Origin of the sequence: Actinoplanes palleronii, assembly GCF_016862315.1 — a bacterium.
In the GTDB taxonomy this organism is placed as follows: domain Bacteria; phylum Actinomycetota; class Actinomycetes; order Mycobacteriales; family Micromonosporaceae; genus Actinoplanes; species Actinoplanes palleronii.
The window spans coordinates 1-57,671 of the sequence record NZ_BOMS01000139.1 but is presented as its reverse complement, the minus strand read 5'-3'; the positions used below and the strand labels follow the sequence as shown (position 1 = coordinate 57,671).

49 protein-coding genes and 1 pseudogene (1 of these 50 running past the window's edge) are annotated in these 57,671 nt (G+C 72.0%); 36 read left to right on the top strand and 14 right to left on the bottom strand.

What is annotated here, in order from left to right:
- On the top strand, nt 1–285 hold the end of the coding sequence (fgd, locus tag Apa02nite_RS41415) for a glucose-6-phosphate dehydrogenase (coenzyme-F420) (RefSeq protein ID WP_203829947.1). The gene continues 714 nt to the left of window position 1, outside the view; only the last 285 of its 999 coding nucleotides appear in the window; its start codon lies off the left edge, out of view; its stop codon occupies nt 283–285.
- 54 nt (nt 286–339) lie between these two features.
- Here fgd and Apa02nite_RS41410 read toward each other — a convergent pair whose 3' ends face one another.
- The gene (locus Apa02nite_RS41410) at nt 340–1,407 is read right to left on the bottom strand and encodes a glycosyltransferase family 2 protein (protein ID WP_203829946.1); all 1,068 of its coding nucleotides are present in this window, start codon (nt 1,405–1,407) and stop codon (nt 340–342) included.
- Between the two features lie 200 nt (nt 1,408–1,607).
- Here Apa02nite_RS41410 and Apa02nite_RS41405 point away from each other — a divergent pair, with 200 nt between their 5' ends.
- Nucleotides 1,608–2,480, top strand: a complete 873-nt coding sequence (locus Apa02nite_RS41405; RefSeq protein ID WP_203829962.1) for an LLM class F420-dependent oxidoreductase — start codon at nt 1,608–1,610, stop codon at nt 2,478–2,480.
- A complete protein-coding gene (locus Apa02nite_RS41400; RefSeq protein WP_203829945.1) occupies nt 2,477–3,133 on the top strand; it encodes an HAD family hydrolase in 657 nt (218 codons plus the stop codon). Before Apa02nite_RS41405 ends, Apa02nite_RS41400 begins: the two co-directional genes overlap by 4 nt.
- Nucleotides 3,134–3,312: 179 nt before the next feature.
- Here the strand turns inward: Apa02nite_RS41400 and Apa02nite_RS41395 are convergent, their stop codons facing one another.
- Both Apa02nite_RS41395 and Apa02nite_RS41390 read right to left on the bottom strand, forming a co-directional pair.
- Nucleotides 3,313–3,663: a hypothetical protein gene (locus Apa02nite_RS41395; RefSeq protein ID WP_203829944.1), complete on the bottom strand. Its 351-nt coding sequence runs from the start codon at nt 3,661–3,663 to the stop codon at nt 3,313–3,315.
- Nucleotides 3,664–3,878: 215 nt separating this feature from the next.
- A complete protein-coding gene (locus tag Apa02nite_RS41390; protein ID WP_203829943.1) occupies nt 3,879–5,045 on the bottom strand; it encodes an FAD-dependent monooxygenase in 1,167 nt (388 codons plus the stop codon).
- Nucleotides 5,046–5,126: 81 nt separating this feature from the next.
- Here Apa02nite_RS41390 and Apa02nite_RS41385 point away from each other — a divergent pair, with 81 nt between their 5' ends.
- From Apa02nite_RS41385 to Apa02nite_RS41370, 4 genes are all read left to right on the top strand, one after another.
- Nucleotides 5,127–5,801 (top strand): TetR/AcrR family transcriptional regulator, encoded by a 675-nt coding sequence (locus Apa02nite_RS41385; RefSeq protein WP_203829942.1) that lies wholly within the window; start codon nt 5,127–5,129, stop codon nt 5,799–5,801.
- A gap of 29 nt (nt 5,802–5,830) precedes the next feature.
- A complete protein-coding gene (locus Apa02nite_RS41380) occupies nt 5,831–7,486 on the top strand; it encodes a sodium:solute symporter family protein (protein ID WP_203829941.1) in 1,656 nt (551 codons plus the stop codon).
- A 7-nt stretch (nt 7,487–7,493) separates the two neighbouring features.
- On the top strand, nt 7,494–7,742 hold the full coding sequence (locus tag Apa02nite_RS41375; protein WP_067692927.1) for a hypothetical protein: 249 nt from the start codon (nt 7,494–7,496) through the stop codon (nt 7,740–7,742).
- Nucleotides 7,743–7,832: 90 nt separating this feature from the next.
- A complete protein-coding gene (locus Apa02nite_RS41370) occupies nt 7,833–8,087 on the top strand; it encodes a hypothetical protein (RefSeq protein WP_067692932.1) in 255 nt (84 codons plus the stop codon).
- A gap of 4 nt (nt 8,088–8,091) precedes the next feature.
- Here the strand turns inward: Apa02nite_RS41370 and Apa02nite_RS41365 are convergent, their stop codons facing one another.
- Nucleotides 8,092–9,192 (bottom strand): PQQ-dependent sugar dehydrogenase, encoded by a 1,101-nt coding sequence (locus Apa02nite_RS41365; protein WP_203829940.1) that lies wholly within the window; start codon nt 9,190–9,192, stop codon nt 8,092–8,094.
- A gap of 140 nt (nt 9,193–9,332) precedes the next feature.
- Between Apa02nite_RS41365 and Apa02nite_RS41360 the strand changes: the two genes are divergently transcribed.
- From Apa02nite_RS41360 to Apa02nite_RS41340, 5 genes are all read left to right on the top strand, one after another.
- Nucleotides 9,333–10,817, top strand: coding sequence for an alpha/beta hydrolase (locus Apa02nite_RS41360; protein WP_203829939.1), 1,485 nt, complete (start codon nt 9,333–9,335; stop codon nt 10,815–10,817).
- Nucleotides 10,818–10,895: 78 nt separating this feature from the next.
- Nucleotides 10,896–12,674 carry a gamma-glutamyltransferase gene (gene ggt / locus Apa02nite_RS41355; RefSeq protein ID WP_203829938.1) on the top strand — a complete coding sequence of 593 codons (1,779 nt, stop codon included), beginning with the start codon at nt 10,896–10,898 and terminating at the stop codon, nt 12,672–12,674.
- A 107-nt stretch (nt 12,675–12,781) separates the two neighbouring features.
- Complete coding sequence (locus tag Apa02nite_RS41350) at nt 12,782–13,783, top strand: TolB family protein (RefSeq protein ID WP_239164917.1); 1,002 nt, start codon at nt 12,782–12,784, stop codon at nt 13,781–13,783.
- A 257-nt stretch (nt 13,784–14,040) separates the two neighbouring features.
- Nucleotides 14,041–14,754, top strand: coding sequence for a tRNA (guanosine(46)-N7)-methyltransferase TrmB (gene trmB, locus Apa02nite_RS41345; RefSeq protein WP_203829937.1), 714 nt, complete (start codon nt 14,041–14,043; stop codon nt 14,752–14,754).
- 250 nt (nt 14,755–15,004) lie between these two features.
- The gene (locus Apa02nite_RS41340) at nt 15,005–17,209 is read left to right on the top strand and encodes a sensor histidine kinase (RefSeq protein ID WP_067692949.1); all 2,205 of its coding nucleotides are present in this window, start codon (nt 15,005–15,007) and stop codon (nt 17,207–17,209) included.
- A 112-nt stretch (nt 17,210–17,321) separates the two neighbouring features.
- Here Apa02nite_RS41340 and Apa02nite_RS41335 read toward each other — a convergent pair whose 3' ends face one another.
- The 3 genes from Apa02nite_RS41335 to Apa02nite_RS41325 all read right to left on the bottom strand — a co-directional run bounded on the left by Apa02nite_RS41335 (nt 17,322) and on the right by Apa02nite_RS41325 (nt 20,239).
- Complete coding sequence (locus tag Apa02nite_RS41335) at nt 17,322–17,870, bottom strand: hypothetical protein (protein ID WP_203829936.1); 549 nt, start codon at nt 17,868–17,870, stop codon at nt 17,322–17,324.
- 452 nt (nt 17,871–18,322) lie between these two features.
- Nucleotides 18,323–19,204 carry a DMT family transporter gene (locus tag Apa02nite_RS41330; protein ID WP_239164916.1) on the bottom strand — a complete coding sequence of 294 codons (882 nt, stop codon included), beginning with the start codon at nt 19,202–19,204 and terminating at the stop codon, nt 18,323–18,325.
- Between the two features lie 429 nt (nt 19,205–19,633).
- Nucleotides 19,634–20,239, bottom strand: coding sequence for a hypothetical protein (locus Apa02nite_RS41325; RefSeq protein WP_203829960.1), 606 nt, complete (start codon nt 20,237–20,239; stop codon nt 19,634–19,636).
- 356 nt (nt 20,240–20,595) lie between these two features.
- Here Apa02nite_RS41325 and Apa02nite_RS41320 point away from each other — a divergent pair, with 356 nt between their 5' ends.
- Nucleotides 20,596–21,225: a ribonuclease FAU-1 family protein gene (locus Apa02nite_RS41320; RefSeq protein WP_203829934.1), complete on the top strand. Its 630-nt coding sequence runs from the start codon at nt 20,596–20,598 to the stop codon at nt 21,223–21,225.
- Nucleotides 21,226–21,322: 97 nt separating this feature from the next.
- Nucleotides 21,323–22,084, top strand: a complete 762-nt coding sequence (locus Apa02nite_RS41315) for an alpha/beta hydrolase (protein WP_203829933.1) — start codon at nt 21,323–21,325, stop codon at nt 22,082–22,084.
- A gap of 24 nt (nt 22,085–22,108) precedes the next feature.
- On the opposite strand, the gene Apa02nite_RS41310 is transcribed toward Apa02nite_RS41315, so the two are convergent.
- Nucleotides 22,109–23,014: a proteasome assembly chaperone family protein gene (locus Apa02nite_RS41310; protein ID WP_203829932.1), complete on the bottom strand. Its 906-nt coding sequence runs from the start codon at nt 23,012–23,014 to the stop codon at nt 22,109–22,111.
- A 273-nt stretch (nt 23,015–23,287) separates the two neighbouring features.
- On the opposite strand from Apa02nite_RS41310, the gene Apa02nite_RS41305 reads away from it, so the two are divergent.
- The 4 genes from Apa02nite_RS41305 (at nt 23,288) to Apa02nite_RS41290 (ending at nt 26,495) form a co-directional block, all read left to right on the top strand.
- Nucleotides 23,288–23,968, top strand: coding sequence for an EcsC family protein (locus Apa02nite_RS41305; RefSeq protein WP_239164915.1), 681 nt, complete (start codon nt 23,288–23,290; stop codon nt 23,966–23,968).
- Between the two features lie 85 nt (nt 23,969–24,053).
- Nucleotides 24,054–24,644 (top strand): fibronectin type III domain-containing protein, encoded by a 591-nt coding sequence (locus tag Apa02nite_RS41300; RefSeq protein WP_203829931.1) that lies wholly within the window; start codon nt 24,054–24,056, stop codon nt 24,642–24,644.
- A gap of 16 nt (nt 24,645–24,660) precedes the next feature.
- Nucleotides 24,661–26,235: a Na+/H+ antiporter gene (locus Apa02nite_RS41295; protein ID WP_203829930.1), complete on the top strand. Its 1,575-nt coding sequence runs from the start codon at nt 24,661–24,663 to the stop codon at nt 26,233–26,235.
- Nucleotides 26,232–26,495, top strand: a complete 264-nt coding sequence (locus Apa02nite_RS41290) for a UBP-type zinc finger domain-containing protein (RefSeq protein ID WP_203829929.1) — start codon at nt 26,232–26,234, stop codon at nt 26,493–26,495. The genes Apa02nite_RS41295 and Apa02nite_RS41290 overlap by 4 nt, the downstream gene beginning before the upstream one ends.
- A gap of 4 nt (nt 26,496–26,499) precedes the next feature.
- Here Apa02nite_RS41290 and Apa02nite_RS41285 read toward each other — a convergent pair whose 3' ends face one another.
- Nucleotides 26,500–27,735, bottom strand: a complete 1,236-nt coding sequence (locus Apa02nite_RS41285; protein WP_486303510.1) for a glycosyltransferase family 4 protein — start codon at nt 27,733–27,735, stop codon at nt 26,500–26,502.
- Entirely contained in the window at nt 27,732–29,657 is a 1,926-nt protein-coding gene (locus Apa02nite_RS41280; RefSeq protein ID WP_203829928.1) for a glycogen debranching enzyme N-terminal domain-containing protein, read from the bottom strand. Before Apa02nite_RS41280 ends, Apa02nite_RS41285 begins: the two co-directional genes overlap by 4 nt.
- Nucleotides 29,658–29,859: 202 nt before the next feature.
- Between Apa02nite_RS41280 and glgX the strand changes: the two genes are divergently transcribed.
- The 8 genes from glgX (at nt 29,860) to Apa02nite_RS52110 (ending at nt 42,219) form a co-directional block, all read left to right on the top strand.
- Complete coding sequence (glgX, locus tag Apa02nite_RS41275) at nt 29,860–31,971, top strand: glycogen debranching protein GlgX (RefSeq protein ID WP_067692977.1); 2,112 nt, start codon at nt 29,860–29,862, stop codon at nt 31,969–31,971.
- Nucleotides 31,971–34,283: a malto-oligosyltrehalose synthase gene (treY, locus tag Apa02nite_RS41270; RefSeq protein WP_203829927.1), complete on the top strand. Its 2,313-nt coding sequence runs from the start codon at nt 31,971–31,973 to the stop codon at nt 34,281–34,283. Before glgX ends, treY begins: the two co-directional genes overlap by 1 nt.
- The gene (gene treZ, locus Apa02nite_RS41265; RefSeq protein WP_203829926.1) at nt 34,280–36,013 is read left to right on the top strand and encodes a malto-oligosyltrehalose trehalohydrolase; all 1,734 of its coding nucleotides are present in this window, start codon (nt 34,280–34,282) and stop codon (nt 36,011–36,013) included. The genes treY and treZ overlap by 4 nt, the downstream gene beginning before the upstream one ends.
- Before the next feature lie 69 nt (nt 36,014–36,082).
- Nucleotides 36,083–36,403 (top strand): membrane protein insertion efficiency factor YidD, encoded by a 321-nt coding sequence (gene yidD, locus Apa02nite_RS41260; protein ID WP_344574424.1) that lies wholly within the window; start codon nt 36,083–36,085, stop codon nt 36,401–36,403.
- A gap of 47 nt (nt 36,404–36,450) precedes the next feature.
- Entirely contained in the window at nt 36,451–37,680 is a 1,230-nt protein-coding gene (locus Apa02nite_RS41255; protein ID WP_203829925.1) for a transporter substrate-binding domain-containing protein, read from the top strand.
- On the top strand, nt 37,677–38,708 hold the full coding sequence (locus Apa02nite_RS41250) for a hypothetical protein (protein WP_203829924.1): 1,032 nt from the start codon (nt 37,677–37,679) through the stop codon (nt 38,706–38,708). The genes Apa02nite_RS41255 and Apa02nite_RS41250 overlap by 4 nt, the downstream gene beginning before the upstream one ends.
- Nucleotides 38,709–38,783: 75 nt before the next feature.
- The gene (locus Apa02nite_RS41245; RefSeq protein WP_067692994.1) at nt 38,784–39,506 is read left to right on the top strand and encodes a PP2C family protein-serine/threonine phosphatase; all 723 of its coding nucleotides are present in this window, start codon (nt 38,784–38,786) and stop codon (nt 39,504–39,506) included.
- A 67-nt stretch (nt 39,507–39,573) separates the two neighbouring features.
- The gene (locus tag Apa02nite_RS52110) at nt 39,574–42,219 is read left to right on the top strand and encodes a putative bifunctional diguanylate cyclase/phosphodiesterase (RefSeq protein ID WP_275412886.1); all 2,646 of its coding nucleotides are present in this window, start codon (nt 39,574–39,576) and stop codon (nt 42,217–42,219) included.
- 114 nt (nt 42,220–42,333) lie between these two features.
- Here Apa02nite_RS52110 and hrpB read toward each other — a convergent pair whose 3' ends face one another.
- The gene (gene hrpB, locus Apa02nite_RS41235; RefSeq protein WP_203829955.1) at nt 42,334–44,889 is read right to left on the bottom strand and encodes an ATP-dependent helicase HrpB; all 2,556 of its coding nucleotides are present in this window, start codon (nt 44,887–44,889) and stop codon (nt 42,334–42,336) included.
- 167 nt (nt 44,890–45,056) lie between these two features.
- On the opposite strand from hrpB, the gene uraD reads away from it, so the two are divergent.
- The 6 genes and pseudogenes from uraD to Apa02nite_RS41205 all read left to right on the top strand — a co-directional run bounded on the left by uraD (nt 45,057) and on the right by Apa02nite_RS41205 (nt 50,927).
- Nucleotides 45,057–45,563, top strand: coding sequence for a 2-oxo-4-hydroxy-4-carboxy-5-ureidoimidazoline decarboxylase (uraD, locus tag Apa02nite_RS41230; RefSeq protein ID WP_239164914.1), 507 nt, complete (start codon nt 45,057–45,059; stop codon nt 45,561–45,563).
- Nucleotides 45,553–45,912, top strand: coding sequence for a hydroxyisourate hydrolase (gene uraH / locus Apa02nite_RS41225; protein WP_067693003.1), 360 nt, complete (start codon nt 45,553–45,555; stop codon nt 45,910–45,912). The genes uraD and uraH overlap by 11 nt, the downstream gene beginning before the upstream one ends.
- 12 nt (nt 45,913–45,924) lie before the next feature.
- Nucleotides 45,925–46,776, top strand: a complete 852-nt coding sequence (gene pucL, locus Apa02nite_RS41220; RefSeq protein WP_239164919.1) for a factor-independent urate hydroxylase — start codon at nt 45,925–45,927, stop codon at nt 46,774–46,776.
- Nucleotides 46,773–48,125, top strand: a complete 1,353-nt coding sequence (locus Apa02nite_RS41215; protein ID WP_203829922.1) for an 8-oxoguanine deaminase — start codon at nt 46,773–46,775, stop codon at nt 48,123–48,125. Before pucL ends, Apa02nite_RS41215 begins: the two co-directional genes overlap by 4 nt.
- Nucleotides 48,126–48,238: 113 nt before the next feature.
- Nucleotides 48,239–49,777 (top strand): annotated as a pseudogene (gene aceB, locus Apa02nite_RS41210) (malate synthase A); the annotation flags it as partial.
- A gap of 13 nt (nt 49,778–49,790) precedes the next feature.
- Nucleotides 49,791–50,927 carry a DUF6986 family protein gene (locus tag Apa02nite_RS41205; protein WP_203829920.1) on the top strand — a complete coding sequence of 379 codons (1,137 nt, stop codon included), beginning with the start codon at nt 49,791–49,793 and terminating at the stop codon, nt 50,925–50,927.
- 6 nt (nt 50,928–50,933) lie between these two features.
- On the opposite strand, the gene Apa02nite_RS41200 is transcribed toward Apa02nite_RS41205, so the two are convergent.
- On the bottom strand, nt 50,934–51,335 hold the full coding sequence (locus Apa02nite_RS41200; RefSeq protein ID WP_203829919.1) for a hypothetical protein: 402 nt from the start codon (nt 51,333–51,335) through the stop codon (nt 50,934–50,936).
- 289 nt (nt 51,336–51,624) lie between these two features.
- Complete coding sequence (locus Apa02nite_RS41195) at nt 51,625–52,035, bottom strand: glutaredoxin family protein (protein ID WP_203829918.1); 411 nt, start codon at nt 52,033–52,035, stop codon at nt 51,625–51,627.
- Between the two features lie 83 nt (nt 52,036–52,118).
- Here Apa02nite_RS41195 and allB point away from each other — a divergent pair, with 83 nt between their 5' ends.
- Genes allB through Apa02nite_RS41180 form a run of 3 tightly spaced genes read left to right on the top strand, consistent with a single transcriptional unit; the run spans nt 52,119 to nt 55,707 of the window.
- Nucleotides 52,119–53,429 carry an allantoinase AllB gene (gene allB, locus Apa02nite_RS41190; protein ID WP_203829917.1) on the top strand — a complete coding sequence of 437 codons (1,311 nt, stop codon included), beginning with the start codon at nt 52,119–52,121 and terminating at the stop codon, nt 53,427–53,429.
- On the top strand, nt 53,429–54,415 hold the full coding sequence (gene alc / locus Apa02nite_RS41185) for an allantoicase (RefSeq protein ID WP_203829916.1): 987 nt from the start codon (nt 53,429–53,431) through the stop codon (nt 54,413–54,415). Before allB ends, alc begins: the two co-directional genes overlap by 1 nt.
- Complete coding sequence (locus tag Apa02nite_RS41180; RefSeq protein WP_203829915.1) at nt 54,400–55,707, top strand: aminoglycoside phosphotransferase family protein; 1,308 nt, start codon at nt 54,400–54,402, stop codon at nt 55,705–55,707. Before alc ends, Apa02nite_RS41180 begins: the two co-directional genes overlap by 16 nt.
- A gap of 13 nt (nt 55,708–55,720) precedes the next feature.
- Here the strand turns inward: Apa02nite_RS41180 and Apa02nite_RS41175 are convergent, their stop codons facing one another.
- A complete protein-coding gene (locus tag Apa02nite_RS41175; protein WP_203829914.1) occupies nt 55,721–56,491 on the bottom strand; it encodes a transglutaminase family protein in 771 nt (256 codons plus the stop codon).
- Nucleotides 56,492–56,533: 42 nt separating this feature from the next.
- On the opposite strand from Apa02nite_RS41175, the gene Apa02nite_RS41170 reads away from it, so the two are divergent.
- Nucleotides 56,534–57,631 carry a protein-L-isoaspartate O-methyltransferase family protein gene (locus Apa02nite_RS41170; protein WP_203829913.1) on the top strand — a complete coding sequence of 366 codons (1,098 nt, stop codon included), beginning with the start codon at nt 56,534–56,536 and terminating at the stop codon, nt 57,629–57,631.
- Nucleotides 57,632–57,671 lie beyond the last annotated feature (40 nt).

Sequence of the window (57,671 nt, the reverse complement as noted above, 5' to 3'; positions counted from 1 at the left end):
CGCAACGACACGCACTACTGGGGCGCGCTCGCGTTGTCGCCGGAGGAGAAGACCGGCGTCGAGGACCCGGTCGAGATGCAGCGGCTGGCCGACGCGCTCCCGGTCGAGCGGACCGCGACCCGGTGGATCGTCTCGTCCGACCCGGAGGAGCACGCCGCCAAGGTCGTCGAGTATCTCGACATGGGCTTCAAACACCTGGTGTTCCACGCGCCGGGGCCGGACCAGGAGCGCTTCCTGCGCCTCTACTCCGCCGAGATCCTGCCCCGCCTCCGCGACCGGAGCTGATCAGGTTTCTGCTGGTGATCGCCGCCCGGCCTCAGGCCGGGCGGCGATCGTCGTCTACCGGTCCGGGTCCACCGGCGGCACGGCCCGCAACTGCCCGGTACGGCCCCCGCCCCCGCCCCCCTCGCCGTTGATCACGCGCAGGTTCGGCCGCCCCTGGAGCCGTCGCCGCCCGGCGCCCACCTCACGCCCGTTCGCCGTCCCCTGGTTGTCCCGCCACCGGCGGCGCACCGTCGTCGCCTCACTCAAAGTCCGCTGCAGGGGAGGCGCGCTCCGCTGGACCGGCGGCGAGACCTGGACCGGCGGCGGGACAGCGCCGAACCCGAGCCGCTCGTGATCAGCCGCGGCCGTCCGTGGATCGGCCGACGGCCAGCGAGCCGCGAGCCCGGCCGCGTCCGTCCCGGTCCGTCCGAGCGCCTGCCCGGTCATCACCACGATGCTGTCCGCCTGCCCGGGTTTCTCCACCCGGCCACGCTCGCGCCGCTCGGCGACCAGCGCGGCCACCGCCGGCACCAGCCCGGCCCGCGCCGCCCGGGCGGTACGCGGGTACGCCACCGCCGGCACCTCCGTCACGAACAGCCCGTTCGCCCCGGCCCGTACGGTCAGCAGCGCCTCGATCTCGGCGCCGTCCCCGCGTGCCGGGTCGACGCCGGCCACCCGGGGCAGCCCGATCGTCCCGGCCACGTCCCGCCAGAACGCCCGGAACCCGAACCCGGGGTCGGTGCGCCGGCAGCCGAACAGCACGGTCATGAACCAGAGCAGCACCCGGGCGCTCATCTGGGACGCCCGCCCGCCGGACAGGTCGCGCCCGCCGAGCCGGAACCGGGAGCCCTGTGCCACGTCCGCGCCGTCCTGCAGCGCGCGCAGGTACCGCGGGATCTCGGCCGGGTCGCACGAGCCGTCCCCGGCCAGGGTGATCACGATGTCGCCGGTGCTGGCGGCGACCCCGCAGGCCAGCGCGTTGCCGACGCCGGTACGGGTCTGCCGGATCACCCGGGCGGCGCGCGGCGCGGTGGCGGTGGTGTCGTCGTCCCGCCCGACCACCACGATCACTTCGGCGACCGGTGGCAGGGCGGCGAGCAGGACCGGCAGGGCTGCCGTCCCGGCCGGGATCACGATGCTCACGGACGGTGACGAAGGGCGGTGGGGTACGACGGGCATGGGTGACTGGCTCCCCCGGTCTGGTGCAGTGCTCCCGACGAAGCTACCGGTCCGCAACCTGCTCGCAACCCCTCTGAACGGTGGATCGTGATCATCTGCGCGGCTCACTCGGCGCTCCGACGGGCGTCGTCACTGTCCGTACGAAGAGTAGGGTTTGTCCGGTGATGCGACTGGGACTGCACATCTCGAACTTCACCTGGCCGGACGGCACGTCCCGTCTCGGGACGACGCTCGCCGAGATCGCGTCGGCCGCCGACGAGGCGGGTTTCGAGCGGATCAGCGTGATGGACCACCTCTGGCAGATCGGGATGATCGGGCCGCCCGAGCACGAGATGCTCGAGGCCTATACGACTCTGGGTTTCCTGGCCGCGCACACCCGCCGGGCCAAGCTGCTGACCCTGGTCACCGGCGTGGTCTACCGCGAGCCGGGCCTGCTCGCCAAGGCGGTGACCACGCTCGACGTGCTCTCCGGCGGCCGGGCCATCCTCGGCATCGGCGCGGCCTGGAACGCCGACGAGTCGGCCGGGCTGGGCCTGCCGTTCCCGCCGACCGCGGAGCGTTTCGAGCGTCTCGAGGAGGCGCTGAAGATCTGCCGGCAGATGTTCGACGGCGACGAGTCCGCGTTCGACGGGCAGCACTACCGGCTCGGCCGGCCGCTGAACTCGCCGCTGCCGCTGTCCCGCCCGCGCCCGCCGATCCTGGTCGGTGGCGGTGGCGAGAAGAAGACGTTGCTGCTGGTCGCGAAGTACGCGGACGCCTGCAACCTGTTCCCCGGCCCGGAGCTGCAGCACAAGCTGGACGTGCTGAAGCGGCACTGCGACGCGGTCGGCCGGGACTACGACGAGATCGAGAAGACGGTGCTGCACCGCTTCGCGATCGGCGAGCGTGGCGAGAAGGTCGGCGAGGTCATCGACGACATGCGCCGGTTCGCCGCGATGGGCATCACTGTCACCCACGGCGGCGTCCGCGACGCCTGGGACACCAAACGATTCGACATCTTCCGGGACGAGATCATCCCGGCGGCGGAGGCACTGTGAGCATCGAGGCGATCGTCTTCGACCTGGACGGCGTGATCATCGACACCGAGGAGGTCTGGGAGGAGGTCCGCCGGGCCTACGTGGCCGGGCACGGCCGCGAGTTCCTCCCGGACAGCCAGGACCGGATGATGGGGATGAGCACCGTCGAATGGTCCACCCACCTGGCCGAGGAGGTCGGCGTCCCGCTGCCGCCCGCGCAGGTCGCCGCGGACGTGCTCGGCAAGATGGCGGAACGTTACAAGGAGTCCCTGCCGCTGATCCCCGGCTCGGTCGAGACGGTCCGCGCGCTCGGTGCCCGCTATCGGCTCGCGCTGGCCAGCTCGTCCGCCCGCCTGCTGATCGACCAGGTCCTCGACACCGCCGGGCTGACCGACGCGTTCGAGCTCACCCTGTCGACCGAGGAGGTCGCCCGGGGCAAGCCCGCGCCGGACGTCTACCTCAAGGCCGTCGCCGAGCTGGGCCTCACTCCCGAGGTCTGCGCCGCGGTCGAGGACTCCAGCAACGGCCTGCGCTCGGCCGGGTCCGCCGGGCTCGCGGTGATCGCCGTCCCGCACGGCGTCTACCCGCCCGCTCCGGACGCGCTCGCCCAGGCATCGCTGGTTGTCAAGGCCGTCACCGAGGTCACCGTGGATGCGGTGGCCGCTCTCCGCTGAACCCCATTTGGTACGAATACGGAGCGCCCGCCCGCAGGCTACAAGCCGAGTCCCGTGGCTGCCTCGCGCGACACCGCTCTCAGTTCAGGCCGCGGGGCGCCTCCCGGTGGCCGGCTGGTTCGCAGGGGTGTCTCGAGAGCACGGAGACACCCCTGCGGACCAGCCGGGATCGGGTCACGTCAGCGGGCCTGCACCGCGGCGGCGTGACCGAACACCTCGTAGGCCACGAACAGCATGACGACCAGGACGAACGTCATCGCCAGCTCGCCGGAGAGACGAAGGCCGGCCCGGAACCGGGAACCCGGGACGCTCAGGTGCTCCGGCGCGACCACCCGCTCGTCGGGCTGTGCCGGCGGGCGCAGGTGCGGCCGGTTCGCCAGGGCGTTGCCGCTGGGCTGTTGCACCGGCCACCGGATGCCGGTCGGTACGTCGAACGCGCGGGTCACGGTCGTCCGGCCCGGGTGCCGATACGCAGCGTTGCTGTTCAGCGGCCATCGGTCATCGGAGTCGGGGCGCGCGCGCGGATTCACGCCGTTAAAGATGCCCCCGGTCGTTCCGATGTGTAACGCGACCCCCGCCTTTCGTTCCCCGGCTGGCTTCCAGGGGTGTGTCGACAGCGCGGAGACACCCCTGAGAGCCAGCCGACGACCGGGAGCCGCGCTGCGGCCGGGAGTGGGGCGGTGTCGCGCGGGACCGGCCCGGGACTCGGCTTGTAGCCTGCGGCGGGGCGCTCGGTATTCGTACCCTAAAAGGGGTAATCCGGAAGGCGCAGGTTCGTGCTGCGGTCGGCGGCGATCTTGAAGGTCATGGTCAGGAACCAGTTCTGGTTGTTGAACCAGTTGCGGGCGCGGATGCCGCGGTCGGTTTTCGGGGCCAGGAAGCGGCCGGTGGTGTCGCCGCCCTTCTGGGTGCCGCGGGCGAAGCGGGCGATCCGGTCGACGTAGCGGGGGAACGCGATCCGGTGGTCGCTGCCGGCCGCGGCGAGTTCGCCGGCCAGGACGTAGGCGCTGACGATCGCGGTGCCGTTGCCCTGGCCGCCGATGGTGGCGCCGCAGGCGGCGTCGCCGACCAGGGCGATCCGGCCACGGGTCCAGTCCGGGGTGTCGACCCGGCAGATCTGGTCGAAGTAGACGTCGTCCACGTGATCGAGTTCGGCCAGCAGGCGCGGGGCCAGCCAGCCCATGCCGGCGAACCGGTCGCGCAGGATCGCCTTGACGGCGCCAGGGTCGCGCCGGTCGTAGCGCAGGGCGGGTGAGGCGAACGCGGCGAAGACGCCGGCCCGGGACGGGTCGCGATGGTCGCCGCCGACGCTGATCATCCGGCCGGGGGAGTTGTGCAGCACGCTGTCCCGGGTCAGCTCCCACTCGTTCGGCACCGGCCAGGTGGCCACGTAGTAACCGAGGTGCTTGACGAACTGCTCCTCCGGGCCGAAGGCCAGCCGCCGCACGCCGGAGTGCACCCCGTCGGCGCCGACCACCAGGTCGAACCGGCGTCGCAGGCCGGAGGCGAAGGTGACGTCGACGCCGCCGGCGGTCTCGTCCAGCGCGGTGATCCGGTCGCCGAACAGATAGGTGGTGTGACCGTTTCCGGCCTCGCTGAGGATCCGGGACAGGTCGCCGCGGAGCACCTCCAGGTCGCCGCCGGCCAGCCCGGCCGGCCACTCCATCAGCTTCGCGCCGTGCTCGTCGACGAACCGCATCGCGGTGCCGCGGGTCTGCACCGCCCGCAGCGCGTCGAGCACGCCCATCCTGGTGAGCACACCCATGTGCAGCGGGCCGCGGAAGTCGACCGCCTGCCCGCCGGTGCGCAGCCCCGGAGCGGTCTCCACGATCGTCGGCCGGTGCCCGGAACGGCCCAGCCAGTAGGCGAGCGCCGGGCCGGCGATACCGGCGCCCGAGATCAGGACATCCATGTGGTTCTCCTCCGTCAAAACTGTTTCCATTGGACTCAGTTATTTCTGTGTACGGTAGACGCAGTTAGCGTGGAGGGCAAGATGGATTTCCTGTGGCAGGAGCGGGTGGAGGGTCGCCGGGGGCCGAAGCCGGCGCTGACCCTCGATGCGATCGCAGACGTGGCGATCGTGGTGGCCGACGCGGAAGGGCTGGCCGCCGTGTCGATGCAGCGGGTCGCCGCCGATCTGGGCTACACCAAGATGGCGCTCTATAGGTATTTGCCGGGTAAATCGGAATTAGTGGCAGTGATGCTGGAGCGCGGCCTGGGGGTCCCGCCCGAGTTGCCGCCGGGGGACTGGCGCGCGGCCCTGACTCTCTGGGCAGAAAGCCTTATATCCGCTTTTGTCGCTCACCCGTGGGCGCTGGAGGCGTCAGCGGGCAGCCGGCCGGTCGGCCCGCGTGAGCTGGGCTGGATGGAGGCCGCGCTGTCCCGGCTGCCCGACGGGCTGACCGGCGCCGAGCGGATGGACGCGGTCGCGGTGGTCGCCGGGCACGTCCGCTCCATCGTGGTGCAACCCGGCGAGAGCGGGATGCTCGCCGCGCTCACCGAGCACGCCGCGCGCTTCCCGGCGATCTCCGCGGCGCTCGCCGACATCGCCGTGCGCGGCGGTCACGACCAGGCGTTCCGATTCGGACTCGAGCGGATCCTGGACGGTCTTGAACGCCTCGTGACACAACGGAAACAGGCGAGTGTGAAAGATTCTCGATCGGGGTAGTCCCGGGCCGAAACCTGGGAGGTGAGCCCGTGAGCGGACTCCGGCTCGACGTTGATTTCGTCGACTATCTGATCCTCGCGATCTATTTCATCACTGTTCTGGGCGTCGGGTTCGCAGCCCGGCGGGCGATCCGCAGCAGCTCCGACTTCTTTCTCTCCGGCCGGTCGATGCCGGCCTGGGTGACCGGCTTGGCCTTCGTCTCGGCCAACCTCGGCGCCCTCGAGATCATCGGGATGGCCGCCAACGGCGCGCAGTACGGCCTGATGACCCTGCACTACTACTGGGTCGGCGCGGTGCCGGCGATGGTCTTCCTCGGCATCGTGATGATGCCCTTCTACTACGGCTCCAAGGTGCACAGCGTTCCGGAGTTCCTCCGGCGGCGGTTCAACCGGCCGACCCACCTGTTCAACGCGCTCAGCTTCGCGGTGGCCCAGGTGCTGATCGCCGGCGTCAACCTCTACGCGCTGGCCCTGATCCTGCAGGCCCTGCTCGGCTGGCCGCTCTGGCTGTCCATCGTGATCGGCGCGGCGATCGTGCTGTCGTACATCACGCTCGGCGGTCTCTCCTCGGCCATCTACAACGAGGTGCTGCAGTTCTTCGTGATCCTGGCCGGCCTCATCCCGATCACGGTGATCGGCCTGGTCAAGGTCGGTGGCTGGAACGGCCTGGTGGAGAAGGTGCGGGACACCCAGCTGGGCGACGCCGCGTTGCACACCTTCAGCAACACGGCCACCTCGGACAACCCGCTCGGCGCGAACTGGATCGGGATCATCTTCGGACTCGGGTTCGTGCTGTCGTTCGGGTACTGGACGACGAACTTCGCCGAGGTGCAGCGGGCACTCAGCGCCAAGGACATGAGCGCCGCCCGGCGTACCCCGATCATCGGCGCGTTCCCGAAGCTGCTGATCCCGGTGGTCACCGTGATCCCCGGCCTGATCGCCCTGGTCACCGTGCAGGGGCTGGGTGCCGAGGAGGGCGACCTCACCTACAACAACGCCATCCCGTTGCTGATGCGCGACCTGCTGCCGAACGGCGTGCTCGGCGTGGCGGTCACCGGGCTGGTGGCGTCGTTCATGGCCGGCATGGCGGCCAACGTGAGCGGATTCAACACCGTTTTCACGTACGACATCTGGCAGCAGTACATCCGCAAGGACCGGGACGACAAGCACTACCTGAAGGTCGGCCGGATCGCGACCATCGTGGGCGTGGTGATCGGCATCGGCACGGCGTTCATCGCGGCCGGGTTCGACAACATCATGAACTACATCCAGGCCCTGTTCAGCCTGTTCAACGCGCCGCTGTTCGCCACGTTCATCGTCGGCATGTTCTGGAAGCGGATGACGCCGTGGGCCGGTTTCTACTCGCTGGTGCTCGGCTTCCTCGCCTCGCTGACGCTCTACCTGGGCTACCTGGGTGACGTCTTCGCGTTCAACTCCGACCTGGAGGAGAGCTTCTGGGGCGCGGGCACGGCGTTCGTCACCGCCGTGGTGGTGGCCGTGGTGGTCACCCTGTTCACCCGGAGCAAGCCCGAGGACGAGCTGCGCGGCCTGGTCTACGGCCTGGCCGGGCCGAGCACCGGAGTCGACGTGATCGTCTCCGCGGACAAGGTCTGGTGGCGCAACCCGGTCCTGCTGGGCGCCATCGCGGTCGTGCTCGCCGTCCTCCTCTACATCCCCTTCTGGTGAGGTCAAGATGAATCGGCTCTTCGACGTTCGCGCGGTCATCGGCGGGATCTTCGTGGTCTACGGGGTGATCGTCACCGCGCTCGGCATCTTCGACAGCCCGGCCGAGATCGAGAAGGCGCAGGGCGTCCGGATCAACCTGTGGATGGGCCTGGCCATGCTCGCGCTGGGCCTGCTCATGCTGCTCTGGCTGCGCCTGAACCCGCCGCCGCCGGTGGCGGAGGAACCGGCCGGGGAATCGTCCGACCGCGACAGCTGATCTACGGCGGGGGGCTCGACGGGAGCCGTCTGGTTGCACAGGGTCCTCATACCTTTAAGACAGGTACCTGTGCGACCGAATACCGGGGGCATGGAACCCCTCGCCTCAGTCAGCAGCCTCGCCTCCGGCGGCACGCGTGCCGTTGGGTGGCAGGCGCAGCTCCGTGTCGACTTCGTCGTGAACAAGGTGACCCAGACTCACCGTGGTCAGACCGAAGACCAGGTCAAGCAGGCTCTGCAGGACCAACTGCGGGTCTTCGGCGTGGTGCCGAACGCGAAGCAGATGGCCATCTACGCCGCGGCCATCTCGTCCCTGCCCCAGCTCCCGCCGAACACCAAGCGGTAAACGTTCACCGCGCCGGGAAGCGAAGGATCCGGTCATCGCCGTCACGCGGGTCGCCGCGGCCGTCCGAGTTCGACGTGGTCACCCACAGCGAACCATCGGCGGCCACGGCGACCGTGCGGAGCCGCCCGTATTCTCCGTCCAACTCCGCCTGAGCCGTCCCGCCGCCGAGCGGGACGGCCCACAGTCGTTCGCCCTTCAGCGCGGCCACGTACAACGTGCTGCCGGAGACCGCCGCACCGCTCGGTGACGCTTCGTCGGTGCGCCACTGCACGATCGGGTCGGTGAACTTCGCGTTGCCGGCCTTGCCCTCGACCTCGGGCCACCCGTAGTTCTTGCCGGGCTGGATGATGTTCACCTCGTCCCAGGTGTCCTGGCCGAACTCGATGCCGTACATCCGGCCCTGCGCGTCCCAGGCCAAGCCCTGCACGTTGCGGTGGCCCAGACTCCAGACCGGTGAGCCCGGCCACGGGTTGCCGGGCGCGGCTTTGCCCTCCGGTGTCAGCCGCAGGATCTTGCCGTTCGGGTCGTCCCGGTCCTGGGCCTGTGGCTCCTCGCCGGCGTCACCGGTGCCCACGTAGAGCATCCCGTCCGGCCCGAACGCGAGCCGCCCGCCGTTGTGCCGCGACCCGCGGTCCAGCCCCTTGAAGATCACTTCCGGGTCGCCGCCGCCGGTCATTGTGAAGCGCACGATCCGGTTGTCGTCCGCGCCGGTGAAGTACGCATACACCCAGTCGCCGGACAGGGCCAGGCCGAGCAGGCCGCCCTCGCCGCCCGGCTGGACGCCCGGGACCGTGTAGACCTGCTTCTTCGCCGCGCCCGGCCGGACCTGGAAGATGTGGCCGGTCTGCCGCTCGGCGACCAGTGCGCTGCCGTCCGGCAGGAAGGCCAGCCCCCACGGCACCTCGATCCCGGTGGCGACGGTCTGCGGGGTGGCGCTCAGGTCGGGGCTGCCGCTCGGTTTTGCCGCGCCCGCCGACTCGGCCACGGGGGACGAGATCGACGGCACTGGATCGACGGTCGGCGGTGCGGCGCTCTCGTCGGCGGAGCAGGCGGTCAGCAGGGCGGCTCCGGCTGCCGCGATGGCGAGACGCGTGACGGTCGACATCGTTCAACCCTGCCATGATCATCCGGTAGAGAATGCCCCATAAGACGCAAAAACGGGCGAACTGCGGAATCGTTGTAGGGGCGCGGCCCAAGATGGTGCCGCGTGGTCGAGTCCCACCGCGCAGGGCGGAGATTTGGGTTTTGCGAGCTTTCCGGCGGCCGGGCACGGCCGTGATCCTCACCCTCACCACCCTTCTCGGGTGTCTGCCGTCTCTCCTCGGGCGCGACCCGGCCCGGGCCGAGACGAGACCGGCGGTGACCTGGGCGGTCTGTCCGGAGGACGAGCAGGTGCAGTGCGGCACCATGCGGGTGCCGGCGAACTGGGCCGACCCGTACGGGACGTCGATCGAGCTGTCGATGGCCCGGCGGCCGGCCGAGGACCCGGCGCGCCGGATCGGTGTGCTGATCGTCAACCCGGGCGGGCCCGGCGGCTCGGCCGTCAACATGGCCCTCGACGGCGAGTTCTTCACCCCGGAGCTGCGGAAACGGTTCGACATCATCGGCCTCGACCCGCGCGGGGTGGGCCGCAGCGCCCCGGTGCTCTGCTCGCAGGCCCTGGTCGACGCGAAACCGTCGCCGCTGGTCGCCGACGCGGCCGCGTTCACCGCGCTCGGCGCCTACAACCGGAAACTGGCCGCCGACTGCACGACCCGCAGCGGCCCGGTCGTCGAGCACGCCGACACCGGCAGCGTGATCCGCGATGTCGAGGCGCTGCGGCGCGCGCTCGGTGAACCGAGGATCAGCATCTTCGGCGCGTCCTACGGCTCGCTGATCGGCGAGCTCTACGGCGAGACCCACCCGGCCACCCTGCGCGCGGTGGTGCTGGACAGCGTGATGGACCACAGCGTCGACGTGGACACGTTCCTCACCCAGGAGACCGCCGCGGTGCAGGACTCGTTCAACGAGTTCGTCGCCTGGTGCGCCCGGGACACCCGGTGCGTGCTGCGCGGCCAGGACATCCCGAAACTCTGGGCCACGCTGCTGGCCCGCGCGCAGGCCGGCACGCTCGAGGACCCGTACGACCCGCCCGCCAAACTCGGCGTCTGGGAGCTGATCTCGGCGGCGTTCAGCGCGTTCTACGATCCGCAGTGGTTCTCGTTCGCGCACTACCTGAAGGACGCGGCCGTGCCCGCGGCGGCCACCGGGCGCGCCCGTCGCCCGGCCGTGCCGCTCGACCTGACCCCGAACAGTTTCCCGGCGGTGTTCTGCGGGGACTGGGCGCTGCCGGTGGGTGACTTCACCGCGTACCGGAAACGCCTCGACGCCCTCGCGGTGATCGCGCCGCAGGTCCGCGCGTCCCCGCTGGCCCTGTCGGCGGCGGCCGGGTGCGTCGGCTGGCCGGTCCCGCCGTCCAGCCCGCAGCGCCGGCTGTCCCCGGCGAAGATGCCGATGTTGCTGGTCAACGCGCGGCACGACCCGGCGACCGGGTACGTCTGGGCACAGCAGACCGCCGCCCAGCTCGGCCCGAACGCCAGGCTGCTGACCTATCAGGGCTGGGGCCACATCGCGTATTCGCACAGCCCCTGCGTCAAGGCCGCGGTCGAGCGCTACCTGGTCGACCTGACCCCGCCGGCGCCCGGCACCACCTGTCCCGCCGTCGAACCCGCGCCGTTCGGTGTCGGCTGATCGTTGTAGCGGTTGTGTCCGGCCGTCTTCAGCGGTAGGCAGGAATCGACAACCGACACTGTCCTGTCTGGAGGGCCGATGCGGTTCATCTCCGCGTTAGCAGCTGTTTCGCTGACCACACTCGGGTTGACAGCGCCCGCGTACGCACATCCGGGTGCTGAGCAAGTCTCCGGTTCGACGGCTTCCGGGTACGGCGGCGCGATCGCCACCGTGGACGCCACCGCCACCGCGGCCGGTCTCGAGGTGCTGCGCCGCGGCGGCAACGCGGTCGACGCCGCGGTCGCGGCCGCCGCCACGCTCGGGGTGACCGAGCCGTTCGCGTCCGGGATCGGCGGCGGCGGCTTCTTCGTCTACTACGACGCCCGCAAGCAGCGGGTCTACACCATCGACGGGCGGGAGACCGGCCCGGCGACGATGACGCCGACGTACTTCGTCAACCCGGCCACCGGGCTGCCGTACGTGTTCGACGAGGCTCGGGTCAGCGGCCTGTCGGTCGGAGTGCCCGGCACGCTGGCGACCTGGGAGTCCGCCGCGAAGCAGTGGGGCACCCGGCCGCTGGGCAGCGCGCTGAGCACGGCCGCCGAGGTGGCCGATCGCGGGTACACCGTCGACGGCGAGTTCCGCCGCCAGGTCACCGAGAACGCGGCCGCGTTCGGGCAGTTCGACGCGAGCAAGGCGCTGTACCTGCCCGGCGGTGCGCCGCCCGCGATCGGTACCACGATCAAGAACCCGGACCTGGCCGCCACGTACCGGCAGATCGCCCGGCAGGGGACCGGGGCGTTCTACCGCGGGGCGATCGGCCGGGATCTGCTGAGGACGGTCGCCCAACCGGCCGTCTCGTCCAGCCCGACGTCGCCGTGGGCGTACCCGATCCGGCCCGGCGTGCTCACCGCCCGGGACCTGGCCGCCTATCAGGTGCGGCACCCGGCGCCCACCAGGTCCGATTTCAAGGGCCTTTCGGTGTACGGGATGTCCACCCCGTCCAGTGGCGGCACCGCCGTCGGTGAGGCGCTGAACATCCTCGAGGCGTCGCCGCTGGACTCCGCGACGACCGTCGACAAGCTGCACTACTACCTCGAGGCGTCCGCACTGTCCTTCGCCGACCGGGGGCGGTACGTCGGGGCGTACACCGCGCCGTCCGTACTCAAGGATCTGATCTCGGACCGCTGGGCGAAGGGCCGGGCCTGCGCGATCGACCCGAAGAAGGCCCTGGCCAAGCCGGTCGCGCCGGGACCGGGCTGCACTCCCGCGACGGCGGCCGCCGCCCCGGACAACGGGATGAGCACCACCAACCTCACCGTCGCCGACAAGTGGGGCAACGTGGTCGAGTACACGCTCACGCTGGAGCAGTTCGGCGGCAACGGGATGGTCGTTCCCGGTCGCGGGTTCATGCTCAACAACGAGCTGACCGACTTCAACTTCACCGGCACGCAGGGCACCGCGCCCGACCCGAACCTGCCCGGCCCCGGCAAGCGCCCGCGCAGCTCGATGTCGCCCACGATCGTGCTCAAGGACGGCAAGCCGTTCCTGGCCACCGGTGCGCCCGGCGGCTCGACGATCATCACCACGGTGCTGCAGATCCTGGTCAACCGGCTGGAACTGGGGATGACCCTGCCGCAGGCGGTTGCCGCGCCGCGGGCCGCGCAGCGCAACACCGCCGGGATCCAGGCGGAGCCGGCGTTCCATACGACGTACGGGCCGGAGCTGACCGCTCGCGGTCACGTCTTCGCCGCGGACGCACCGGAGATCGGCGCCGCCACCGCGATCGAGTTCACCCGGCACGGCGGCCAGCTGGCCGTCGCCGAACCGGTCCGGCGCGGCAGCGGATCCGCCGCCGTGGTCCATCCGGCGAGCTGAGCCGTGGGGAGTTCGGGCGCCGAACCGGTGCCCGAACTCCTTAGGTGCAGATCGGTTGCGACGATGTCACTGGATGTACATGCGGGACCATCGGGGGGCGGTCAGCCATGATCAAGACGGCAGCTTTTCTCATCGGGCTGATGCTCGGCCCGACGCCGGCCTCCGCCGCACTCCCGGTCCCGGCCGCGCCTGCGGCCCCTGCCGCGCCGCCGTTGGTTCGTCATATTTCGTACGTACGGGACGGCGACGTCTACGTCAGTGCCGGTCCCGCCGAGAAGCGCCTCACCACCGGGGCCGGATACGCCCGCCCGCGCTGGTCACCCGACGGCAAGCAACTCGCCGTGCTCCGCGACGGCCAGCTCTGGACCATGAAAGCCGACGGCACCGCCCGCCGTCGCCTGACCACCCGCCCGGCGGCCGCCCCGTCCTGGTCCCCGGACGGCAAATGGCTGGCCTTCGCCTCCCTCTCCTGCACCGGCGGCCCCGGCGTCTACCGCATCTCCGCCACCACCGGCCCGCCGGAAGTCCTGTTCCCCGTCGACTGCCGCAGCGAGCCCCTCCCCGAGACGACATCGATCTCGGCGGTCTCCTCGGCCCCGGCCTCAACGGCTTCCGTGGCGGCGGCGTCGGCTTCGCTGGTTGATCGGTTGCGGGCCGACGACGCGGTGGCGTGGTCCCCGGACGGCAAACAGATCGCGTTCCGCGGCGGCGAGTGCGACGCGATCTACGACGCCTGCCTGAGCATCGGCACGATCAGCTCCGGCGCGGAACGGACGGTGGCCGCCTACGGCGGCGGCAGCCTGCAGAACCGTGGCTTCGCCGTGCTGCCGGCCTGGCGCCCGGACGGCGCCCGGCTGGCCTTCACCGCCTACCAGGAGGGTGAGACCACCGCACAGAACGAACCCCTGCACGTGGTCGAATACGACCCGCGCACCGGCGCCAAGCGCACGATCGGCACCACCCTCGACCGCGAACCGGCCTACCTCGACCCTACCCACGCCCTGGTCACCGCCCGCTACCGCAACGGCTCCTGGATCACCCTGCTGGACCTCACCACCGGCACCCGAACCCCACTCCACCCCGGCTCCCAGCCCACCCTCCAACCCTGAACCCACGCCCCACCGCCCGTCATGCCGCCCCGAGCGTGTGAAGTTGTGGCGCGCTGCGCACCAAAAGTCCCCACGCTCGCCTGTGCCGCCGCGAGTGTGTGAAGTTGTGGTGCGCTGCGCGCCGAAAGTCCCCACGCTCGCCTGTGCCGCCCCGAGTGTGTGAAGTTGTGGCGCGCTGCGCGCCGAAAGTCCCCACGCTGGGTGGCTGCTCGCTGTTTTGGCCGGGGGCTGCGGGCCGCCGTATCGTGGGCGCTGCCATGACTGAGACCGCCGCCGTGCCCGGAACCGCAGCTGAGACCGTCCCCGCGGACGCTGACCGGCCGATCCGGACCTTCCACCCGCGCCGTGGCCGGATGAGCTCCCGGCACGCCGACGCGCACGCCGCCCTCTGGCCCACTCTCGGCCTCACCGTGCTCGACGGCGACCGCACCCCGCTCGACCTTCCCGAGCTCTTCGGCCGGGACGCCCCGACCGTCCTGGAGATCGGTTTCGGGATGGGCGACGCGACGGCCGCGATGGCCGCTGCCGACCCGGAGCGGAACTACCTGGCCGTCGAGGTGCACACCCCGGGCCTCGGCAACCTCCTCGCGCTGGCCGGCGAGCTTTCGCTGACCAACCTCCGGGTGGCCGAGGGCGACGCCATGCAGCTCGTCCACCGCCTGGCGCCGGCTTCGCTGGACGCCGTGCACGTCTACTTCCCCGACCCGTGGCCGAAGGCCCGCCACCACAAGCGCCGCCTGATCCAGCCCGGCAACGTCACCCTGCTCCGCGAACGCCTGCACCCCGGCGGCGTCCTGCACTGCGCCACCGACTGGCCGGAATACGCCGAGGCCATGGCCGAGACCCTGAACGCCGACCCGGGCCTGCGCCGCCTCCCGTCGACACCGCACCCTCGTCCGGAGACAAAGTTCGAACGCCGCGGCACCGAAGCCGGCCGCCCCATCACCGACCTCCGCTACGCCCGCGCCTGACCCACCGGCGCCGGCCACACCACCACGAGCGCTCGCCCACCCGTCCTGGCGAGCACGGGTGACCGCCAGCGCCCCGCAACCCCACCGCGCCCGCCGGGGGAGCGGGCGCCCGCGGGCGGAAGGCGCGTCGCGGTCGGGAGTGCGCGCGGCGCGGCGGCCGTACCAAAGGAAACAGTGAGCGGAGGAACCTCGCGGGGAATTGCCGGTTTTAGCCTTTTCGCACCTCTAGGCTTAGCCCTGGAGGTCGGCCATGCGGCGAGAAGACCCCGGCAACGGGGCCGGACGGTCCGAAAGGGCGCGGGCGGCGGAAGCCGCAGCTCTCGCACGCCCGGCCGACCTGTACGGGGGGACGGCCGTCGACGAGCACACCATGTCGGCGGCCGCCACCGACCCGCGGGCGCCGGCCGGCTGGCAGGTGCCCGGCGGAGTACACCGGCTGCGGGACGTGCTGGCCGAAGCCGCCGCCCGCCCGGCACTGCATCGCGGGGTGCTGACCAGCGGGACCGCCGACCAGCTCGCCGCGCTCACCGCGCGGGGCGCGCAGACCCCGAGCGCCTGTATCCAGTTCATCGAGAGCGACCGGCTCCGCCTGTACGGCAGTTGGGGCGTCGCCGAGGACTGGGAGTCGATCGCCGACATGCCGCTGGACGGCTCACTCGGCGGGATGGTGGTCCGCGGCAGCGGCGCGATCATCGTCGACGACGCGACAGCGGACGACCGGGTCCCGCCCGGGGTGCTCCGCAAACACGGCGGCGCCTACCTGGGGTACCCGGTGCACGACCGGCACGGGCAGGTGGTCGGCGTGTGCTGCGCCTACGACCTGCGGCCCCGGGAATGGGCGCCGGAGCAGATCACCGCGGTGGCCGAGGCGGCCGAGGTGGCCGCCCTGCTGATCGGCGAGCAACTCGCCCGGCACGAGCTGGAACAGCAGCACCGGTTCCTGGACGCGGTGCTGGACAGCCTGCACGACGGGGTGACCGCGTGTGACGTAGCCGGGAAGGTGGTCTTCGCGAACGAGCGGATGCGCCGGATGCGCGCCGACGACCCGTTGCCGGGCGAGCCTGGTTCGTTGCCGGGCGAGCCCGGTTTGTTCCGGGCGCTGAACGGTGAACGGCTCCGGGACGAGCCGGTGGTCCGGCCCGGGCGGACCAAGAAGACCCGGCACTACCTGATGGACGCGCAGCCGATCCTCGGCCCGGACGGGCGGGTGGTCGGGGCGGTGCAGGCGCTGCAGGACGTCACCCGGCAGCGGCGGGCTGAACGTTTCCGGTCGTGCGAGCTGGCGGTCACCACGGCGCTCGCCGAGGCGCCGAGCATCGAGGCGGCCGGCCCGCGGGTCCTCGAGGCGGTGGTCGCGACCCTGGACTGGGTGCACGCCGAACTGTGGCTGGTCGACACGGCGGCCGAGGTGGTCCGGGCCGTCGCGCGCTGGAGCACGCCGGGCTGGCCGACCGGGATCACGGTGCCGGACGAACTGGAGTACGGCCAGGGGCTGGCCGGCCGCTCCTGGCAGGTCGACAAGCCGCTGTGGATCCGGGACGTGGGCCGCCCGCAAAGCCTGATCTCCCCGGACACCGCGGCCGAACGCCTGCACACCGCGCTGGCCATCCCGGTGCACGACGGGACCGGGACGATCGGCGTGCTGACCGTTTTTGCCGACGCGGTCGAGGATCCCGAGGACGAGCTGGTCGCGCTGATGTCCGGTGTCGCCGCGCACCTCGGGCAGTTCGTCGAGCGGCGCCGGGTCGAGAACCTGCAGCGGCAGCTGGTCCGCAGCAAGAACGAGTACCTGGCGCTGATCGGGCACGAGCTGCGCACCCCGCTCACCTCGATCAGCGCGTACACCGAGCTGCTGCGTGAGGCCGACGAGGCGACCCTGGTGCGGGAGGGTCCGCGACTGATCGCCGTGGTGGAGCGCAACGCCCTCACCCTCCGCGAGATCATCAACGAGCTGCTGGAGCTGTCCGCGCTGGACGCCGGGCACGCTGACGTACGCCGTACGCCGATGGACCTGGCCGCTGTGGTCCGCGACGTGGTGGAGCGCACCCGGGTGGCGATCGGCGCCGCCCCGGTGATCATCGACGCGGACCTGCCCGGGGAGCTGATCGTGCCCGGTGACCGGGACCGGCTGCGGCACATCGTGGAGAACCTGCTGGGCAGCGCGATCCGGTACAGCCCGGACGGCGGGCACGTCGAAGTGACCCTGCGCCACACCGGCCGGGCTGCCGAGCTGGCCGTCTCGGACGCCGCCGCCGACGTGCCGCGTGACGAGCGGGAACAGCTCTTCACTGGCCGGTATCGGACAAGCCGCGGCCATGATCGAGTGTTGCCGGGCAGTGGGCTGGGTCTGACCCTGAGCCGGGCTGTGGTGGAGCGGCACAACGGCAGCATCGAGCTGACCGGCGGCGACAGTGGTACCACGGTGCTGGTCCGGCTGCCGCTGGAGGCCCGCTGACACGGCCGGTTCCGCCGCGGCCCGTCACGCCGGGGCGTGTTGCCCTGCGGAGTGCGGTGCCGCCGCTTTCATGCCGGGGCGTGTTGCCCTGCGGAGTGCGGTGCCGCGGCTTTCATGCCGGGGCGTGCTGCCCCGCGGACTGCTGTGCCGCCGCCGAGTCGCGGATCAGGCGCAGCACCCGGGCACGGCTGATCAGCACGGCGGTCAGCACGCCCAGCCCGACCACCGCGCGCGCCGCCATCCCGACCAGGATCTTGGTGTGGTCGTCGGAGTCGCGCCACATGCCGAGGATCGAGGCCAGCATCGGCGCCACGATGACGAGCCGCCAGCCGAGACTCCAGACGTAGGTCTCCTGGTCGGCGCTGTAGGCCTCGGCCAGCCGCCGGGTCCGGTTGTTCCAGACGAACCCCATGATCAGCACGCCCACGATCCCGACCAGCCAGATCGCGCTCGCGACGCTGACCAGCGATCCGCTCCGGCCGGTCAGGCGCAGCACGCCGTTGGCCAGGTCGGCGATCACGGCCAAGGCGATCAATCCGATCAACGCACCGGTGGCGTCGGCCCAGGCACCCGGCGGCCTGTCCGGGACGATCGTGGTGGATCGACAGGTGTGCCCCTGCCCGGCGTGCTCGAGCGCGGTACCGCATTTATCGCAACGCATATGTTCCCCCCGTTCGGCCGACCACATTAGCAATGCGTGAGCCCACGTTGACCAGACGTAGCGGATTGTGACCCAGCTCGCACCGATCAAATTTCTTCGTTACGAGGTAAAGCCCGCGACGCCCGCCTCACTCCCGCCCCAAGCGCGAGTCACGACCCTCGGCTGGCCCTCAGCGGTGTCTCCCGACCCGTAAAACACCGCTGAGGGCCAGCCCGCGAAAGCAGGCTGGCCCTCAGGGGTGTCTCACCCCCACTGACACACCCCCAGAACCCAGCCGAGGCCGGAATGAGTTTGCGGCCAGAGCGGAAGCGATGTCGGCTGTTGGCTGCATCGAGCGGGTTGAGGCGACCGTGAGCGCCAGCCGCCCGGCCTCGGCCGGCTGGTGGTGGCGGCTGCCTCAAGGCCGTCGAAGCGACCGTGAGCACCAGCCGAGGGGCCTGGGCGTGGCGCGGTCAGTCAGTCAGGGGTGCCGGTTGGAGGTCTTTGCTGGGCCGGTCGGTGTCCAGGTAGAGGGTGGTCACCGCGCCGAGCAGCAGCAGACCCCCGACGATCGTCGGCACGGTCAACGGCTCGCCGAGCAGCACGACCGCCAGTAGTGCGGCGGCGAGCGGTTCCAGCAGGGTCACGACCACGGCCACGCTGCCGGTGGTGTGCCGCAGCCCGGTGTAGAAGCATGCGTACGCCAGAGCCGTGGTGATCACGCCCAGGTAGGTCAGCAGCGCGAGGGTCTCGCCGCTCGGCGCGAACGTCACCCCCTGCGCCAGCGCGATCGGCGCCAGCGTGATCGCGCCGATCGTGCAGGACAGCGTGGTCAGGACGAGCGGCGGGACACCCTGGGTGGTGCGCCGGCTGAGTGCCGTCGCCCCGGCGTAGACGGTGCCGGACGCGACCGCGGCGAGCAGCCCCAGGGTCCCGGCGGAACCCGTGCCGGCGGCGGCCGAGATCAGCACCAGGCCGATGATCGCCGCCGCGGTGGCCCCGAGCTCGGCGTTGCCGGGCCGCTGCCGGGTGCGGATCGTCTCCCACGCGCTGAGCAGCACCGGAGCGAGCCCGAGACTGACCACCGTGGCGACGCTGACCCCGGTGAGGCGCACCGCGAGAAAATACAGGGCCTGGTACGCGGCGAGCCCGACCCCGCCCGCGATCACCGCCACCGGGGCGGACCGGAACGCCGCCCCGATCTGCCGCCGGGAACCCCGCCCGAGAATCAGCATGGCCCCGGCCGCGAACAGCAGCCGATAGAACCCGATCGCGACGGCGCCGAGCCCGGTACGCCGGGCGACGACCTGGACGACGACGCCCGCGGTGCCCCAGAGAACCCCGGCGACGGACAACTGCAGCAGGCTCAGCCGAGCACCGGCCGAGGAGCCTGAAAGCCACGAGGGGCGCGGGGAATGCGAGGGGCGCGAGGAATGCGTGGAATCCGAGGGGCGGGACGGGCGCGAGGGAAAGAACGAGAACACGATTGCTCCGCTGGTGTGAGTCGGTCTGGACCGGCAGCGGAACGCAGCCCAGAACAGCCGTCCGAGCTCAGCCCGGACGGCGCGGCACGCGCTCCACTCAGCGGCGCGGCGGCGACAGAACGCCGGAGAACTGACTCACACCACCCACCCTAACGACTCACCCCGGGCAGCGAGCCCGGGGTGAGCACGGCAGGAAGGTGGGACCCGGGCAGCGAGCCCGGGGTGAGAGCGGCAGAGGGTGGGACCCGGCCAGGCCGGGCGGCCGGCGTGGCCGGGAGTCGCAGGGTGCCGCGGGAACGGTCAGGCGGCGGTGGCGGACCACATGGCGGTGAAAGCGGCCGCCTCGCCGGCCAGCCAGCTCTCCACGTCGCCCGGCCGGGCGGCCGGGCTCAGGCGGTGGGTGACGCCGCGGCGCAGGTCGACGAGGACCGGCTCGGCGTCCGGGAGGATCTGCTCCATGTGGCGGGCCATCAGGTGGAGCATGGCGGTGAGCAGCTCCGGGTTCGGCGGCTCCTCGTCGAAGTGCAGCCGGACCGCCTCGCGGTGGCCGTCGGCGAAGCGCAGCCCGAAGTGCGGGTTGATCTTCACGGCGAGCGGGCCGACGCTGGCCAGGGCGTCGCGGGTCTGGATCAGGGCGATCTGCTCGGGGTCGCCGAGGGACGTGAGGTAGCTGCGGGCGCCGGCGCGCAGCGACTCGTACAGCGGCTTCCAGCGGTCTTTCACCAGGTCGACGACGCCGCCGAGATAGCTCCCGCCGGTGCGGAACGCGATGTCCGCCTTGAGCGCCTTGACCAGCTGGCTGTGCGGGTTGAAACCGGTGCGCCGCTCCCGCTGCTTGCGCAGCCCGCCGACGAACGTCGCCTTCGCGGGACCGGTGCGGGAGATGTACCGGGTGAAGCCGAGCATGGTGGCGTAGGGCGGGATGACGGGCACGGGGTTGGTCGAGATCGTGGACAGGGTGGACGTGGTCACGTCGGTCTCCTCACTCGCGCTGCACAGCCGGAATCACCCGAAGGATCAGCCGAAGATCAGCAGCTCAGGGCCCCTCGTTCGTACATACATACTAATCGAGGGGTACGACATTCCCAACCGCTCAACCGTCGCGTGGCATGTCCCGTCCAGTCGAACCTTGCGGTGTCCGGACCTACCCTGCGGCACTCGTTGCGGCGTGACGAGGGTCGACATATAGGACGGCCTTTCGCACCCCATGAACCCCGCTGGGACCAAGCCGCCGGACGACCACGATCGGCTAGGCTGCCGCGATGCCTTTCGAGCCGGGACAGGTCATCACTCGTCGATACCTACGCGGACCCTGGTGCACCTGGGCCCAGCCGATGCGCGTGATCAGTGATGACGAGTCAGGCCTGCTGCTCTGGCATCCTGAGGGCAGTGAATTCGCCCGGCTCATCGACGCCGACGGCAACACCCAGCATGAGATCACCGTCGACCGGATGCGCGATCCGAAGCTGACAGTCCACCTCTGGGAGGGCCGCGACATCCTGGTCCTCATGCCACCCGCGGCTGCCCATTCCGTGTGGTGGTTCTTCGAAAAGGGCCGGTTCACCGGCTGGTATGTCAACCTCGAAGCCCCCTGCGTCCGGCGGCCGGGCAGCGTGGACACCGGCGACCACGTCCTGGACATCGTCGTGACGCCGCAGCGGGAGTGGGAGTGGAAGGACGTCGACGAGTTCGACGAACGCATCGGTGACCCCAGCTACTTCGACGCCGACACGGCCGAGACGATCCGTGCTGAAGGCAACCGGCTCATCAAGCAGATCGAGGCCCGAGAGTTCCCCTTCGACGGCACCTACACCGACTTCCAGCCGAGCCCGGAATGGCCGGCCCTCCGGCTCACCGATAGTCCTCAGTTCCCACTGCACCGCCCGGCTTGACCAGCTAGTCCGAGGCCGCCGGTTGCCGGGGCAGGTGCGGCGCCGAGGGATGGGAAGAGTGGGCGACGGGGCGTCGTCCGTGGCAGAGAATGGCGGGGTGGCCCTGATCCGGTGTGATTTCGACTCCGAGGCGCTGGAACTGCGCACCTCGATGACCGTTCTGCTGCCCGACACCCGAGCCGGTGACCCGCCTCCGGTGCTCTACCTGCTGCACGGGCTGTCCGACGATCACAGCGCGTGGAGCCGGTTCACCTCGGTTGAGCGGTACGCCGCCGCGCAGGGGCTGGCCGTGGTCATGCCGCAGGTGCACCGCAGCTTCTACGCCAACGAAGCGTACGGAATGAGGTTCTGGGATTTTCTCTCCGCCGAGCTGCCGGCCACGGTCGGGCAGTTCTTCCGGGTCTCCGGGCGGCGCGAGGACACGTTCGTCGCCGGGTTGTCGATGGGCGGCTACGGCGCGATGAAGTGGGCGCTGCGCGAGCCGGAGCGGTTCGCGGCGGCGGCGACGCTGTCCGGTGCGCTCGACCTGGCGTACATCCAGGATCATGACCTGCGGCCGCACATGCGCGCCCTGGTGGCGCGGGTCTTCGGCGATCGCGTGGTGGCCGGCGGCGACGAGGACCTGATGCACCTGCTGCGCGAGGCCGACCCGGTACGCCTGCCCCGGCTGATGCTGCGCTGCGGCACCGAGGACCACCTGCTGGCGCAGAACCGGCGGTTCGCCGCCGCGTGCCGGACCAACGGGGTGGAGCTGGACGCGGCGTTCGGGCCGGGAGAGCACGCCTGGGACTACTGGGACGCGCAACTCCCGGCCGTCATCGACTTCCTGTTGAACCGGACGAAAACTCGAAAAGACTGAATTAACCGGAAAAAGCCGAAAAAACTAGTTCTCGTCCCGAGTCTGCTCGGCCAGGAATCGCTCCAGCTCCGCGCCGAGCTCCTCAGCGGTCGGCAGCGCCTGGTCGGAGTCGACGAGCAGGTTGTTCTGCCGGCCGCGCAGGAACGCGTCGTACTGCGCCTCCAGCGAGGTGACCAGCCGGGCCGCCTGCTCGTCGTCGGCGATCTGCTTGTCCACTTCCTCGCGGACCAGCTCGGCCGAGTCGCGCAGCTTGCCGGTCGGCAGGGCCAGCCCGGTCACCCCGGAGACCGAGTCGAGCAGCAGCTCGGCGGCGGCCGGATAGCCGGTCTGTGCCAGGTAGTGCGGCACGTGCGCGGCGTACCCGAGCGCGTCGTGCCCGTTCTGCCCGAGCCGGAACTCCAGCAGGTTGCCCACGCTGGCCGGCACCTGGACCCGCTGCAGCCAGGACTCGTGCTGACCGATCAGGCTGCGGTCGGTGGCGTGCGCGGTGAGGCTGACCGGCCGGGTGTGCGGCACGGCCATCGGTATCGCGTTCAGCCCGACCGTGACCGTGACGCCGAGCTTCTCGATCAGCCCGGTCACGGCCGCGATGAAGCGCTCCCACTGCAGGTCCGGCTCGGGGCCGGCGAGCAGCAGGAACGGGGTGCCCAGCTGGTCCTTGACCAGGTGCAGGGCGAGGACCGGGTCCTCGTAGCTCTCGAAGTGATCAGCCACGAAGATCATCGGAGGGCGGCGGGACCGGTAGTCGAGGAGCTGGTCCAGGTCGAAGGTCGCGACGACCTCGCTCTCCAGGTTCTCCAGGAGGTTCTCCCGGGAGAGCTGGATCGCGCTGCCCGCGTCGACGAACCCGGTGAGCGCCTGGATGAGCACCGGGCCGTCCAGGGCCGGCAGCTCGCCGGCCACGTCGTAGAGCCCGTGTGGGTCGAGCACGCTGCGGACCTCCTCGAAGATGATGCCCGCTGACGCGGGCTTTCCGCTGGGAACAGCGAGGCCGGGGAGTTCATTCCGGACCGCTGCGGGACCATGCCCGAATCATGGCGTACGAACACCGTCCGCCAGGCGTGCCGCAGTGGATCGTGCCGGATTTCCGACGCTGCCCGCGCTGTGACGGTGAACACGAAAAGTTCCCGGGTACGAGCAACCGACGTGCGCCCGGTCGCCACTATGGGGGTAGGTCGCCGCCTCGCCCCCCAGGAGTGATCGTTGAGCCAGCACCCGGTACCGGTCTCCCCGCCCACCGACGACACCTCCGTCCCACCCGGCACCCTCTGGTCCCGGATGAAGGCCGACCCGCAGTACGCGGCCGAGCACCTCGCCCTGGACGCCGTCCGCCGGCTCGGCCCGGAAGCGGCCGGCTGGGCCGCCCGGATCCGCGCCGACCGCCCCGGCATCACCCCGGACGAGCTGGCCGGCCTGGCCGTCAAGCACTTCACCACGCTGGCCCGCCTCTCCGGCGCGGTCTCCGGCGCGGCCGGCCTGCCCGGCGCGGTGCTCGACGTCGGGGTGCTGGCCTGGACCCAGGCCCGGATGGTGCTGCACATCGCCGCGGCGTACGACGCCGACCCGGCCGCACCGGAGCGCGCCACCGACCTGCTGGTCCTGCAGCGGGTGCACAAGGTGGCCGAGACCGCGCGGACCGCACTCGGGGTGGCGGCCGGCCGGGAACGCGCCAGCCGGATCTTCACCGGCTCGCAGGGCGGCCCGCTCGGCGGGACGCTGCTCAAGCTCAGCCTCAAGCTCGCCCAGATGGCCGGGGTGCGCGCGGCCCGCAAGATGTTCGCCAAACTCGTCCCGGGCGCCGGCGTGGTCCTCGGCACCTGGGTGAACTCGGCCGCCACCAAGGACCTGGCCCGCCGGGCCCGGGAGCACTTCGCGGCCCGGTGAGCGGCTCGGAGTGATCGGGTAGCAGCCGGGTGGCGGCCGGCCGGATGCGCTAAGTCCCCGGTGCGTCCGCCCGAACCTGAAGGACGTGCTGGGGATTCGGAAAGCCGCCGCCGTCATTCTGCCCATGATCGCCGGGCCGCTGCTGCTGGCGGCCTGTGCCTCGACACCGGCCCCGCAGGCCGCGCCGTCGCCGAGCGGCACGGACTGGCTGCTGATCGCCACCGGCAGCGTCACTCCGTCGCCCACGGTGACGTTCGCGCCGCGGGCCACCTCGGCCGCCGTCACGCTGTCGCCGACCACGTCGCCGTCGCCCACCCCGCGGCCGAGCGGCACCTCCTGCAACCCGGGCACGTACCTGGGTGGCGCGATCAACGGGATGACGGTCACCACGGGCAAGACCACTGCCGTGGTGAAGTGGTACAACCCGGGCGGCCGGACGCTGGTCCAGTACCGGATCATCGCGGTCAGTGAGGACCTGGTGACCGGCCCGCAGCCGGAGGTGCCCGGGTGGATCACGGTCACCCCGACCGGGTGCGGCTGGATGACCGCCACGGTGACCGGTCTCACCCCGGCGACGCCGTACGTTTTCTCGGTCGACGGGGTCTGGACCAGGGAAGGTCTGGACGGCACGTACGCGGCCACGGTGGCACGGTCGAGAGTCACCAGTACGGCCTGAACTAAGGTTTCCGGCCATGGAGAGCATCGTCGACACGGTCGTACTGGTGGCGATCGCGGTCGTCGGGGCGGCCCTCGCGCGCCGGCTGGGTTTCGTGGCGCCCCTGGTCCTGCTGGTGGCCGGGCTCGGGCTGTCGTACGTGCCGGGGTTCCCGGAAGCGCACCTGGAGCCGGAGCTGGTCCTGATCGGGATCCTGCCGCCGCTGCTCTACGTGGCCGCCCTGCAGACCTCGGTGCCCGCGTTCCGGCTCGCGCTGCGGCCGATCCTGCTGCTCGCGGTCGGGTTGGTGCTGCTCAGCGCGTTCGTGATCGGTTTCGCCGTCCATTGGCTGCTCCCGCAGGCGCCGCTGGCGGCCTGCATCGCCCTCGGCGCGATCGTCGCGCCGCCGGACGCGGTCTCGGCCACCGCGATCGCCCGCCGGGTCGGCCTGCCCCGCCGGGTGGTCACCATCCTGGAGGGCGAGAGCCTGCTCAACGACGCCACCGCGCTGGTGCTGGTGCGGGTGTCGGTGGGCGCGCTGTCCGGTATCGGGGTCGGGTTCTGGGACATCACCGGTCAGGTGGCCCTCAAGGCCGGCGGCGGCCTGGTGATCGGCATGGTCGCCGCGGTCGGCGCGGCCAAGCTGCACAAGTGGATCGAGGATTCGCTGCTGGACGACGCGGTGTCGCTGCTCACCCCGTTCGTCGTGGTGATCGTCGCGGAGGAGCTCGGCGCGTCCAGCGTGGTGGCCGTGGTGATCGCCGGGCTGTACCTCGGGCACCGGATCCCGTACCTGCTCTCGGCCACCTCCCGGCTGCAGATGGACGCGGTCTGGCGGCTCACCACGTTCCTCCTGGAGGGGGTGGTGTTCCTGCTGGTCGGCCTGCAGCTGCGGTCGGTGCTGCAGAGCATCGAGACCGACTGGGCCACCACGGCGCAGGTCACCTCACTGGTCTTCGGCGCGCTGGTGCTGCTCCGGTTCGTCTGGATGTACCCGGCCACGTACCTGGCCCGGCTGATCCCGCGGGTCCGCAACCGGGAGGCCCGCCCGCCGATCACCGTCCCGACCGTGATCGCCTGGGCCGGGATGCGCGGTGTGGTCACCCTGGCCGCCGCGCAGACCCTGCCCCCGCTCACCCAGAAGGACGTCCCGTACTACCCGCGGGAGCTGTTCATCTTCATCGCGTTCGCGGTCATCGTGCTCACCCTGCTGCTGCAGGGCACCACGCTGCCCGCCCTGGCCAAGGCGCTCGGGGTGCGCGAGGACACCAGCGCGCAGGACGCTCTGGCCGAGGCCGGAGTGCAGCACTCGGCCAGCCGGGCCGCGCTCGAGGCCCTCGAGGTGCACGCGGACGGCGCGCCCGCCTCGGTGGTCGACCGGCTGCGTGGTCTGGTGGAGAGCCGGTCCAACAACGCCTGGGAACGGCTCGGCAATCAGCGTGACGAAACACCCTCGGTGGCGTACGGGCGGCTCCGGCGCGAGATGATCAGAGCTGAACGGCACGTCTTCAAGATCGCCCGGAACGAGGGGCGGATCCCGGAGGAGGTGCTGGTCCGCGCCCAGCGCGAGCTCGACCTGGAAGAATCCCAGCTGCGACGGAGTGAAGAGTGAGCTGCCAGCATCTCAAGGAGTCCGGCGAGCCGGAACCGCAGAGCGCCTACGCCGGGGGCTGCCCGCAGTGCGTGGCCAGTGGTCACGAGGACTGGGTCCACCTGAGGCTCTGCCTCAGCTGCGGTCTGGTCGCCTGCTGCGACTCGTCGCCGCGCCAGCACATGTCCGCCCACCACGCGCAGAGTGGTCACCCGGTGATGCGGTCGTTCGAGCCGGGCGAGACCTGGCGCTGGTGCTACGAGGACGAACAGCTCGGCTGACGCGTCACACGCTCGCGGTGGCGATCAGCTGTTCCAGGGCGGCGGTCGTGACCACGGGCGGGCGGGCCCCGGCGTAGACCGCGCCGGTCTGCGCGGCGATCGCCGGCCAGTTGTAGTCGTCGCGGACCCGGAGCCGGGCCTGCCACGCCATGGCCCGGGTGTGCTCGCGGTCGGCCAGCACCCCGGCGACCGCGCCGGCCAGTGCCGCCGGATCACCCGGCGGGAAGCGCACCCCGGTCACCCCGTGCTCGACGATCTCGGCCAGGCCGCCGGTCGACGACACCGCGACCGGTGCGCCGGCCGCGGCCGCCTCCAGGGCCACCATCCCGAACGGCTCGTAGACGCTCGGCACCACGTAGCAGTCCGACGCGGCCATCAGGGCGGTCAGATCGTGGCCGGTCAGGAATCCGGCGAAGGTCACGGCAGGCCCGGCGAGACGTTCGAGCTCTTTCCGGTACGGTCCGTCGCCCGCGATCACCACCCGCAGCCGTGGGAAGCGTTCCCGCAGCTCGGGCACGGCGGCGAGCAGATGCTGCACACCCTTCTCGTAGACCAGCCGGCCGGCGAAGCTGACCAGTTGCGCGTCCGGCCCGGCGTACGTGGCGCGGGCCGCGGTGACCGCCCGCGGCCGGGCTCGCCAGCGCAGCGCGTCCACCCCGTTGCGGACCACCTCGGTGCGCTCCACCGGCACGCCGAACAGCCGGGTCACCTCGTCCCGCATGTACTCCGAGCAGACGATCACCCGGTCCGCCTCGGCGCACAGCCAGCGCTCGATCTCGTCGATGGTCCGGTTGTGCGCGTCCGGCAGCCAGCCCTGGTGCCGGCCGGACTCGGTGGCGTGGATCGTGGCGACCAGCGGGACGTCCAGGTGGTCGCGCAGGGTCACGGCGGTGTGCGCGACGAGCCAGTCGTGTGCGTGGATCACGTCGTACCGGGTGCGGTGCGCGGCGGCGGACCGGACCGCGTGCAGGGCGGCCCGGGTGAGCGCGTGGTTGAACGCGGTGGCCCAGGTCAGGAAGTCGCCGCCGGTCACCTCGACGGAGGGCGGGTCCTCGGCGGCGCGGATCACCCGGACGCCCTCGGCGTACTCCTCGGAGAGCGCGCCGGGCGCTTGCCGGGTCACCACTGTCACCTCGTGCCCGGCCGTCACCAGGGCGCCGGCCAGCGCGTGCACGTGCCGTCCGAGCCCGCCGACCAGCAGCGGCGGGTACTCCCAGGAGAGCATCAGGATCCGGCTCACGGCGTGTGCCTCGTTTCGACTCGGAGGGTTTCGGCGACCGCGAGGGCGTCGAACGGGCGGCCCAGGGCGCGGTGCGGCGCGTCGCCGTGCACCGCCTCGCCGATCGAGCCGACGCCGCACTCGGTCAGGTGGGCGGCGAGGCCGTCGAGCAGGCCGTCGACCGGGTGGCCGGTGGCCGCGCAGGCGTCCGCGTAGGCGCCGATCAGCCACGGCCGGACCAGGCCCTGTTCGGGGTGGGCGCCGTCGTAGCCGTATTCGTCCGGTGCGAGGGTGCGCAGCCCGAGCGGGGTGAGCAGGGCGTCGCCGGCGGCCCGGACCGCGGTGCCGGCGTTGCCGCGCATCGGCGCGTGCGGCAGGGACCAGCCGAAGAGCTGGTAGGGCCGCAGCGTCGGGTCGTCGTGCTGGGTGCCCGCGCCGAGCGGGTACGGCGCCGCCGGCCCCTCGACCACGTCGTGCAGCCACCCCTCGGGCGCCGGGAACCGCCGCAGGAACGACTCCCGCGCCCGGGCGTGCTTGCCCCGCGGCTCGCTGTCGTCCCGCCCGCCGTCCGCGAGCAGATCCGCGAGCGCGGCCAGCGCGTTCACCCACAGCGCGTTGATCTCCACCAGCTTCCCGCTGCTCTGGCTGGTCCTCAGGGGTCCCTCCGGCTGCCGGAGGCACCCCTGACAACCAGCCACTGCCTGGCCCTGACCGCCCGCCGGGTCCCGGTGGTGGCCGGCTGCCAGGGGTGCCTCGACGCCGTCGAGACACCCCTGGCAGCCGGCCGCGAGGGTGAGCAGGCCGTCGGCCGGGTCGAGGGTGAGCGGGGAGTCGCCGCTGAGGGACTGGCGGAGGAGGCGGCCGAGGGGGACGGCGAGGCGGCGGGCCAGGTCGCTGTCGCCGGTGCGGGTGACGTGCCGGTCGGCCGCGTGCACCAGCCAGAGCGGGGCGTCGAGCGTGCTGACCGGGCGCTCGGCCGCGGCGAGCAGCAGGTCCCGGCCCTCGTCGGCGCGGCCGGTGTCCAGCAAGAGCCCCTCGTAGGCGGCGAGCGACGCGGGCGCGCCGGACCACGGATAGCCGTCGGCCAGCGTCGGCCCGTCCGGTCCACGGATCACGAAGGTGTCCGCGGCCAAGGCGAGAGTCCCCGCGTACCCCTCGGCTTTGGCAGTGGTGACCAGGCGATGAGCCCGGTCGCGCGCGGCGGCCAGGACCACCCGCGGCGCCGGCGGCCGGTCGGCGAGGTCACCGGCCCACGCCGAGATCTCCAGGGTCTCGCCGGCGGCGGCCGACCGGTGGAACGAGCCGGCCAGCCAGAGGTCCTCGACCCGCGAGCCGGTACGCGCGCCCAGATGCCACTGCCCGGCGCCCTGCCAGCCCGGACCGGCCAGCCGGTACGCGCCCTCGACGATCACCCCGTCGGCGACCGGTTCGATCCGCAGCGCCGGTCCGTCGGCCCGCCGGGTGCCGGCCGCCTCGCGCCAGGTGCACATGGCGGCGGCGGTGAGGCCGACCGGGCCGGGCGCGCTGAGCACCCGGTGGACCACCGCGAGCGAGGGACGCAGCGCCAGCTCGCGTTCGATCACCACGTCGCCGATCCGCCAGCGCCAGCGCGGCAGCCCGTCGGCCATCGTGAACGTCTCCAGCAGGCGGTGCCCGGCCGGGTCGAGCGCCCCCGAGTCCCACGCATGGGTGTAGAGCGGCACTTTCGCGCCTGTGTGAAGCGTCACGGTGAGGTCGAGCGCGGCCAGGGCCACGTGCGGTGCCCGGCCGGGTCCGGCGACGGCCAGCAGCGCGTGTTCGGGACGGGTCCGCAGGCCGCTCACGGTGCCGGTGGCCCAGCCGCCGAGACCGTCGGTGACCAGCCATTCCCGGCCGGTTCCGGCGTCTTCGCCAGGGGTGCCGCAGAGCTGCGGCCCGAAGGTCAGGGGATCAATCCGCGGCACGTCGCCTCTATGCTCGAATTCGGAACACGCTAAAGCCCCTTAGGGGGATAAAATGCTCTTAACCGGACAGTCGGGCCGACGGTATCAGTCCCCTCCGCGAGAATGAACCATGACGCGGCCGGGCAGGATTAGACGTTCCTGCGGGTGGGCATCAACCGCGGGGCCGGTCGTGACTGACCGTGGGCCGAGGGGAGCGCAATACATGCAGGTCTGGCCTGGTCACCGGTACCCGTTGGGGGCGACCTACGACGGGACGGGCACCAACTTCGCGATCTTCTCCGAGGTGGCCGAGGCGGTGGAGCTGTGCCTCTTCGACGCCACCGGGAACGAGCGCAAGGTGTTGCTGCACGAGCAGGACGCGTTCGTCTGGCACGCGTACCTGCCCGGCGTGGAGCCGGGACAGCGTTACGGCTACCGGGTCTACGGGCCGTACGAGCCGCACCGCGGGCTGCGCTGCAACCCGCACAAGCTGCTGCTCGACCCGTACGCGCGCGCGATCGACTCGGACATCGTCTGGCACCCGTCGATGTACGCGTACGAGATGGGCAACCCGGACCAGATGTCGGACCTGGACTCGGCGCAGTACATGCCGAAGGCCGTGGTGGTGAACCCGTACTTCGACTGGGGCAACGACCGCCGGCCGGACATCCCGTACCACCACTCGGTGATCTACGAGACCCACGTCAAGGGTCTGACCCAGCGGCACCCGGACATCCCCCGGGACATGCGCGGGACGTATTCGGCGATCGGGCACCCGGCGACCATCGAGCACCTGAAGAGCCTCGGCGTGACCGCCGTCGAGCTGATGCCGGTGCACCAGTTCGTGCACGACAACCGGCTGGACGACCTGGGCCTGCGCAACTACTGGGGCTACAACACGCTGGGCTTCTTCGCGCCGTACCACGGGTACTCGTCGACCGGCACGCTCGGCCAGCAGACCCAGGAGTTCCGCGGCATGGTGAAGGCCCTGCACGCGGCCGGGATGGAGGTCATCCTGGACGTGGTCTACAACCACACCGCGGAGGGCAACCACCTCGGGCCGACGCTCTCGCTGAAGGGCATCGACAACCGGACGTACTACCGGCTGGTCGAGGATCAGCCGCAGTTCTACATGGACTACACCGGCACCGGGAACAGCCTGAACGTGCGCAGCCCGCAGAGCCTGCAGCTGATCATGGATTCGCTGCGCTACTGGGTGACCGAGATGCACGTCGACGGCTTCCGGTTCGACCTGGCGTCCACCCTGGCCCGGGAGTTCTACGACGTGGACCGGCTGTCCACGTTCTTCGAGGTGGTCCAGCAGGACCCGGTGGTCGGCCAGGTCAAGCTGATCGCCGAGCCGTGGGACGTCGGGCCGGGCGGCTATCAGGTCGGCAACTTCCCGCCGAACTGGACCGAGTGGAACGGCAAGTACCGGGACACGGTCCGCGACTTCTGGCGCGGTGAGCCGGCCACCCTGGCCGAGTTCGCCAGCCGGATCACCGGCTCCGCCGACCTCTACCAGGACGACGGCCGCAAGCCGTTCCACTCGATCAACTTCGTCACGGCGCACGACGGGTTCACACTCAACGACCTGGTCAGCTACAACGACAAGCACAACGAGGCGAACGGCGAGGAGAACCGGGACGGCGAGAGCCACAACCGGTCCTGGAACAGCGGCATCGAGGGTCCGACCGACGACCCCAAGGTGCTCGAGCTGCGCGCCAAGCAGCGCCGGAACTTCCTGGCCACGCTGATGCTCAGCCAGGGCGTGCCGATGATCTCGCACGGCGACGAGCTGGGCCGGACCCAGCAGGGCAACAACAACGCGTACTGCCAGGACGACGAGATCAGCTGGATCGACTGGGAGAACGCCGACGAGCAGCTGCTGGACTTCGCCCGCAAGCTGACCGCGTTCCGGCACCGCCACCAGGTGTTCCAGCGCCGCCGGTTCTTCACCGGCCTGCCGGTCACCGCGCGCGGCGGCGGCGACCCGCTGCCCGACCTGGAGTGGTTCACCCCGGACGGCCGGCAGATGGCCGGCGACGACTGGGGCAACGACTTCGGCCGGGCGGTCGCGCTGTTCGTCAACGGCGAGGGCATCCGGGAACGCGGCCAGTACGGCCAGCGCCACGTGGACAGCTCGTTCCTGCTCTTCTTCAACGCGCACGACGCGCCCATCGAGTTCGCCACGCCTCCCCCGGAGTACGGGGAGAAGTGGGAGAAGGTCATCGAAACCGCCGAGCCGTCCCCGGATCGCCCGTCGGTCGTGGAGGCCGGCCACAGGCTCTGGGTGCCGGACCGGTCCCTCATCGTGCTGGACAGGACGAACTGATGCCCCCATCCAACCACCCCGCCGCCGCCCTAAAAAGGAATGAGAACGCTCCTTCCAGCACCTACCGAGTGCAGGTCCGCCCCGACTTCCCGTTGAAGGCCACCGCCGAGCTCGCCGACTACCTGGCCGACCTCGGGGTCAGCCACCTCTACACCGCGCCGCTGCTGACCGCGACGCCCGGCTCGGAGCACGGCTACGACGCCGTCGACCACACCCAGGTCAGCCCGGACCTGGGCGGCGGCGAGGGGCTGCGCTCGCTGAGCACCGCGCTGAAGGCCGCCGGGCTGGGCCTGGTCGTGGACATCGTCCCGAACCACGCCGGCGTCGGCGTGCCGAAGGCCAACCCGACCTGGTGGGACGTGCTCAAGCGCGGCCAGGAGTCGGCCTACGCGGCGCACTACGACATCGACTGGTCGCGCGGGCGGCTGCTGCTGCCGGTGCTGGCCGACGAGCCCGACGCGCTCGACCACCTGAGTGTCGAGGGCGACGAGCTGGTCTACTACGACAAGCGGTACCCGATCGCCGAGGGGACCGGCGGCGGCACGCCCCGCGAGGTGCACGACCGGCAGCACTACGAGCTGGTCAACTGGACCCGGGGCGACAAGGAGCTGAACTACCGGCGGTTCTTCGCGATCGTCGAGCTGGCCGCGCTGCGCGTCGAGGACCCCGAGGTGTTCGCCGCCACGCACGCCGAGATCCTGCGCTGGGTCGACGAGGGCATGGTGGACGGCATCCGGGTGGACCACCCGGACGGGCTGCGCGACCCGGCCGGCTACTTCGAGCGGCTGCGCGCGGCGGCGCCGCAGACCTGGCTGGTGGTCGAGAAGATCCTCGAGCCGGGCGAGCAGCTGCCCCGCTGGCCGGTCGACGGCACCACCGGGTACGACGCGATGGCCGAGGTCAACGGCGTGTTCGTGGACCCCGGCACCGAGCCGTTCTTCGACACGCTCGATCACTACCTGACCGGGGCGACCACGTCGTACCAGGATCTGGTGCACCAGACCAAGCACACGGTCGCGACCACGCTGCTCGCGGCGGAGCTCGACCGGCTGGCCGCCCTCGCGCCGGAGATCGACGGTGCGGCGCGCGGCCTCGCCGAGCTGGCCGCCTGTTTCCCGGTCTACCGGTCCTACCTGCCGGCCGGTGTCCGGCACCTCGCCCAGGCGCGGTCCGAGGCCGGGCGTCGTCGTCCGCAACTGATCAGCGTGCTAGATCAGCTGACCAGTCGGCTGCGCAACCCGAAGGACGAGCTGGCCATCCGGTTCCAGCAGTTCACCGGCGCGGTGATGGCCAAGGGCGTGGAGGACACCGCGTTCTACCGCTGGACCCGGTTCGTGGCCCGCAACGAGGTGGGCAACGACCCGACCGATTTCGGCGTCACCCGGGACCGGTTCCACGAGGCCGCCGAGACCCGGCAGCAGGACTGGCCGGCCGCGATGACGTCGCTGAGCACCCACGACACGAAACGTTCCGAGGACGTCCGGGCCCGGCTCGCGGTGCTCTCCGAGGTGCCCGGCGACTGGACCGAGGTGGTCCGCCGCTGGACCCGGGTCGCTCCGCTCACCGACCCCGCGCTGGCCCATCTGATCTGGCAGGTCGCGGTGGGTGCGTGGCCGCTGTCCAAAGAGCGACTTCTTGCGTACGCCGTGAAAGCGGCCCGGGAGGCCGGCGCCGCGACGACCTGGCAACATCCCGACGAGAGCTTCGAGGCCGCCCTCCGCGAGATGGTCGACAAGATCTACGACGACCCCGCGCTGCACCGCGAGGTGTCCGATTTTGCCGCCTCGATCACGCCGCCCGGCTGGTCCAACTCGCTGAGTCAGAAGCTCGTGCAGCTGACCATGCCCGGCGTGCCGGACGTGTACCAGGGCACCGAGCTGTGGGACTACTCGCTCGTCGACCCGGACAACCGGCGGCCTGTCGACTTCGGCGCCCGCCGTGACCTGCTGGCCCGTCTGGACGACGGCTGGCAGCCGCCGGTGGACGAGACCGGCGCGGCGAAGCTGCTCGTGGTCAGCCGCACACTGCGCCTGCTGAAGCAGCGGCCCGAGCTGTTCACCGGCTACCGGCCGGTCTTCGCCGAGGGGGTCAACGGCGAGCACGTGCTCTCCTTCGACCGCGGCGGCGTGGTGGCGGTGGCCACCCGGCTGCCGGTGGGATTGTCACGCCACGGGGGATGGCGGGACACCCACCTGTCACTCGAAGGCCACAGTTGGACGGAAGTGTTCACGAATGCCAGCTACGGTGGCGATCGCCTGGCTGTCGCCGAGCTGCTACAGACCTATCCCGTCGCGCTTCTGGTGAAAGAATGACTACCTTCGAGGTATGGGCGCCGGAGAAGTCGCCCCAGCTGCGCCTGGACGACCAGGTGCACCAGATGGAGTCCACCGACGGCGGGTGGTGGCGACTCGACGTGCCGTCGGCCGGCCCGGGAACGGACTACTCCTACGTCCTGCCCGACTTCGCGACCCCGGTGCCCGACCCGCGTTCGGCCTGGCAGCCGCAGGGTGTGCACGGGCCCAGCCGGGTCTACGACCACAACGCGTTCGCCTGGACCGACCGGGCCTGGACCGGCCGGCAACTGCCCGGCGCGGTGCTCTACGAGCTGCACATCGGCACGTTCACGCCGGCCGGCACGTTCGACTCGGCGATCGAGCGGCTGGACCACCTGGTCGCCCTCGGTGTCGACCTGGTCGAGCTGCTGCCGGTCAACGCGTTCAACGGCCAGCACAACTGGGGCTACGACGGGGTCTGCTGGTTCGCGCCGCACGAGGCGTACGGAGGGCCGGACGGGCTGAAGCGGTTCGTCGACGCGGCACACGCCAAGGGGCTGGGCGTGGTGCTCGACGTGGTCTACAACCACTTCGGGCCGAGCGGGGCGTACGCGCCGATGTTCGCGCCGTACCTGAGCGCCGGCGCCAACACCTGGGGCAGCTCGCTGAACCTGGACGGGCCGGACTCCGGTGAGGTGCGCCGGTACATCGCCGACAGCGTGCTGATGTGGCTGCGCGACTACCACATCGACGGCCTGCGGCTGGACGCCGTGCACGCGCTGCACGACGAGGGCGCCGAACACCTGCTGGAGCAGCTCGCGGTCGAGGTGGAGTCGCTCTCCACCGCGCTGCGCCGGCCGCTCTCGCTGATCGCCGAGTCCGACCTGAACGACCCCAAGCTGATCACCCCGCGCGAGGCCGGCGGGTACGGCCTGCAGGCCCAGTGGGACGACGACGTGCACCACGCGCTGCACTCGCTGCTCACCGGGGAACGCCAGGGGTACTACGGGGACTTCGGGTCGCTCGACTGCCTGCGTACCGTGCTGGAGGGCGCGTTCTTCCACGCCGGCACGTGGTCGTCGTTCCGCGGCCGCCGGCACGGGCGCCCGGTCGACCGGCAGCGCACCGCAGGCCACCGGTTCGTGGCGTTCCTGCAGAACCACGACCAGATCGGCAACCGGGCGATCGGCGACCGGCTCACCGCCACGCTGTCGCCGGCGCTGCTCAAGGTCGGCGCGACCCTGCTGCTCACCTCGCCGTTCACGCCGATGCTGTTCATGGGCGAGGAGTGGGGGGCGAGCAGCCCCTGGCAGTTCTTCACCAGCCACCCCGAGCCGGAGCTGGCCGCGGCGGTGCAGAACGGCCGCCGGCGCGAGTTCTCCCGGCACGGCTGGGACGAGGCCGACGTGCCCGACCCGCAGGACCCGGCCACCTTCGAGCGGTCCAAGCTGGACTGGTCCGAGCTGGGCAAGCCGGGGCACGCGGACATGTTCACGCTGTACCAGCGACTGATCAAGCTGCGCCGCGAGGTGCCCGACCTGACCGATCCGTGGCTGTCCGAGGTCGAGGTGTGGCACGGCGACCAGTTCGTGGTGATCCGGCGCGGGCGGCACGCGGTGGCGGCGAACCTGGCGTCCACCGCGCAGACGGTCAGCCTGCGGGCGGTGCCGTCGGCGGTGCTGCTGGCGACGGCCGAGGGCGTGGTGCTGGAACGCGACCGGGTGGTGCTGCCGCCGGAGAGCGCCGTGGTGGTCCGCACCTCCCGCTGACGGGTTTCGGCTGGTGCTCAGGGGTGTCTCCGCGGCGCGGAGACACCCCTGGCGGCGCGCTGCGGCCTTGTGACGGACGGACCTCGCGCGAGACCACCACGGGGCGTGGCTTGTAGCCTGCGGACGGCCGCTCCGTATTCGTACCGAAAAGGGGTTGTGGTGGAAGGCGAGCCGCGAGTCGCGCAGCGGGTGGTGATCGGGGCGATCCGCGCGTATCGGAAGGTCTCGCCGCGGCTGCCGACCCGCTGCCGCTTCCAGCCGACGTGCAGCGCTTACGCCCTGACCGCCATCGACCGGTACGGCCTGCGCAAGGGGCTGCGGCTGGCCGCGGGACGGCTGATCCGATGTGGTCCGCGTGTCCCTTTCGGTACCGGGGACCCCGTTCCGTGACGTGATGGTGGCACCATGGCCCCGACCGCGAGAGTTGGGGGAGGGCCATGGGGGACAGTGCGGAGGATTCCGGGGAAGCCGAGGCTCCTGGTGGCGCCCCGCCGCGGGTGGGGCCGCTGCTGAGCGGTGCGCTGAGCGGTGCGCTGCGCGGTGACGTCCCGCCGCAGATCCGCCGGGTCTGGAAACTGCGCCGGCGGACCGTGGAGGACATCGCGGCCCGGGACATCGCGGTGCAGGAGGCCGTCGACGAGGGACGGATGCCGCAGCCCCTGCCGCTGGCACCGGCCTCGGAGACCGACGCGTCGCCGCAGCCGATGCCGGATCGGCCGGAGCGGTTCACCATGGCCGCGTTCCGGCTGGCGGCGCTCGGGCTGGCGCTGGTGCTGGCAGTCGGGCTGACCATGGTCCGGCTGCTGGTGGGCGGGCCGCCGTCGCTCGCCGAGCTGCGCGCGCAGTCCGGGGTGGACAGCTGGCCGGTGCTGACCGTCGGGGTCAAGGACGACCAGTACGGCACGGCCTACCACGACCCGGCGACGGATATCTGGTCCGGGTTCGACATCGACATCGCCTACATGATCGCCGAGGATCTCGGGTTCGGCCGTGACCGGGTGAAGTTCTACGGCATGGAGTCCGAGGACCGGGCCCGGATGCAGGCGACCGACGAGAACGGCGCGCGGGTCCCGGTCAAGATGGTGATCGCCAGCTACAGCATCACGCAGAAGCGCGAGGACATGGCCGGTGTGACGTTCTCCAAGGCCTACCTCTACACCGAGCAGTCGGTGATCACCCTGAAGGGCCACGATCCGATCTCCTCGCTCGAGGATCTGCGCGGTCAGAAGGTCTGCACGCTCTCCACCTCGACGAGCGAGGCCGCGCCCGCGACCTTCGGCGCCACGGTGTACCGGAAGAACCGGGTCCGGGAGTGCTTCGCGATGCTCGACAAGCGGGAGGTCGACGCGGTCAGCACCGACGCGGCGATCCTGGCCGGGTGGAAGGCGAAGTTCCCGGCCAAGTACGAGCACTGGGACCTGGGCCTGGACCCGACCGAGGCGTGGGGGGTCAACGTCGGGGAGAACCCGGCGCTGAAGAAGCTCGTCGACATCACGCTGTACCGGTCGTACAAGGACTCCCGCGACGACCGGTGGGAGCGGGCCTATCAAGACAACCTGCAGGTCGAGGTGGCGGCGAACAAGCGCACGCCGATCGCGGTCGCCGAGCAGCCGCGGATCGACCGGCCGGACGTGCGGGAACTCCCGTGGGAGGACCTGCTGCAGTGAGCGACATCTTCGTTCCCGGGCCGGTGATCGCGCCCCGGCGGCGGCGGTCGCAGCTGAACTGGCTGCTCACCGTGCTGCCCGCGTTCCCGCTGATGCTGCTGGTGCTGCGGCTCTGGTACCTCAGCCGCCAGGACCTGCCGACCATGCTGCTGCTGGTCCAGTACATCAACCCGCTCGGCATGGTCAGCGCCCTGTTCATCACGCTCAGCTGGGCCGTACCCGCGGTGATCCTGACCCTGCGGGTGCTCGGCGGCATCCTGCTGGTGAGCAAGCCGGAGGACGCCGGGCGCTCGCCGATCTCGATCGCCGCGCTGCGGATGCCGGACTGGGTGGTGCTGATCGCCATCATGATCGCCGCCTTCACCTGGCAGCTGCGGCTGCTGCCCACCCTGGAACTGATGATCGTCGCGGTGCTCGGCCTCACCGCGGTGCAGCGGCTGCGCGCCGAGCCCTGGCTGATGCGCTGGATCACCCTGGGCGTGCCGGTCCTCACCGGCGCGCTCGTCCTGATCTTCGTGTGGCCGGGGGTGGTCGCCGCGGTGCGCGGCGGCGACTACGGCACGGCCCTGATGCTCGCGGTCCCGCCGCTGCTCGGCCCGCTGTTCACCGGCCCGGTGCCGGCCCGCTGGGCGCGGCTGGTCACCCACTGGCCGGCGGTCGGCGCGGCCCTCGCGCTGCCGATCGTGATCGGCGTGACGTTCCTGCGCGCGCCGGTGCTGCCCAGCAGCGCGATCGAGGTCGGCCCGGCGGGCGAACCGGCCCGCGAGGTGATCCGCGGTCAGCTGATCGCGGTCGACGACACCTCGACGACCATGCTGCAGCCCGGCGGCGAGGTGATCTTCATCCCGAACGGCGAGGTGCAGTCCAAGACGCTCTGCCCCGAGCCGGTGAATCCGCCGGAGAGCGCGGTGGCGGTCCGCGGCTGGGCGGTGGAGGAATCAGTACTGGAATGGATCGCGCCGACACGGAAGGTGACTGAAATCGATCCCAGGTGCCTGGGGCGGCCCCGTGACCGGGCCGGAGAGTAGTTTCAGCAACGACATGTGCGACATGCCGCCTACCACGTGCAGACAGCCAGCCATCGACCTGGCAGGCTGCACGCCATGACCTTGCACCTGCGGTGGGCGGCCGTCACCGACCAAGGACACGTCCGGAGCAACAACGAGGACGGTCACTACGCCGGTGATCGGCTTCTCGTTGTCGCCGACGGCATGGGCGGCATGGCCGCCGGCGATCTGGCCAGCCGGATCACCGTGGAGTCCATGGAATCGCTCGACGCGCCGATCGACACCGAACATCAGATGGACGCGCTGCACAAAGGGCTGGAACTGGCCAACCGGCGGATCGCCGAGACGGTGGCCGCCGACCCCTCGCTGCAGGGTATGGGCACCACGCTGACGGCAGTGCTCTTCAACGGCGAGCGGGCGGCGATGGCCCACGTCGGCGACTCCCGGGCGTACCTGCTCCGCGACGGCCGGCTGAACCAGCTGACCAAGGACGACACGTACGTCCAGATGCTGGTCGACCAGGGCCTGATCAAGCCGGAGGAGGCGGCCGCGCACCCGCGGCGCGCCGTCGTCACCCGGGTGCTGCAGGGCGAGCCGGTCAGCCCGGCGTACGTCATCGTCGAGCCCCAGCCGGGCGACCGGTGGCTGCTCTGCAGCGACGGTCTCACCGGTGTGGTGACGGATGCGACCATCGAAGAAGAGATGCGTACCGTGCCCGACCCCAAGGCCTGCGCGGAGAGGCTCGTCGATCTCGCGTTGCGCGGTGGAGGCCCCGACAATGTCACGGTCGTCATCGCCGACGTGACCGACGGGGACTGAGCCGGTATTTTCATCCGGCCGCGGGCCATCCGCGGCCCGGAGACTGGTGGTGATCACGACGGCGCGCTTGATCGGGACACTGGCGCTCACCCTCGCGGTGGTCGCGGTCGGTGAGCTCGTGGGTGCGCCCCGGCTCTACACCGACACCGCGCAACTCGCCGCGGGCGCGATCGCGGCCTGGGCCTGCCTGATCTCGGCGCGCAGCCGAGCCGGCATCCCACGCCACTGGCGGCGGCTCGCGGCCGGCGGGCTGGCCGCGTGGTCCTCGGTCCGGCTGTGGTGGGTGATCCAGGACCTGACCGGCCAGGACCCGTTCGCCGACCGCTCGATCTTCGACATCGGCTTCGTGGTGCTGCCCGGCTGCATGCTGATCGGGCTGCTCACCGTGGTCCGGACCCGGCCGCGGCCGATACCCACGTCGACCCGGCGCGACCAGGTGGCGTTGCTCATCGACGCCGTCCTGATCACCGGGTCGGTGCTGGCGCTGGGCTGGTCGACGGTCCCGGCCACGCTGCTGGACCGGATCGCCGCGTGGGACACGCTGGCCTGGTGGGCGGCCGCCTACCCGATCGCCGACCTGGTGCTGTTCGCCATGGTGGTGCTGCTGCTGACCACCCGGCCGGACTCGGCGGCCGGGCGGCGGCCGCTGGTCCTGATCGGGGCGGCACTCGTGGCGTTCGGGACGGCCGACAGCATCCGGCTGTTCGGGCTCGGGCCGTCCTGGCTGGAGGTCGCCGGGCACCTGCTCGGACCGGCGATGATCGCGCTGGCGGCGCTCAGCCCGGCGCGCCAGCTGCCGCTGCCACCGGACCGGACCACGGCACAGCGGGACTGGTTCCACCTGCTGCTTCCGTACGTGCCGGTGCTGGTCACCGGGGTGGTGCTGCTCGCCCGGACGGCGACCGGGCACCCGCTGACGTCGTTCCAGGCGTACCTGGGCTGGCTCGGGCTGGGCCTGGTGGTGACCCGTCAGATGATCATCATTCTGGACAACGTGGTGCTGCTGAACCGGGTCGCCGAGACCCAGCGGCGGCTGCACCACCAGGCGTACCACGATCCGCTGACCGGGCTGGCGAACCGGGCGCTGTTCCGGGAACGGCTGGTCCTGGCGCTCGACTCCACCCAGCACCGGGGGACGCCGGTGGCGGTGCTCTTCGCCGACCTGGACGACTTCAAGCTGATCAATGACACGTACGGGCACGCGATGGGCGACCGGGTGCTGCACGCCATCGGGGAGCGGCTGCGCGCTTCGGTACGGCCGCAGGACCTGGTGGCGCGCCTCGGCGGCGACGAGTTCGCGGTCGTGCTGGACCAGAGCGACCTGGCGTGGCAGCAGGCGGCGGCCACCGAGCGGGGTGCGGTCTCCGCGCTGCGCCGGGTGGTGGGGCGGCGCGGGTACGTGCTGTCCGGCGCCGGGATCCGGGTGACCGGGGACGCCCGGGCCGGAGTGGGCCGGTGGCGTGGTACCGGACGGGCGCCGGCGCCGCGGTCGCCGGGCCGCCGTCGTACCGATCTGGGGTCGCCGTTGCTTCCGGCGCTCTCCTCCTCGGCTGTCGTGAACGGGTCGGCGCCGGTGAGCGCGTTGACCCCCGCGGCCTCGCCCGTCGTGCCGGCCCCGCCGGCCCAGGCGGCCTCGCCTGCGGACCTCGCGCCCTCCACCGCGGCGGCCTCGCCGGCGGATCTGGCGGCTCTGGCCATCTCTGCGGAGGAGCGGGCGTGGGCGGCCGAGGCGGACGGGGTCGGCGAACGGGTGCTGGCCGCGCTCCGCGAGCCGTACCTGATCGACGGCCGCTCGGTGAGCGTCGGCGCCAGCATCGGCCTGGTCGCCGCGGAACCCGGCGACCGGCTCTCCGCCGACGTGCTGCTGCGCCGCGCCGACGCCGCGATGTACGCGGTCAAACGCCGCGGCAAGGGCGCCATGATCCGCTACACCGGCCGGGTGCACGGCCCGAACGCCGACCTCCCGCGGCTGCTGGCCAACGCGCTCACCGGCGGCAGCCCGGCCGAGTCCGGCTTCGAGGTTCACTACCAGCCGATCGTCCGGCTCAGCGACCGCGCGACCGTCGCCGTCGAGGCGCTGGCCCGGTGGACCGATCCGGTCGCCGGCCCGGTCCACCCCGACGTCTTCGTCACCATGGCCGAACGCACCGGCCTGGTCTCCGCGATCGACGACTTCGTGCTGAACCAGGCCTGCGCGGACGCACAGGCCCTCGCCGACCGCTACGGCCGCCCGATCGCCGTGCACGTGAACGTCTCGGCCGGCCGTCTCGGCCAGCACGGTCTCGAGGACGCCGTCGACGCGGCCCTGGCCCGGCACGCCATGCCGCCGGAACGCCTGGTCGTGGAGATCACCGAGACGCTCCGGATCCCGGACCTGCCCCGCGCCGCCGCGGTGGTGGAACGGCTGCGCGCCCGCGGCGTCCGGGTCGCCCTGGACGACTTCGGCAGCGGCTACAACGCCCTGGCCCAGCTGCACGGCATGGCGGTGGACACGGTGAAGCTCGACTCCACCCTGACCGACGTGGACACCGCGCCGGACCGGGCCGGTGCGCTCTGCCGTTCGGTCATCGCCATCTGCGCCGAGCTGGGGATCACCGTGGTCGCCGAGGGCATCGAGACCGACGAGCGGGCCGCGGCGCTCGGCGATCTGGGCTGCCCGCTCGGCCAGGGCTACCTCTTCGGCCCACCGGCCCGCCTCGCGGACCTGGGCTGAGGCCCGGGTCAGCCGGGCTGGAGCTCAGGGGTGCCTGGTCTTGGCTGGTCGTCAGGGGTGCCTCAGAACTCCTGAGGCACCCCTGAGCACCAGCCGGGACCGCGCGGCGCGGGGTCAGCGGGAGCGGGGGTTCAGGCGGCGGGTCGGCGGGGCGGTCAGCGGGTCCTCGGGCCACGGATGGCGCGGATAGCGCCCGCGCAACTCCGCCCGGACCTGCGGATACCCCTGCCGCCAGAACGAGGCGAGGTCGCTGGTGACGGCGACCGGCCGTCCGGCCGGGGAGAGCAGGTGCAGCCGCACCGGAACCCGGCCGTCGGCCAGCCGGGGCGCGTCTTTCCAGCCGAACGCCTCCTGCACCTTCACCGCCAGCACCGGCGCGGCCGGATCGGAGTAGTCGACCCGGACCTGCGAACCGCTGGGCACCGGCAGCCGTTCCGGGGCGACGTCGTTCAGGCGGCCGGCCACCGACCAGGGCACCCGCCGGCGCAGCGCCGAGGCCACGTCGAGTTTCGCCAGGTCGGCGCGGCGGCGTGCGGTGCCGAGATCCAGCCAGTCCTCGGCGTCGGCGAGCAGGGCCTCGTCGGAGACGTCCGGCCACGGGTCGCCGAGCGCGGCGTGCGCGAACGCCAGCCGGGCCCGCAGCTCCTCGGTGGCCCGGCTCCAGGTCAGCAGGCTCAGTCCGGTCGCCCGCAGCCCGGTGAAGAGCGCCTCGCGCAGCGCGGCGGGCTTCGGGTCGGCGATCCGCCGGGTGGTCAGCGTGATCGCGCCGAGCCGCTGCACCCGCCGGGCCACCACGTCGCCGTCGATCCAGCCGATCTCGGTGTCCTCGCGGTACAGCGCGGCCGCCACCTCCCGCGCGGTGTCCTCGTCCAGGGGCGCGGCGCTGCGGATCCGCGCGGTGCGCGCCCCGGCGGTCCGGTCGGCGGAGGCGACCGCGAGCCAGGGTGTCCCGGCGAGCGCACTGGCCGGCGGGAGGTCGGCGGCGGTGCCCCCGGCCATCAGGTATTCCCGGGCGCCCGGCTCCCGGGCCAGCGCGACCCGCTCGGGGAACGCCAGCCCGACCACCAGCCCGGTGGCCAGGTCGTCGGGAATCCGCGCCGCCGCGGAGTGCGTGGCTCTGCCTGCCCGCCCGGCCTCTCCCGGAGCCGCGGTCTCGGGCGGCGCGGCGGGGCCGGCGGTGGTCGCGGCTGGATCGGGACTGGTGGCGGCGGTCAGGCGGCGGACCTCGGCCCGCCACGGCGCCGTGTTCGCCGCGCGCGCCTGGCGCACCGCCCGCACCAGGTCGTCGGTGGTCGAGCCGGGATCGTCGAGGACCGCGATGATCTCGGCGGCCCGCCGGGCACCGACCAGGGTCGCGCCGTCCAGCAGGGCGCGGGCCAGCCGCGGGTGCAGACCGGCACCGGCCAGCGCGCGGCCCCGCGCGGTGACCCGGCCCTCGTCGTCGACCGCGCCCAGGTCGTGCAGGGTGGCCACGGCGGCGCGCAGCGCGCCCGCCGGCGGCGGGTCGGGCAGCGCCAGCCCGGCGCCGCCCGGGTCACCCCAGAGCGCCAGATCGAGGGCGAAGCCGGTCAGGTCGGCCGCCGCGATCTCCGGCTCGGGCTGTGCCGCCAGCCGGTCGTGCTGAGCCTGCGACCAGCACCGATAGGCCCGTCCGGGCGCCTCGCGGCCGGCCCGGCCGGCTCGCTGGACCGCCGACGAGCGGGACACCGCGACGGTGACCAGCGCGCCCAGGCCGCGCGAGTGATCCATCCGCGGGACCCGGCTGAGCCCGCCGTCGACCACCGACCGCACCCCGGGCACGGTCAGGCTGCTCTCCGCGATCGTGGTGGCCAGCACCACCCGGCGGCCCGGCCCGGGACGCAACGCGGCGTCCTGTGCCGCGCCGGACTGGCGGCCGTGCAGCGGCAGCACCTCGGCGTCGACCCCGCGCAGCCGGCCGGCCACCGTGTCGATCTCCCGCGCGCCGGGGAGGAAGACCAGCACGTCGCCGTCGCCCTCGGCGAGCGCCCGCCGGGTGGTGGCGGCCACGTGGTCGAGCAGTTTCGGATCGACCCGCAGCCCGAGCGGCGGCGCGATCGGGACGGGCGGCGGCGACCACAGCACCTCGACCGGGTAGGTGCGGGCATACGCGGTGATCACCGGCGCGGGGCGGCCGGTCTCGCCGAGCACCGCGGCCAGCCGGTCGGAGTCGGCGGTCGCGGACGTCGCCAGCAGCTGCAGCTCGGGCCGCAGCACGCCGCGCACCTCGATCAGGAAGGCCAGCGCGAGGTCGGAGTCGAGATGCCGCTCGTGGCACTCGTCCAGGATCACCACCGACGTGCCGGCCAGCTCGGGGTCACGCTGCAGCCGGCGCAGCAGCAGCCCGGTGGTGACCACCTCGACCACGGTCTGCCGGGAGACCTTCCGCTCGCCGCGCACCGCGTAACCGACCCGCTCGCCGACCTGCTCGCCGAGCAGGGCGGCCATCCGGCGGGCGGCGGCCCGGGCGGCGACCCGCCGGGGCTCGGCCACCAGCACCCGGCCCGGTCCGGCCAGGGCGAGCGGGACGAGTGTGGTCTTGCCGGTGCCCGGCGGCGCGACGAGCACCGCGGCTCCCGCGGCGGCGAGCGTGGCGGTGACCTCCGGCAGCAGGTCGCGGACCGGGAGATCGGGCAGGGCGTCGGCGGGGATCAGCACGCGGACAGTCTTCCCGATCCCCGCGAGCATCACCGGACCGCGGATCGGCAGTGTTTCCGATTGAGGATCGTGGCAGGGTGACCGTGTTAATTCTTCGCTCCGCCGGTGCACCTGGCGGAGTCGGCCTGCTTGACTGATCAACATCGAGGAGGGGGTGACCGATGAGCGCGGTGGAGACGTTCAACGCGCTGCCGGCCGAGCGCCTGACCGACCAGTTGCTGGCCTGCCTGGCAGCGCCGGCCTGGGGCACCACGATCGCCGCCGGGCGGCCGTACCCGGACCGGGCCGCCGTCGTCGCCGCGGCCGATGCCGCGGCGCGCGCGTTGACCTGGGAGGACGTGGTGCTGGGCCTGTCCGCGCACCCGCGGATCGGCGAGCGGGCGGCCGGCGCGTCGCAGGAGGCGGCCTGGTCCCGGGTGGAGCAGTCGGCCGCCGCGCAGAGCGCCGACGACGCGACGAAGGCCGCGCTGATCGAGGCCAACCGGGCGTACGAGGACCGGTTCGGCCACGTGTTCCTGATCTTCGCGAGCGGGCGGAGCCAGGCCGAGATCCTGGCCGCGGCCCGTGAGCGGCTCGGCAACGACGAGGCGGCCGAGCGGGTCATCGTGGCGGAGGAGCTCCGCAAGATCGCCGGGCTGCGGCTGGAGCGGGTGCTCGATGCCCTCTGACGGTCTGGCGGCCGAGTTCCACGCCCGGATCTCGACGCACATCCTGGACACCATCACCGGCGAGCCGGCCCGGGACGTCTACGTCCGGCTGGAACGCCGTGACTCGGACGGCTGGTCGACCGTCGGCGAGGGCCGCACCGACGACGACGGCCGGCTGCGCTATTCGGTGCCGATGCGTGACTGGCAGGCCGGCGGGTACCGGCTGTTCTTCTACGTGGAGCCGTACCTCGGCAAGGAGTGCTTCTTCCCGGAGATCACCATTGCCTTCCACGTGCACGACCCGGAACGTCACTACCACGTGCCGCTGCTGCTCAGCCGGTACGGCTACACCACTTATCGAGGGAGCTGAACGTTGGCGATCGTGCTCGGGCCCAACCGGTACGGCAAGGCGGAGACCCGGCTGGTCCGCGTGCACCGGGACGGCGAGACGTATGGGCTGGTGGACTTCAACGTCAGCGTCGCGCTCTCCGGTGATCTGGCGGCCACCCACCAGACCGGCGACAACTCGGGGGTGCTGCCGACCGACACGATGAAGAACACCGTGTACGCGTTCGCCAAGCAGCACGGTGCCGGCGAGCCGGAGGCGTTCGCGCTGCTGCTGGCCCGGCACTTCGTCAAGACGCAGGGCCAGGTGGACTCCGCGAAGGTCAGCATCGAGTCGTACGCCTGGGACCGCCTCGGCCCGCACTCGTTCCAGAAGCGTGGCGACTACACCCGCACCACCGTCGTCACGGTGAGCCGCGAGGCCACCCAGGTGGTCTCCGGGATCTCCGGCCTGGTGCTGCTGAACACCACCGCGTCGGAGTTCCACGGTTTCGTCAAGGACCGCTACACGACGCTGCCGGAGTCGACCGACCGGATCCTGGCGACCGCCGTGGACGCGAAGTGGCGGCACCTGACCGACGACGCCGACTGGGGCTCGTCGTTCCAGGGCGCGCTGGACGCGATGACCGGCGCGTTCGTGAACACCTACAGCTATTCGCTCCAGCAGACCCTGCTGTCGATGGGCACCATGGTGCTGACGAACCGCCCGGAGCTCGCCGAGATCCGCCTGGCGCTGCCGAACAAGCACCACTACCTGGTCGACCTGTCCCCGTTCGGGCTGGAGAACGACAACGAGGTGTTCATCGCCGGCGACCGGCCGTACGGATTGATCGAAGGAACCGTGACCCGCGACGACGCGGCGCCAGCCAGCGCGGAGTGGTACCTGTGATCCGCCTGGAGAACGTCACGGTCGCGACCGTCGACGCGGCCGGCACGGAGTATGCCGACGGCCACGTGGTGGTCGGCGACGACGGCCGGATCGCGGCCGTCGGCCCTGGCCCGGCGACCGGTTTCGATCACGCCGAGCGGATCGACGGCAAGGGTGGCCTGGTCACCCCGGGCCTGGTCAACACCCACCACCACCTGTACCAGTGGGCGACCCGCGGCCTGGCCCTGGACGAGACGCTGTTCGGCTGGCTGACCACGCTCTACCCGATCTGGGGCCGGCTGGACGCCGAGATCGTCGGCGCGGCGGCCGGTGCCGGGCTGGGCTGGCTGGCCCTGTCCGGCTGCACCACCAGCATGGATCACCACTACGTCTTCCCCCGCGACGGCGGCGACGTGCTCGGCGCCGAGATCGAGGCGGCCCGGCGGATCGGGCTCCGGTTCCACCCGACCCGCGGGTCGATGGACCTGAGCCGCAAGGACGGCGGGCTGCCGCCGGACCACGTGGTCGAGGACACCGACGAGGCCCTGGCCGCCACCGAGGCAGCGATCGACAAGTGGCACGACCCGTCGCCGGACGCGATGCTGCAGATCGCGGTCGCGCCGTGCTCGCCGTTCTCGGTCACCACCCGGCTGATGGAGGAGGCCGCGGTGCTGGCCCGGCGCAAGGGCGTCCGGCTGCACACCCACCTCGCCGAGACCGACGACGAGGAGGCGTTCTGCCTGGAACGGTTCGGCTGCACCCCGATCGAGTACGCGGAGCGGGTCGGCTGGCTGGGCGAGGACGTCTGGCTGGCGCACGGCGTGCACTTCGACGACGCGGCGATCGCCACGCTCGGCGCGACCGGCACCGGGGTGGCGCACTGCCCGAGCTCCAACGCCCGGCTCGGCGCGGGCATGGCCCGGGTGCGTGAACTCGTCGACCACGGCGTGCCGGTGGGTCTGGGTGTCGACGGCGCGGCCTCGCAGGAGGTCTCGCACCTCGGCGCCGAGCTGCGGCAGGCGCTCTACACGGCGCGGCTGCGCGGCGGGCCGACCGCGATGACCGCGCGCGAGGCGCTGCGGCTCGGCACCATCGGCGGGGCGCGCTGCCTGGGCCGGCAGGACGACATCGGCTCGCTCGAGGTGGGCAAGCTGGCCGACCTGGTGATGTGGCGGCTGGACGGGCTGGGTCACGAGGGGATCGACGACCGGGTGGCGGCACTGGTCTTCGGCCCGCCGGCGCCGGTCGAGCTGGCGCTGGTCGGCGGCGAACCGGTGGTCAACCGGGGTGAACTGGTCAATGCGGACGAGGAGACCCTGACGAGGGAGGCGCGGCAAGCACACCGTCGCCTGCTGAACGCGGAACGTTAGGGATTGATGACGGTCGTGTGCCAAGTGTGATCTTCTTGGCTCTCGCGGCCGCTGACGTGGGGCGGCACCCCCATTACGCTACGCGGGAGTAATAACACCGAGAGGAGCCGTCAACGATGACCGAGATCCTGTCCGATGAGGCCGTGGCGTTCGTCGCCGACCTGAACCGGCGGTTCCGGCCGCGCCGGAACGAGCTCCTCCAGGCGCGTGCCGCCCGGCGAGCCGAGATCGCCGCCGGCGCGAGCCTGGGCTTCCTGGCCGAGACCGCCGACATCCGCGCCGCCGAGTGGTCGGCCCCGCCGGCCCCCGCCGACCTGCGGGACCGCCGCGTCGAGATCACCGGACCGACCGAGCGGAAGATGACCATCAACGCGCTGAACTCGGGCGCCAAGGTGTGGCTGGCCGACCTCGAGGACGCCAACACCCCGCACTGGTCCAACGTGGTCGACGGCCAGCAGAACCTGTACGACGCGATCCGGCGCACGATCACGCTGGAGACCGAGAAGAAGACGTACGCGCTGAACGACGGCCCGTACCCCACGATCGTGATGCGCCCGCGCGGCTGGCACCTCGACGAGCGGCACCTGCCCGTCGACGGCGAACCGGCCGTCGGCGCCCTGGTCGACTTCGGGCTCTACTTCTTCCACAACGCCGCGGAGTTGCTCGAGCGTGGCAGTGGGCCGTACTTCTACCTGCCGAAGATGGAGTCGCACAAGGAAGCCGCGCTCTGGAACGACGTCTTCACGTATGCGCAGGAGACGTTGAACATCCCGGTCGGCACCATCCGCGCGACCGTGCTGATCGAGACCATCCCGGCCGCGTTCGAGATGGAGGAGATCCTCTACGCGCTCCGCCCGCACATCTCGGGCCTGAACGCCGGCCGCTGGGACTACCTGTTCAGCATCATCAAGTACTTCCGGGACAACCCGCGGATGATCCTGCCGGACCGTGCCTCGGTGACGATGACCGCGCCGTTCATGCGGGCGTACTCGGAACTGCTCGTGGCCACCTGCCACAAGCGCGGCGCGTTCGCGATGGGCGGGATGGCCGCGTTCATCCCGAGCCGCCGCGACCCGAAGGTCAACGAGGTGGCCCTCGCGAAGGTCAACGAGGACAAGGAGCGCGAGGCCGGCGACGGCTTCGACGGTTCCTGGGTGGCGCACCCCGACCTGGTCCCGGTCTGCCAGGCGATCTTCGACCGGGTGCTCGGCGACAAGCCGAACCAGCTCGGCAAGCTGCGCCCGGACGTCTCGGTCGACGCCCGTGACCTGCTCGACGTCGCCTCGCTCGACGCGCAGGTCACCGAGGCCGGGCTGCGCAACAACGTCAACGTGGCCCTGCAGTACCTGGAAGCCTGGCTGCGCGGCAACGGCGCGGTCGCGATCCACAACCTGATGGAGGACGCCGCCACCGCGGAGATCTCCCGCTCGCAGATCTGGCAGTGGATCCACAACGGCGTCAAGCTGCCGGACGGCACCCCGATCACCGCCGAGTTGGTGGCCCGGATCGAGGACGAGGAACTCGTCAAGATCAAAGAGGCGGCCGGCGGCGAGGGCCGCTTCGAGGACGCCCGCAAGCTGTTCGAGCGGGTCGCCCTGGCCGACGACTTCGCCGACTTCCTGACCAGCGCCGCCTACGACGCCATCGACTGAGGAAAATCGTCACATGCGCCTGTCCGATCATGACTATGCCGAGATCGACGGGCGCCTTGCTGCCCACGACGCGTTCCTCCGGGCCCGGTACCCGGGGGAGCGCGCCGGGCGGCAACCCGTGCACACCGTCTACGTGCCCGCCGACAAGCTCGACGGGTTCCGCGACTGGGGCACGATCGCGCTGACCGCGATGGATCAGCACGATTTCCCGTGGCCGGACGGCGCGGTGCGCGCCAAGTTGGCACGGGAGCCGATCGAGGACCTGCGGGTGGACTTCGAGGACGGTTACGGCGTACGAGATGATGATCAGGAAGACGCCGCGGTCCGCAAGGCGGCGGCGACCCTGGCCGACGGACCGCGCCCGCCGTTCCTCGGCCTGCGGATCAAGTCGCTGGAGGCCGCGACCCGGCACCGCGCGCTGCGCACCCTCGATCTTTTCCTGGACTCCTACCAGGACACCTTCACCATCACCCTGCCCAAGGTCAGCGGTACGGACCAGGTCGCGACGATGGTCGCGCTCTGCGAAAAACTCGAGCTTTCGTACGGCCTGAGCACCGGCGCGCTCACCTTCGAGATCCAGGTCGAACTGCCCTCGGCGGTCCTCGCCGCGGACGGCACGGCCACGGTGGCCCGGCTGATCACCGCGGCCGACGGGCGCTGCACCGGCCTGCACTACGGCACCTACGACTACAGCGCGGCGGCCGGAGTGGCCGCGGCCTACCAGTCGATGGAACATCCGGTGGCCGATTATGCCAAGGCGGTGATGCAGGCGGCCGCGGCGCAGACCGGGGTGCGGCTCTCCGACGGGTCGACGAACATCCTGCCGGTCGGCGGCCGCGACGACGTGCACGCCGCGTGGCAGCTGCACCACCGGCTGGTCCGCCGTTCCCTGGAACGCGGCTACTACCAGGGCTGGGACCTGCACCCGGCGCAGCTGCCGAGCCGGTACGCGGCGACCTACGCGTTCTTCCGGGACGGCCGGGACGCGGCGATCACCCGCCTGCACCGGTACCTGGACCGGCAGGACAGCGGGATCATGGACGAGCCGGCGACCGCGCGGGCGCTGGCCGGGTATCTGCTGCGCGGGTTGGACTGCGGTGCGTTGACCGACGCGGGTTTCCCCCGGGAACAGCTCACCGCTCTCGTCTGATCGGGATCAGCCACCGGGGCAGCTCTGGCTCCCGCCGCTGTAGACCACGCAGGTGTTCTCCGTCGCCGGCTCGCGGTCACCGCGGTCACCGTGGTCGTCGGTGATGCGGTGCGTCGCGGCGGTCACCAGCACGGTCGTGATCGCCAGCAGGACCAGCAGGCCGGACCGCCGGCCGCGGCGGCTGTTGATCACCGCTAGGCCGGCCAGCGCCGCGGCGACCAGACCACCGGTGATCACCGTGGTGGACGCGCCGGCGGCAGTGAGCCAGCCCGGGACCAGGCTGACCCCGGAGGCGGGACTGACGACGAGCAGGACGACCAGGGCCACCGCGGCCAGCGCGAGTCCGATCACGACGACGGTGAGCACGGTCAGCCCGGTCACCCGGCGTGGTGGGTCTGCTCCGTTCATACCGTGAAACATTAGCGTCCGTCGAATTGCCGATGACCTCGAACCGTGGCGCGCCGGATACGTACCACAGGACATCAGCCCGAACGCCGGGAGGCGAACGTGCGACACGAACCGGTACGCGCCTGGTACAAGCCGTGGACGAGACGATGCTCCTGCGGGTGCGCCTGGTACCCGTGCCCGGACGCGGCGACCGTCGCGCCGCCCGCGGTCATCCGGAGCCTGCACCTCGACGAAGTGCCGGATCCGCCCACCCGGCCCGGCCGGGGTGGCCGGCTGCGGGCCGTACCGGTCAGGCGGTCCGGAGGCGCTCGCGCAGCCAGCGCGGATCGGGGTTGACGAAGCCCTCGCCGCCGATCACCACGGTCGGCACGGTCTCGTCGCCGCCGGTGATGCCGCGGACCACGGCCGCCCCCGCCGGGTCCTGCCAGATGTCCACCCAGGTCAGGCGGGCGCCGTCCGCTCCCAGCTGGGCGCGCAGCCGCAGGCAGAACGGGCAGCCGGGACGCCAGTAGACCACCGGCGCGCCGTCCGGCGCGGCGGTGGCGCCGGGGAAGATCAGTGGCGACGCCACCAGCGCCATGACCAGGAAGAACACCAGCATGGCCACGGCCGTGCCGGTGCGGCCCCGGGCCAGTTCGAGGCCGCTGACGGCCACACCACAGGCCACACAGATCACAGCGAGTCGCCACCGTCGTGCCATGGCCGAAGGGTACGTGACGGCGTCGAAATGTGCTTCCGCCTGGAAGGGCATCCCGCGTAACAAAGCGCGGTTAGGGTCGATCCATGTTCGATCTTGTGGTGCGATCCCGGCGGGCGATCACGCCCGAGGGCCAGGTGGCAGCGTCGGTTGCGGTCGTGGGCGGCACGATCGTCGCGATTCATCCGTACGACGCGGAGCTGCCGGCGGTCAACGACGTCGATCTCGCTGACACCGTGCTGCTACCCGGGCTGGTGGACACTCACGTGCATGTCAACGAGCCCGGCCGCACCGAGTGGGAGGGCTTCGCCAGCGCGACGCGCGCCGCCGCGGCCGGCGGGGTCACCACCATCATCGACATGCCGCTCAACAGCCTGCCGCCCACGGTCGACGCCGCGGCGCTGCGGGTCAAACAGGCCGCCGCCACCGGCCAGTGCCACGTCGACGTCGGCTTCTGGGGCGGCGCCATCCCCGGCAACGCGGCCGACCTGCCCGCGCTGCACGCCGCCGGGGTGTTCGGCTTCAAGTCGTTCCTCGCCGACTCCGGTGTCCCGGAGTTCCCGCCGGTCGACGCCGCCCAGCTCGGCGCGGCGATGCGGGCCGTCGACGCGCTGTTCGTGGTGCACGCCGAGGACCCGGATCACCTGCACGACGCGGCCAGCTCCGCGACGTACGCGGACTTCCTCTCCTCACGCCCGGCCGACGCCGAGCACGCCGCGGTCGCCACCGCGATCGAGGTGGCCCGGGCCGCCGGCCGGCGGGTCCACATCCTGCACCTGTCGTCCGCGTCCGCGCTCCCGCTGATCGCGAAGGCGAAGGCGGAGGGGGTGCGGGTCACCGCCGAGACCTGCCCGCACTACCTCACGCTGGACGCCGGCCTGATCCCGGACGGCGCCACCGAGTTCAAGTGCTGCCCGCCGATCCGGGACGCCGCGAACGCCGACCTGCTCTGGGCCGCGCTGGCCGACGGCCTGATCACCTGCGTGGTCAGCGACCACTCGCCGTGCACCCCGGAACTGAAACGTCAGGACACCGGCGACTTCGCGGCCGCCTGGGGTGGCATCGCGTCGGTGCAGCTCGGCCTGCCGGTGATCTGGACCTCCGCGCAAGCGCGTGGGTTTTCGCTCGCCGATGTGGTGAGCTGGATGGCGAGCCGTCCGGCCGACCTGGCCGGGCTGGCCGGCAAGGGCCGGATCGCGGTCGGTGCGGACGCCGACCTGGTGGCGTTCGACCCGGATGCGGAGTTCGTGGTCGACGCGCACGCGCTGCACCACAAGAACCCGGTGACGCCGTATGCCGGGAAGACCCTGCGCGGCGTGGTCCGCACCACGTGGCTGCGCGGCTCGCCGGTGACCGGCGCCGAGAAGGCCGGACGATTCCTGACGAGGGAGAACTGATGGAGGACTTCACCGCACTGCCCGACCTCGCGTCGCGGGCCTTCGGTGGTGGTGTCGTGCACGCCAACGACGAGTTCTTCGCCACCGCCGACCACCTCGTGCTCCCGTCCGCGCCCGGGCACGCGCCGAAGACCTTCGACCACAAGGGCCAGGTGTACGACGGCTGGGAGACCCGCCGCCGCCGCAGCCCCGGGCACGACTTCGCGATCGTCCGGCTGGGCGCGCCCGGCGTGATCCACGGGGTGGACGTGGACACCGCGTTCTTCACCGGGAACTTCCCGCCGTACGCGTCGGTCGACGCGGTCGCCCTGCCCGGCTATCCGGGCCCGGCCGAGCTCGCCGAGGCCGAGTGGACCGAGATCCTGCCGCGTGCCGAGCTCAAAGGGGACTCGAGAAACCTTTTCGGGGTCACCGACGGCCGGCGTTACACCCACGTGCGGCTCACCATCTACCCGGACGGCGGGGTGGCCCGGCTGCGCGTGCACGGCGAGGTGGTCCCCGACCCCGCGCTGCTGCCGAAGATCTTCGACGTGGCCGCCGCGGAGTACGGCGGTCGCGTCGTCGACTGCAGCAACGTCTTCTACGGCCACCCGCAGCGGATGCTGATGCCCGGCCTGGCGCAGAACATGGGCGACGGCTGGGAGACCTCCCGCCGCCGCGACGACGCCAACGACTGGGTGCTGGTGCAGCTCGCCGCCCCGGCCAGGTTGCGTTTCGCCGACCTGGACACCAGCCACTTCAAGGGCAACGCCCCCGGCTGGGCCGCGCTGACCGGTCTCACCGCCGACGGCGACCAGGTCGAGCTGCTGCCCCGGACAGCGTTGCGCCCGGACACTCCGCACCGGTTCCCGCTGGTCAAGGGCCCTGCGGTCACCCACGCGCGGCTGGACATCTTCCCCGACGGGGGAATGGCCCGGCTGCGTCTGCACGGGCGGGCCGATCAGGATCACCTGTGGGCGAGAATGAGGTCATGCCTCGAACCGTGACCCTGGTGCTGGTCGATCCTGCCGGTGACCTGCTCGGCGCGCTACCGCCGTTCACCGTTCTCGGCCCCTGGTGGCAGGAGGTCGCCGAGGTGGTCGCCGGGGCCGGGGTCGAGGTCACCGTGCTGCGGTTGCTGCACGCCGACCGGGAGGCGCCGCCCGGCGGGCACGTCACGTACCTCGCCGAGACCCCGGACCGGCCGGCCGGGCTGACCCCGCTCGGCGCCGACCTGGTCCCGCACGCCCGGCGCGCGCCGTGGGCCGAGCCGGGCGGGCCGTCCGCGTCCCTGGCCTGGGCGGCCGGCGCGCTGGACCGGCTGGGTTTCCCCGGCGCGACCGCTCGTCAGCAGCGGACCTGGAACCTGTCCGCGATCTGGCGGCTCGACGGCCCGGACGGCGGGCCGGTGGCCTGGCTCAAACAGGTGCCGGGATTCTTCGCCCACGAGCCCGCGGTGCTCGGCCTGGTCGCCGAGGTCGCCCCGGAGCTCGTCCCGTACCTGCTGGCCGCCGGCCAGGCCGGGCGGATGCTGCTCGCCCACGTGCCCGGTGACGACCGCTATGGCGCGGGTCCCCGGCTGTGCGCCGAGATCGCCGAGATGTTCCACCCGGTCCAGGCCCACTACGCCACCCGGACCGACCGCCTGCTCACGGCCGGCGTCCCGGATCGCCGCCTGACCCACACCACCTCCCCGGTCGGCCGCTTCCCGGCCGACGCCGTGCCGGACGACGCCGTGCCGGCCGACGCCGCGCTCCCGACCCACGGTCTGGACGCGGCCCGGTTCGCCCGGGTGGCCGCGCCGTATCGGGATGACATCCCCGGGCTGGCGGATCTGATCGACGGGCTGCCGGAGCGGCTGGCCGCGGTCGCCGCCTGCGGGCTGCCGGACACGCTGCTGCACGGCGACCTGCACCCGGGCAACGTGCGCACCGACGGCGAGGCCGGCCTGGTGATCATCGACTGGGGCGACTCCGGAGTCGGTCACCCGGCCTTCGACCTGCTGCGGCTCACCGACGGCCTGGACAATCCGGAACCGCTGGTCGCGGCGTGGGCGCAGCGCTGGCGGGAGACCGCGCCGGGCTGCGAACCGGAACGCGCGGTGGAACTGCTGCGCCCGGTGGCCGGGTTGCTGGGCGCCGTCACCTATGCCGGGTTCCTCGCCCACATCGAACAGTCGGAGTGGCCCTATCACGCGGGTGACGTGCCGGAACGCCTGACCGCGGCGGTCGCGGCCGTGGGCCCGGCGCCGTCACCGGTGCCCGGCTCCGTGCGCCCGGCTGCCCCCGCCCACCATTAACGGTCCGCGGTCGTCAGTGGGCGAGGGACACCGGCGACTGGTGATCATCGAGGGGGAGGTCGCCGCCGGCGATGGCGAAGATCTCGGTCTGGTTCAGGATGACCGAGCCGGACAGGGTGCTGGCCAGCGCGGTGTCCGCCGCGTCCCGACCGGTCGCGATCCGGATCAGGGTGGGACGCGGTGCAAGCCGAGTGGCGTCCCAGACCGTCCACCGCCCGTCCACCACGGCCTCGGCGACCAGGTGGAAGTCCATCGGGGACAGTCCCGGTGCGTAGACCGCGGCGACCCGGGCCGGGATCGAACTGGCCCGGCACAGGGTGACGACCAGGTGGGCGTAGTCCCGGCAGACTCCGGCACCGGACAGCATGGTGTCGACGGCGTCGGTGCTGGGACCACTGCTGCCACCCTGGTAGAAGAGCCGCTGGAACACCCACGCGGCGATGGTGGGAACGTTCGGCTCGGTCCCGAACTCGCCGGCCGCGAAACCGCCCAGCCTGTCCGAGGGACAGTACCGGCTGGGCCGCAGAGCGACGATCCGGTCGAGGTCGGTGACCGGCCGCACCGCCGTCCTCGGTGGCACCGTGGCCTGATAGGTCACGGTGAGCGGGCCGGCCGGGGCGCGGACCACGTGCTGCCGGTCGACCTCAACGGACTCGATCGGGCCGTCCGCGCCGGTGACCTGCAGCGTCTCTCTCGACGGGCCGGCCACGGCGATCTGCAGGGCGATCTCAGAGGGCTCAAGGACGTCGAATTCCAGGGTGCAGCCGACCACTGAGTCATCCACGGGCGACACGCTAGCCGGGTCAGGTTACGTACCGTGGCAGTCATGGCGGATGTTCGGCGGGACTTTCTCGATCAGATCAGGCTGGACGGGGTGCGGCTGACGCCGGAACTGGCCGCCGCGTTCGCCGGGGTGCGCCGGGAGCTGTTCGTACCGGAGGGTTTCCATCGGCGGGACGGCAGCCGTGTCGAGCCGGGCGACCCGGCCTTCCTGCCCTCGGTGTACCGCAACGACGTGCTGGTCACGAAGCTGAACGGGGACAAGCCGATCAGCTCGTCCAGCCAGCCGTCGCTGATGGCGATGATGCTGGGCGCGCTGGACGTCCGGCCCGGGATGCGGGTGCTCGAGATCGGTGCCGGGACCGGGTACAACGCCGCGCTGATGGCGGCGCTCGGCGCCGAGGTGACGAGTGTGGACGTTCAGGAGGACGTGGCCGCCCGCGCGAGGTCCGCGCTGGATCGGGCCGGCGCCGCCGGGGTGCGGGTCGTCGCCGGCGACGGTTATCTGGGGGTTCCGGATTTCCGGTACGACCGGATCATCGTGACCGTCGGCGTCGCCGGGTTCTCCCCGCACTGGTTCGGTCAGCTCGCCCCGGGTGGTTTCGTGATGGCGCCGGTCGAGCACGCCGGTCACCATCCGGTCCTGGCCGCCCGGCCAGGTGATCCGATGACCGCCACCGTGGTCTGTTCCTCGGGCTTCATGGCCGCAGCCGGCCCGCTCGGCGCCCGGCACTCCGGCAGCCACCCGCCGTCGGCCGGGATCCTCGCCGCGATGGCCGAGACCGCCCCGCCCCGGTGGGCCTCGCCGCTGGACGCGATCGTCTACCGCGACCTCTGGTACGCCGCTGGGGCCTGGGACCACCGCGCCACCCTGGCCGGCCTGCCCGGCCGCGAACAGAACCACCTGGCCCTGCTGGACGCGACCGGCACCGGCGGCGCGGTGATCCCGGCGGACGGCTCGGTGCTGGCCGGCGGCCCCGAGGCGGAGCGCTACACCGCGGACGCCGTCGCCCTGATCGACCGCTGGTGGTCCCTGGGCCGCCCGCCGATGAGCGCCTGGCAGGTCAGCCTGGCCCTGGACGGCGACCCCGCCGCCCCGATCCAGGTCCCCCGAACCTGGACCCTGCCCCCACCCCGCCGCTGACAGCCCCACCCGCGGGTCATGCCGGTGCGCCACACCCCGC

Bases quoted from the DNA above. Each gene is read 5' to 3' on its own strand.
- Apa02nite_RS41390 (WP_203829943.1), bottom strand. From the start codon at position 5,045: ATGGATGTCCTGATCTCGGGCGCCGGTATCGCCGGCCCGGCGCTCGCC.
- Apa02nite_RS41340 (WP_067692949.1), top strand. From the start codon at position 15,005: ATGCGGCGAGAAGACCCCGGCAACGGGGCCGGACGGTCCGAAAGGGCG.
- Apa02nite_RS41385 (WP_203829942.1), top strand. From the start codon at position 5,127: ATGGATTTCCTGTGGCAGGAGCGGGTGGAGGGTCGCCGGGGGCCGAAG.
- Apa02nite_RS41325 (WP_203829960.1), bottom strand. From the start codon at position 20,239: ATGCTCGGCTTCACCCGGTACATCTCCCGCACCGGTCCCGCGAAGGCG.
- treZ (WP_203829926.1), top strand. From the start codon at position 34,280: ATGACTACCTTCGAGGTATGGGCGCCGGAGAAGTCGCCCCAGCTGCGC.
- trmB (WP_203829937.1), top strand. From the start codon at position 14,041: ATGACTGAGACCGCCGCCGTGCCCGGAACCGCAGCTGAGACCGTCCCC.
- ggt (WP_203829938.1), top strand. From the start codon at position 10,896: ATGCGGTTCATCTCCGCGTTAGCAGCTGTTTCGCTGACCACACTCGGG.
- allB (WP_203829917.1), top strand. From the start codon at position 52,119: ATGTTCGATCTTGTGGTGCGATCCCGGCGGGCGATCACGCCCGAGGGC.
- uraH (WP_067693003.1), top strand. From the start codon at position 45,553: ATGCCCTCTGACGGTCTGGCGGCCGAGTTCCACGCCCGGATCTCGACG.
- Apa02nite_RS41350 (WP_239164917.1), top strand. From the start codon at position 12,782: ATGATCAAGACGGCAGCTTTTCTCATCGGGCTGATGCTCGGCCCGACG.
- alc (WP_203829916.1), top strand. From the start codon at position 53,429: ATGGAGGACTTCACCGCACTGCCCGACCTCGCGTCGCGGGCCTTCGGT.
- treY (WP_203829927.1), top strand. From the start codon at position 31,971: ATGCCCCCATCCAACCACCCCGCCGCCGCCCTAAAAAGGAATGAGAAC.
- Apa02nite_RS41200 (WP_203829919.1), bottom strand. From the start codon at position 51,335: ATGAACGGAGCAGACCCACCACGCCGGGTGACCGGGCTGACCGTGCTC.
- Apa02nite_RS41320 (WP_203829934.1), top strand. From the start codon at position 20,596: ATGCCTTTCGAGCCGGGACAGGTCATCACTCGTCGATACCTACGCGGA.
- Apa02nite_RS41375 (WP_067692927.1), top strand. From the start codon at position 7,494: ATGAATCGGCTCTTCGACGTTCGCGCGGTCATCGGCGGGATCTTCGTG.
- Apa02nite_RS41405 (WP_203829962.1), top strand. From the start codon at position 1,608: ATGCGACTGGGACTGCACATCTCGAACTTCACCTGGCCGGACGGCACG.
- Apa02nite_RS41295 (WP_203829930.1), top strand. From the start codon at position 24,661: ATGGAGAGCATCGTCGACACGGTCGTACTGGTGGCGATCGCGGTCGTC.
- Apa02nite_RS41365 (WP_203829940.1), bottom strand. From the start codon at position 9,192: ATGTCGACCGTCACGCGTCTCGCCATCGCGGCAGCCGGAGCCGCCCTG.
- Apa02nite_RS41335 (WP_203829936.1), bottom strand. From the start codon at position 17,870: ATGCGTTGCGATAAATGCGGTACCGCGCTCGAGCACGCCGGGCAGGGG.
- uraD (WP_239164914.1), top strand. From the start codon at position 45,057: ATGAGCGCGGTGGAGACGTTCAACGCGCTGCCGGCCGAGCGCCTGACC.
- Apa02nite_RS41245 (WP_067692994.1), top strand. From the start codon at position 38,784: ATGACCTTGCACCTGCGGTGGGCGGCCGTCACCGACCAAGGACACGTC.
- Apa02nite_RS41180 (WP_203829915.1), top strand. From the start codon at position 54,400: ATGCCTCGAACCGTGACCCTGGTGCTGGTCGATCCTGCCGGTGACCTG.
- Apa02nite_RS41195 (WP_203829918.1), bottom strand. From the start codon at position 52,035: ATGGCACGACGGTGGCGACTCGCTGTGATCTGTGTGGCCTGTGGTGTG.
- glgX (WP_067692977.1), top strand. From the start codon at position 29,860: ATGCAGGTCTGGCCTGGTCACCGGTACCCGTTGGGGGCGACCTACGAC.
- Apa02nite_RS41205 (WP_203829920.1), top strand. From the start codon at position 49,791: ATGCGCCTGTCCGATCATGACTATGCCGAGATCGACGGGCGCCTTGCT.
- Apa02nite_RS41370 (WP_067692932.1), top strand. From the start codon at position 7,833: ATGGAACCCCTCGCCTCAGTCAGCAGCCTCGCCTCCGGCGGCACGCGT.
- Apa02nite_RS41170 (WP_203829913.1), top strand. From the start codon at position 56,534: ATGGCGGATGTTCGGCGGGACTTTCTCGATCAGATCAGGCTGGACGGG.
- Apa02nite_RS41255 (WP_203829925.1), top strand. From the start codon at position 36,451: ATGGGGGACAGTGCGGAGGATTCCGGGGAAGCCGAGGCTCCTGGTGGC.